The following is a 56344-nucleotide window of genomic DNA, read 5'->3' as shown; positions in this document are numbered from 1 at the left end:
TGGTTGCATCTATTGTTCTATTAAAGGAATTGCGGGAGCCATACCATTCATATTACTCCTCTGCTTTTTCATTTCTTTATTAGGAATTGCGATAGCAAAATTCCTAATCTTTATAGAAGGTTACAATGGGTAAATATTTCTAACAAAGATACTAATTGCTTGGTGTGTGTCTTTCAAATTAAGTCTTGCTCCATTATCTCGGAGCGATAGCTGTACAGAGGCTATCGCTTATTGTGCGAACGGAGTAAGTTTAGGTTACTTTAAAAATGAATTTGATTAAGGAGGGCGTATTTTATGAAGCTGATGAAAATAACTGGTGTTATAGCTGTTGCTTTAATTATTTTTGTCGGTGGTTATTTTACTGGTAATATAAACAATAATGAGGCTTCCAGGGAAATCAGAATTGGTTATCAAGACAGCGATAATCCAAGTCAAATTGATTATCTCAATGTTTTTAAAGATACGGAAAACCAAGCCATTATAGATAATTTACTAATGATTTATTTAGGTAAAGAGAAGATAAAGAATGTAAATATAGATAAAGAAAATCCAGATATTTATTATAAGTTAATAAGTCCGAGACAATCGGTTGGTTTAATTGACTCTAGAGTATGGTTCACAAATGATGGTGCTATTATCGGTGAGCGTAGTGGAGAAGGCTGGGACCAAGTAGAATATTATAAACTTGATAAAAATAATGCTAAATACCTTAAGGAAACTATTGATTATAAAGAAGGATAACTTTCATGAACTAACGAGTGCATTAGTTTGAGATTTGCTTCAATATATTTCGAAACCAATTCTTCCAGTATCAGGGAGCTTATCTGTAGTGATAGGCTCCTTTTATCTGAAATTAAAAGATTGAGTTGTTCGTGTTATTTTGAAATAATTGGCATTAAGAAGGTTGCAGGATTATGTAATTAGGGTTTGGAGGTTCTCATTATCAATTTAATTAGAGAAATCATATCTTCTAAGTTGTTTGATTATCCTTTAATTTTTGGTTTGCTTTTTGGGGCTTATTCTAAATACTGGGTAATTAAGATTTTTTTATCTACTATTCTGGTCGCATTATTAATTTCTATGTTGGCTTACAATTATAAGCACAACAGCTTATATAATTTAGTTACGAAAAAAGAAAAAAATTCTAAGTAAAGTTGTTTTGAATTAGTCTTAGATTGAACCAAGATAGGATGATAGGGGGCAATATGAAAAAAGTAATAAAAATAGTTATCATCATTTTTTCAAGTATACTTTTTCTTCTTTTATTACTTTTAATAGGAGGAGTTAAATACATTCACAGTGAAGTTGAAGAAACTGCGGGAGAGCCTGTAACGTATTTTCAAGCAGTGAAAACTATATTAAATCTGAACTATGATGGTGAATTAGAGAGAAAAGCAAAAACGTCAAAAGATATGCAAAGCTATCAAAATGTTTCTGTCTACATTGATAAATAGGATAATGACTTAGTTCCACTGATTGAGGATACAATTGACTGGGCTAAGACCAAAAACAAAGAAATTTTAGGTAATATAAAGGATAGAGATGTAGATATAATCTTTTTTAGTAAGGAAAAGGATTTTCAAAACATTTCTACTTTGGATAGTGTATCTGGTTATTATGACCCTTTCGGTTTATACATAGGCATCAAAATAGATGACAAGGAGGGGGTACTGCACGGAAAAGAAACGCCACTCTACTTTTTTCAAAAAAGTATCTTGCACGAATTTACCCACTATACTTTTGATCGTAAAGTTGAAGGCACGAAAACTCCAATGAACCAATATCCTGTATGGTTTCAAGAAGGCATTGCTGATTACATAGCAAATGATCGTACCATTGTCGAAGCGAGTGATTTTGAATTCGTAACTTATGACCAACTTAGGAGTTACGAACAATGGAAAACCGCCAGAAAACAAGATGGCACAGATGTCTATGATCAAAGTTATTTCACTATCAAATTTCTGATAGATAAGAATGGTGAAAATGTCATTGAAGATATTATCGATGCTACTAGCAACTCTGGTGATTTTAAAAAAAGCTTCGAAGATGTCACCGGACTCCGCTATGACACGCTGCTTAAGAAGTTGAAAATAACGTTAGAGAACTGATTGTTGTGAAAGTAACATCAAAATAAAGTGGCGCTACCTTCTTCAATTAAATCGGAGCGTTTGTGTAATAAAAAGTAATCGCTTTATGTAGGCTTAGGGGCAGGATAATTGATTCTGATGTTTATTTGAAACCTTCTTTTTCTTACATCTTATAATAGGGGGGGATTTATGAATACGTTTATAAAAATGTTATTTACTTTTATTGTTGCATTAGTTGTGATAACAGGTTGTTCTAGTGAAGAAGATAAGATACCTTCTCAATCGACAATCGAATTCGAAAAAAATGGACAAGGTTTTAAAGTCATTCCATTATATGAAGAATTTCTTGATTATGCTAATGAGGCGACAGAAGATTCTTCGAAGAATAACAAAGGTGATTTTTATAGTAAAGTAACTCAACCATTTCTTAATTCTGCCTCTGAAGAAAATGCAATTCTTAGTGGAGGGTTAGACTATTCTCAATATTTTTATCCCACAGGGAATGCTCAAGCTTTAAAAGAAAATACAAGTGAACTTTTAATGCAACAAAATGAGGTAAACAACATAATAAAAGAGTCTCTTGTAAAGGCAGCAACTAAACTACCTGGTGGTAAAAAAACAATTTTTGTCAGACCCATTGACCCTCAAGTCTCCATCATTAAACAGATGAATGGCGTGGCAGCAATAACATTGAGCAAAGATGCCATAGTAATAATGCTTGATCCTTCCTTCGAAAAAGAGATGTTAAAATATGTTGTTGCACACGAGTACCATCACTCAATATTTTTTGAGGATAGCGAAAATGATTACTCACTACTAAACGGTATTATTTTCGAGGGGAAAGCAGAGTCTTTTGCCTCACGCTTATACCCAGATATTAGCGCGCCCTGGTCAGAACCCCTGTCTTCAGAAGAAGAAAAGGTGGTTCTAGAAGAAGTTAAAAGTAATGTTGATTCCAGAAGTGCTGACATATACAGCCAGTTTCAGGATGGAAACGTTAATAAGGATATTCCTAGGTGGTCCAATTATAAAATTGGATTTAAAATAACTGAAAGCTATATAACTAATCACCCTGAACTATCTATAAAAGACTGGACAATGAAGAGCGGAGAAGAAATTGTTCGTGGGAGTGATTTTAGCGAGATTCTTAAAAATTAGTCCTTCGAAAAGGTTACATTTACTCCATAATCTCGGAGCTAATCTTTAATAAAGATTAGCTCCTTTTTCTTACAAATAAGGATTGCCTTTAGAGTATTATTTTGAAATAATTGGTATTAAACTACCGGAAAAGTATTCTAGGGGGAAATTGTCTTTGAAATTAAAAACTGATCGATTAACTTTGCAACCATTCCAGAAAGAAGATGCTAGCAGGATTAAGGATTTAGCGAACAATAAAGAATTAGCTACTATTATAGGTCTTCCTCATCCGTATGAACTAGAACATGCTGAAGAATGGATCGCTATTCAACCAGAACAAATTCAAGAAGGACTTGAGTACCCTCTTACAATCGTAACTAAGAATGAAAATCAAATAATAGGGACGATCACTTTAAGAATTGATAAAAACAATAATAAAGGTGAGCTTGGATATTGGATTGGTAGAGATTTTTGGGGTAACGGGTTTGCAACAGAAGCAGTAAATAGAATGATTGAATTTGGATTTAATCACCTGGATTTAAACAAAGTCTGGGCATCAGCTATATCCAGAAATAAAGCTTCAATCATAGTTTTAGAAAAGGCTGGTTTACAAAAAGAAGGAAGATTAAAGGAAAATAGATTACTTCACAATAAATACGAAGACGTTGACGTATATGGTCTCTTAAAAAATGAATATAAGAGCTAAGTGTTCAACAATCTCGGAGCGATTACATAAGATTGAAGTTTTTTTAAATGATGCTTTTGCAGGGTTTTATAGAACGAAATCTATATAAACAAAGGAGTTTTCGTTTCAATGCATGATGTAGAGAAAAAGAACTCAGATAAAATTCATGTTTATGTAGTTTTATTCTTCTGCGGTGCATTTGTTTTAGATACTTACTTCCTTAAATCAAGTTGGTTCGATTTTATCTTTTTTACTTTCTCAATGTTAATTACTGCTTTTATAACTTTGCTGCACTTCAAACAAAAAGATAAGGTCTTTACTATTATTTTTGGAATTCTTTTCGTGATATATGGTTTTATAATGATAATGACATAATCTTCAATTAAATCGGAGCATTTACAGAATAAAAAGTCTGCTCTTTATGTAGATTGACTTTCAGAGTTAGGACTGAAGTGATTGAATTGAGGGATCCAAATGAGTTATCTAAAAAGAGGAGATATCAGCAAGGGTTTGAAGTTATTTATTTAGTTATCGCTATAATTTTAGCAACGGTATTATTTGATGATTATAACGTATTCATAGTGGGTGGGGTCACTATTTTGTTATATCTATTGCTTCGTTTTCTCGTAGGAGTATATGTAGATAAGAAAGTGGAGTGAATACATTATTCTACAATCTCGGAGCTTATCTGTAATAGGATAGGCTTTTTTTTAATTAAATGGCTATGTTAAAGTTTAATGTGATACTTTCCAAAAATAGGAACTTCCAGTTTTGTGGAAGTTCCTATGTGGTATATTTTTCTTGTTAACTAAAGCAATAGGTTAATTAAGTTGGATATCATTTTCTCTCAATCACTGAAGATATCCTTCATTTCATTTTTTTCTTTTTTTAATCGTTGAAAATGCCTTTCTATCCGTCTTGCTATAAAAGGCAGAAATATAACTATTAACATAAGCCAAAGCATAAAAGTCCACCTTTATTTAAGAATTCCCCAGTCAAACTCCCCTAATCCTTCCGTTCGAGGAAAAAAGAAATGTTAGATATTGAATTTACTTATTCTAAGTGTATCATAAGTTTTTTGTACGAAATTTACCATCTTTCAGTATCTCGGAGCATATCTCAAAATAGATATGTTCTTTTTTTGTATAAGAGATGGATTTTTCAGAACTATTTTGAAATAATTGGTATTGGTAGAATGAATAAATGGAGGGATATATTTTGAAAGTTGAATTTACAGGTCATGAATTAAACCCAGGACACGACATGAAGAAATTATCGATAATGACGGCACAATGCCTAGTAGAGGAAATGCAAGATGGAGTCGAGGAGCAGAGAAAGATTCAAATCACTACATCAAATTCCTTAATCATTGCAGATAAACTAAATACCGCAGAGCCAAATGAGAGCAAGATGACGTTACTTGATAAGGCGCTATTGAAATCCGAGGATACTATGTTCCCTCTAATCAATGAAGGCAGCGTGACAAACTTTAACGGGATGCTTGTTTTGAGTAATGTAAAGATTGTCCCATTTGCTAACCCTGACAATGTTATTGAGTATGATAGTTATGCTCTTTATACTGATCATATTATGGGGTTCGGTCTAACAGAGTAGTGGAAGAAGAAGTTTTGTTTTACTTCTTCCACAAAATCGGAGCTTATCTGTAATAGGATAGGCTCCTTTAAATATGGAATAAAAGATTGAGTTATGTAGGTGGGTTTGAAATAATTGGTATTAGTGGTGTGCGCAGCATTGGTGAAGACTTTAATTTAGAGATATTTTAGTGAATTTGGTGGGTTAATATGAAGAACGAAAACTCAAATAAGGTTTCAAAGATATTAATATTGGAAAGAGAGGCGCTATGAAATATTTAAAATGGATTCTTTTAATAATGGCTGCATCAGCTACAGAAATGGCTATCTGGATGAATGCAGAATGGCTACGTGCAGAAATGATTTCTTTAAACTATTACTTTTTAGGTTCTTTGGTAATTATATTAATGATTTTTGCATTAAGTGATTCCCCTTCAAGAAAACAATACAAATTAATCTTGGGATTAACTATCACCGCTTTTGCTATTCTAACTACAGGGGCACTGAAAAACTTTGATTTCCTCCGTGAAAAAAATGCATTACTGCCTATGTTGGTAAATTTGGTCGCTTACCTCATATTCGCATTTTTTATAATAGTGAGAATGAAGAAAAAAACTAACTAATTTTAAAAATGGTTTACTTTGTTTTATAAAATTTCTCTTTATATTGAACAGTCGTTAACATATCAGAAAAAATTATTAGGGGGAATTAAATTGCCAGTAGAAATTATGAAAACCGAAAAATGATACTTCATACCCCAACAAGTTAGAGAGAGGGCTGTGGAAGATTATTCTTATAGCTATCAAGGTATTGCTCCCTCAATGGCAAGTGTTACCATCGGTGCATTAACGTCAGTGGCTGGAAAATGACGATATTCCACAATTTAGGAGCATTTCTTTAAGATGTGGAAGAACACTTTTTTATGAAATAAGTGTTCAAAATAAAGATTAATGCAGTAAAATAAGGTATATTATATTGTTGAAGAGATTCTCTTGTAAGAGACGAAAAGTGGTGAACAAAGTGGGAAGATATCAATTGGATCATAAAGGTAAGGTAGCTGTGACAAAGTTCCATGAAAAACAGACGACTGCCAAATTTGATAAGCAGGATCATCTAAAAAAAATACGTGCGGAGTATTTAAAAAAGAAGCAAAAACAGACAGATAAATAATAGGATGGAAACCATAAGAAGATTAAATTCTTCCTATGTTTTTCTTATGGAAAGTTTCATTTCGATATCTTTTGCAATCTCGGAGTTTATCTTTAATTAGATAGGCTTCTTTTTATGAAATTAATTATTGTGTCACTCTCTCTAATTTGAAATAATTGGCAGTAATGAAGCGTATATAGAATGGTTAATTTCATAATGAGATGCTCCTGCAAGCGCGACATTATATAGAAAGATACCGAAAAGAAACACCAAAAATCGGAAATACATAATAGGACATAAATCTCATATAGAGGTGGAATTACATGCCGAAAATTGACAATATGTTAGCAATTCTATGGATGCTTCGTTCAGGTGAAAAAATGACCGCAAAACAAATTTCAGAAAAGTTAGAGATGAATATTAGGACTGTGTATCGTTATATTGATACAATTTCAACAAGTGGTGTACCAATCATTTCAGAACCTGGACATAACGGTGGATATTCTTTATTGAACAATTTTATTGAGGCTCCTCTTTTTTTTGATTTTGAGGAGCAAACGTCACTATATCACGCTGCTGTTTTTGCAGAAGAAGCCGGGTATTATGGAGGTGAAGCACTAAGTAGGGCCATTTCAAAACTAAGTAAATACTCAAACCAAGAGCAGGAAGCAAAGATCAACCAACATTTAACTAGTCTTGAAGTAATAAGTCGATTAAGTTCACTCTCTATGGAACCTCTTTTGAAAGAGTTGGAGCAGGCCGTAGCTGAAGGGTACTCAGTAAAAATTCTTTACTATAAAAGTAGCGAAAAGCAATCAAATGATAGATTAGTCGATCCGTACAGAATTATCTATTGGAATAATAAGTGGTATGTGATTGGATTTTGTCATCTTAGGAATGATATCCGTAGTTTTCGAGTAGATCGAATAGAAAGTCTAATGCTAACCGAAAATAAGTTTAACCGCCCAGAAAATTTTTCAGCACGTGACTTTTTTATAAAAAATCTTCTTCCAACTATAGAAGATAAGGAAGAGATTATTTCATTGGTGATTCAAGGGGATAAAAGTGTATTGGCAGATATTTGCCAACATTGGTTTTTAGGACATTATTTACAAGAACGGACTTCAAATCAAGCCGTTTTTCTTCTTGAAAAAGATGTGATTCATACATATGTACCTTATTTAATTTTACCGTACAATCAAGCTATTAAAGTGATTGAGCCAATCAGTCTAAAGAAACGACTTGTTGATGTGCTGTCGGAATTAATAGAATTTCATCAAGTAAAATAACTTCCCTGACGTTAACTGTCAGGGGAGTTTTATTATACTGGCTATATCAAATGTGATGGGAGTGTTATTGGATGCAAACAAAAAAAGTATTTCTATATGTTTTTAATACAATGTCGGACTGGGAATATGGATATTTAATTGCTGAACTAAACTCAGGAAGATATTTCAAAAAAGGTATCGCACCTTTAAAAGTTATCACAGTAGGAGCTAATAAAGAAATGATTACTACTATGGGAGGACTGAGCATAAAACCAGATATTTCTCTTGATGAATGTACGTTTGAGAGTAAAGATCTTTTAATTTTACCAGGAGGGACTACTTGGAGTGAAGAAATTCATCAACCTATGTTGGAAAGGATTGGCCAAGCTTTAAAGCTTGGCACGATTGTTGCTGCAATTTGTGGTGCAACTGAGGGCCTTGCGAATTTGGGATACTTAGATACTAGAAAGCATACAAGTAATAACTTAGACTATATTAAAATGGTATGTCCTAACTATAAGGGAGAAAAGTATTATGAGTTGGGATCTGCGGTATCTGATGCGAATTTAGTTACTGCATCAGGGATAGCTCCTCTGGAATTTGCGATGGAAGTGCTGAAAAAAATAGATGTATTTACACCAGATGTCTTACATTCATGGTATAACCTAAATAAGACTCATAAACCTGAATACTTCTTCCAGTTAATGAATTCAATAAATAGCTGAGCTAAAAAGTCAGTTTTATATTAGTTCAAATAAAATAATGAATTAACTGAAAAGCTCACTTTCTCTATTTTGTTTTGCAGAGAAGTTGTGCTTTTTAATTCGTGGAAAAGTCTATTTTTAAATATCAACTAGACTTTGTTATGTGAGGGGGGGCTTATTTGAAGAATACAATTTCTATTCTCTGTTTACTGTTGCTGTTATTAGTAGGGTGTAATCAGGATGATATTCAACGTAATAAAGAGTTGGAAAATTCTATTCATACGATTGTGTCAGATAAAAGCCAGAGTGAGATAAGGATTAAATCGCTTACCAATTTCGAATGGGAAGAAGCGTTTCTTTTCACGCCTTACAGTACACAAGGCAGTATAGAAAAACAATTAGGTTTTTATTTCAAAGATCCGAGCAATCTCGAAATGAGAGACGATATTTATCTTATGGTTTTTGTGAACGGTGGTAAAGTAGTCCAATATGTTGAGTTAGATCGTCACACGTCTGACTTTTCAATTGGAGACAAGGATCATCTTACTCCCAAAAAAGACGTGATTAGTATTGAAAGGAATAAATAGCAGATTTTTCTTTAGTGAAAAAATTGTAATTTAGAAAAGGTTATTCAATAATCTCGTAGTCGTTTGTTTAATGAAATGTAAGCGCTTGATGTCGTTTGAGGGCAAGTTAGTCAAAAAGGGAATTTACATAGTAATAACGAATTGTTGATAAATAGAGTATGAAGGATAGTGATGAAAACGAAATTCAGACCTTGTAGAGACATTCAATAGTGACAAATTTTAGTAATAGGATGATAAGTTGATGATCGGAATAAGTATAGCAACGAAGTGGGAATATGAAGCGACATTAGAATATTTTGGCGTAAAAAATAATGAACGTATCGGATATCCTTATGGTGAGTATTTTATAAGAACAATTAATGATACCGCCCTTGTTTTTTATAGTACTGGTGTAAGAAAAGTAAATGGTGTTGGTGGTAATCAGTTTATGATTTCTAAATTCAATTTAACTAAAGTAATCATTGCTGGAACATGTGCAGGAATAGATGACAGGTTCAGTAATTTGGATATTTTTGTACCCAATGAAGCCGTTCAATATGATTGCACAGTAAAAGAAGTGGAGCCTCTGATTAAACAATCCTTCATAGTTAATATAGATCTATTAAAATATGGCGATGATTTCTATACCGGAACGATTGGCACCGCTGATAAAGCAGTCGTTATGTGGAAGGACTATTTAGAGCTGAAAGAAAACGAAATCACAATAGCCGATACAGAAGCGGGTGCAATTGCTTATATCTGTCAGAAGAATGATGTTGAATGTATTATTATTAAAGGAATATCTGATTTTCCAACAGATGAAAGAAACTCTGATAAATTCGGCTCAAACATTGAACAAATAAATGTTTATTTAGAAAACACACCCAAAGTTATGAACAAAATATTTGGCGAATATTTAAATCGATTTATATAAATCGATTTAAAAAGAAGACTATATGAGATATCTGAAGTTCGATGTCCTAACTTTAGACGGGATGTGGTGGCTACGGACGCAATCATGAATAGATCAATGTAAGTTAACTCGGAATGAGTAATGAATCGCTTTTTACTATTTTAGAAGATAAAACATAAGTATTGGGGCTAAGAACATGAGGGAATTGGGAACGCTCTACTTTTTCTGTGGAAAAATGGGCGCAGGAAAATCAACTAAATCAAAACAATTCGCAATCGATCATCACGCGGTACTTTTGTCTGAAGATGAATGGCTTTCCTCTCTTTATCCTAATCAGATTGTGTCGTTTGAGGACTATTTGACATTCTCAGCGCAACTCAAGCCGTTGTTGAAAAAACATGTTCAAAACATATTAAGTGTCGGCACAGATGTAGTGATGGATTTTCCAGGGAACACTCAAAAACAGCGGAAGTGGTTTTTGGATTTGGCATCTGAGATTAATGCAAACCATCAATTAATTTATCTTAATCGATCTAACGAGCAGTGCTTACGTCAGATCGAACAAAGGCGTAAGGAACAGCCTGAAAGAGCAGCTTTTGATACGGAAGCGGTATTTCATCATGTGACGAACTTTTTTGAAGCACCAAAAGCATCCGAGGGTATTCATATTTTGGAGTTTACTGAGAAAGATTAGCAAGGAACTTCTCGCGAAGCTTTTACAAAAAAAGTGAGGAAAGAGAGCTTATCTTCAATAAGATCAGTTCTCTTTTTTGAAGCAGTTTAGTGCCATCTCTTCGTATAATCAGGAGCTCTAAAACTTGTACCTAAAAGAATGTCCGACCACTTACCTTCATAGACTTAGAAAAAGAAGGGAAGTGATCTCAATATTTGGATGGAGTGCAGTTGTCGTAGCCGCCGCGTTTGTGATTCTCGTCGTTTATTTGATTTTGACGTTACGAAAAGTGATGGCAACACTGGCAGAAACAAAAGAGACGTTGTCGGGTGTCCGGAATTCGGTTAATGGCATTACAGATGAAGCAGAAGAACTGATTCATACCGCCAACCAAATTTCCGATGATGTTAAGGGAAAAATGGAAGCCGTGGATCCATTAATCGAGTCTGCTCATGATGTGGGGGATATGATACACGATGTAACGAGCAACATAAAACGAACGGCTTTGCAAAAGAGTAGTCGGAAAACCATTCGTACACAGGAAAGCAAGCCCGTGCAGGTGAAATTGAAGTAATAAGCTATGGTAGAAGGTTTTCTTGGAAGAGCCCCACCTAGCAAGTTGATATAACTCGAAAAGAAGCCTGGATGGGCTTCTTTTTCTTGAGTTATAACTCATATTTTGAAATAATTGGTAGTAAGGTTTTTGAGGTTGTAAGGAATACATGTCGACATTTAGAGGAGGCATCCCGGTGTACGCTTTACTTTGGGTTATTATTGGTTTCTGTACAATCGGATTGATTGTCCTTATGTCTATGAAGAAAACGATGGAAAATAGGCTAGCTACTATAAAAGTAAATGGGGAAAGTAAAGAAAGTGCACGAGCAAGTCGGTCTATTATTTGGTGGATCGTGAGTACAGTAGCATGGGGAATTCTGAGTATTAGTCTTTTTATATGGTGGTTAACTCAATACTTTGAATAAGTTGGGCATGCGACATGACATCCGAGAAACTATTTGGTCTAATTTCATTTAGATATAAAATGGTGATCATATCGGATATTCTTGTATCGTTTACAACGACTGAAGCGCTTTTTTCACAGCTGTTGTTTTTTATTGCCACATTATTCATCGCACTTTCTTTAGCTTCTATAAAAACGAATAGTGTAAAAGGAATGTCACTTGGGTTTCTCATTCTGGCATTTCCATTTAATCTGCTAGTGTTTAGAACTGATTTAGCAAATGATAAGCTGCTCTTTAGATGTCATAAGAATCGAAAAGTTAGTTTAAAATGAAGGAGGAGTCAGATGAAGCAAAAACTAAACAAAGTGATCTTACCTGTTCTGCTATTATCTTTCGCTTTGAATGTCTTCTTCATTTCTTACTATTTTTACGAAAAGAAGAGAGAAGAAGAAAGGTTGGGGCAGGCAATAAATTACATCATGTTCAATATGAATGAATCCGTAAATCTTATAAACGAGATTGATAAAAACCACCCTGAATATAAAGACCGTCTGATCTTAGCTCAGAATAAGGTTGCAGAAAATGAAGGGTTGATAAATGCACATATAAAGGAAATGCCACAAAATCTCGTTTCCTGGAATGGTGGAATAGGAGTCGGATTGGGTAACGGAATATATGGAGTCAGTGAAAAAGGTGCAGCAGAAGCAGTAGAAGACCTTTTAAATTTTAAAAAGGGATATGACAAAGAGATTCAACACGTTAATCCGGAAGACCGGCCTTATGAAGCGATAGAAGTGATTGAAAATGTACTTAGTAGCAAGAAATATATGGGGGAGCGTTTTATATATAAATAAGGGAAGTGTGGCGATATGTTGGATTTCAAAACCATCAACCTCTCGAAACATCGTGACGTAGCCATAAAATTTCGTAAAGATTCCTTTCTCGTCAGTTTTGGCGACCTTAACGAGTTTGGGGATGAAAATGAATATGTCAAAAGACTAGAAGAAAAGATAGATGAATTCCCAAATGGTTTCGTTATGGTAGAAAAAGAAGGCGAATGTATAGGGCAGCTTGAATTGTCCGTAAAAGAATATGAAGGCAGAAAAATTGGGTATGTTAACCTATATTATTTGGTTCCTGAATTTCGTGGGAAAGGAATAGGCAAAGAGTTGCACCAATATGCTTCAAATTTTTTTACTGGGAACGATCTAAACGAATTTCATTTAAGAGTATCACCTTCCAATTCAACTGCATTAAAATTCTATCATAAACTTGGTATGGAAAAGATCGGGACAGAATTAGATGGCAAAGTCATTAGGTTGAGAGGATTTCTCTAATAGTGGCGTTCAATTAAACAATATGGTATATCAAACATGAGATACATAGAAAAAGAGAGACCGATGTGGTCTCCCTTCACTTATTTTATTTATCCATAGCATAGGTAGCTAAAGCAACTGCAATTTCATCTTCAATATCCTTCATATCATCCTCTTCAACATATTGATTCAGCATAATGGAAAAAACAAGGCCATTGTCGACATAACCTGAAAGCGAAGAAACGCCAGTTAAGGAGCCGGTTTTCGCATGAACAATTTGTTCTGCAGCGGTATCTCTCATACGATAACGAAGGGTACCTCCTTCAAGGCGGTCGACATCGCCCGCAACGGGGAGCGAATAGTGAAAGGCTTCAAACCAGCTTTTCGTTTGGATGCGATACAGGTAGTCGGAAAGCTGATTGGGCTTAATCAACGACACATGGGAAATGCCCGATCCGTCTCTTAGTCTCATCTCATCCGTATCCAGTCCAACCTCTTCTAGGAAATCGTTCATGACTTCCAATCCTGCATCCCAGCTGCCTTCCTTTTTCTTCACTTTTCCCATTTCTTTTACGAATATTTCTGCGTGGCCGTTATTACTTAGCTTCATGAAAGGGATTAGGAGCTCCGATAGTGGCATAGATTTCTTTTCAACGAGTAGAGTAGCCTCTTTAGGTGTAGTGCGCAACACCATGTCACCTTTAAATTGAATCCCAGCATCCTTCAGGGATTGCTTCATTAAGCTAAGCGCATATTCCGCTGGATTCCAAACCGCAATCCATTCGCGCTTACGCGTTGCATCCACAGATACTTCCCCTTCGACTAAGATCGTATTTGAACCATGTTCACGTGTGATGCTTAGTTCCGCATCCTCGTCTGCACTGACTGTTTTCGCACGGTTCTGTACTTCGATCACATCAGATGAAGGTGAGAGACGAACATCAACTGGATCGCCAGGGTGTTTGCCAGGGTAAGCTTCTACAATGACAGTACCGGCATCATAATCTTCATTTGGTGAAGCGGTTAGTGCTGAAATCTTGGCGCCATAGTAGTTATCTTCATCTGACCAGGAAAGATCCTGTGACAGAGCTTCATCTTCATACCAGCTGTTATCTCCAATCAAATCACCTTTAATTTTATGTACACCTTTTCCTTTTAGTGAGTGTGCGAGTTCATCGAAATCTTCTTTCAGGAGAGTAGGATCGCCTTTTCCTTTAAGGTAAAGATCCCCTTTCAAAAAATTGTTTTTCACTTCTCCATCCGTTAAAAGTTCGGTCGTAAAACGGTAATCCGGTCCAAGTGTTTCAAGGGCAGCGCCAGCCGTGAATAATTTCATGTTAGAGGCAGGCGTAAGGCGGGTCTCGCTGTAATTCTCATAAATCAGTTCTCCGGAGTTTGCTGATCGTACGCTTATTCCGGCAATGGCGCCATCAAGGCGTTCATCTGAGAGGATCTCATTTAGCTCGGTGGAAAGATTACTATTTGTTTTGTCGGCACTGACATCCTGGTTTGATGATAAAGGAGGGAAGATCAGAACAAATAGCAGCAAGAGGACTAGGCCGGTTTTTAAAGTTTGTTTCAATTCATCAGCTCCTCGTTGTTTAGTATGATCCAATAGCCTATTGCCTAAAAGGCATGAAAAAAGATTATGTAAGCTCACCTCCTGAAGTAGTAACTGAATATTCACTCTAAATGAACTTTCGTTTATCGCATTCAAATTCCCTTTGATTTCAATGTAAGTTGAACCTTTTTACACATAGGAAAAGAAGCGAAATAGTTCATTAAGCCTATGTGAAAAGAACATAAAAAAGCAGCTGCATGATCGCAGCTGCGCTTCTTAATAAACTTTATCTCCATTAAAAATAGAGTTCTTGACGACAACGTAATCGACTGTACGAATGGATTCAAGCTTGTCTCCACCAGAATAAGAGATAGCCGACTGAAGATCCTGTTCCATTTCTGTAAGGGTGTCTTGAAGGTTGCCTTTATGTTCCACGAACATCTTCTTACCTTCTACATTTTTCTTCTCGCCTTTTTGAAATTCAGAAGCTGATCCAAAGTATTCTTTGAATCGCTTGCCGTCGCGTTCAACGGTTTCTCCAGGAGATTCTTCATGTCCTGCAAAAAGGGAGCCAATCATGACCATCGAAGCGCCAAAGCGTACGGATTTTGCGATATCGCCGTGCGTGCGAATGCCGCCGTCAGCAATAATCGGCTTCGTTGCAGCTTTTGCACACCAGCGAAGTGCCGCTAGTTGCCAGCCACCAGTTCCAAAACCGGTTTTAATTTTTGTAATACACACTTTTCCGGGACCAATTCCAACCTTTGTTGCGTCCGCTCCAGCATGCTCGAGCTCACGGACTGCTTCTGGTGTCCCAACATTTCCGGCAATGACAAAGCTATCAGGTAAGTGGTTTTTAATGTGACCAATCATTTCGATAACGGCATTCGAATGACCGTGCGCAATATCAATCGTAATATAGTCCGGAGTAAGTCCCTGTTCTTTAAGCTGTTCGATAAACGCGTATTCCTCGTCTTTTACACCAACGCTAATCGATGTGATCAGCTCACGTGCGTTCATATCTTGAATAAAAGCAATCCGCTTTTCTGGTTCAAAACGATGCATCACGTAGAAGTAGCCTTTTTCAGCTAACGTAACCGCAATCGTATCATCAATAATTGTCTGCATGTTTGCAGGTACAACTGGTAGTTTAAATGTATGCTTGCCAAGTGTAACAGAAGTATCACACTCTGATCGACTGTTTACGACACATTTAGCGGGAATTAGTTGAATATCTTCATAATCAAAAACGTTTTCCATGAGATTCACTCCTAAAAACGAATAATACGTTTTAATTTTATTTAAATGTTCGTCCATTTGATAATTTACAGCAATTTCTTATTGTTGTCAAAGACTTTTTTTATATCTAATTCTTAACTAGTATTAAAGTTGGAAGGGATTTCATACATGTCTATGGAAAAGTAGATTTAAGAAAATGTAATAAAGGAGATGATGTGATGAAGCAGTCCCTGCTTCGCATCGGTTCTACTTATCTACCTGTTATGGATGTTAAACGAGCGACATCGTGGTATGTATCGAATTTAAATGCCGAGCTAAGCTATCTAGATGAGGATAAAGCGATTTTGAATATGGCTCATCAAAGCATTTTTCTAGTCAAAGCCCAAGAAAAGGAATGTGCCAATTTCTATAATCTTGAAGGAAAAGAGCACTTTTCTATAACGTTTGAAGTGGATGGAATTCGGGAGCTTGAAATGCTTCGAGAGGAATTTTTGTCGAAAAATATAAAGGTCGGTGAACTGGAAAACAGGGGACATGCGGGTAGAAACTTTGTCTTCTATGATCTAGATGGAAATATGTTTGATGTGTGGAGTGAAATCAGTCCGGAATTCAAAGAACGTTATCTCGTTCCAGATCCGATTAGTGAGGAGTCCACAGAATGATGGGAGAGCGAGACGTTCATATTGAAACGCTGGATGAGCTTTATCTTGTCGGTATCAGAGTTCGCTGCCCGGCAGAGGAATATCTATCAGAAATCGCCCAAGCAGCAAAGCAATTAGAGGATCGGATGGATGAGATCTCATATGTCATAAACCCTACAGAGCAAATGGGTGCCTTTGTCGTAGAAGCTTCTTCTGAAGATGAGGAAGGGTATTGGGTTTCGTACCAAGTATTAAAAGTAGAGCATGTTCCAGAGGGGGTGGTTGCCATAACAATTCCTTCTCAAACCTATGCGGTTATGAAGCATATGGGGTCGAACAAGGCGATTTTACATACGTATGATGAACTTCATAACTGGATTGAAAAAAGTAGTTGGACTAGGAGATTAAGTGCCTGGCATCTTGAGCGCTTTCATCATTTTAAAACGATCGAAAAGATCGATGTTGATTTATTGGACACGGTTCAGTAATTGAATATAAGGGAGATGAGTGTATGATTCGTATTGGTAGCGTATTTATTCCGGTGACAAATCTAGTAAAAGCAATTGCATGGTATGAAAAGCACCTTGACGTTCAAAAAATTGAGGAGTGGGGAGACGGCGTTGGTAAGGGAGCTGGTTTTTACTTTCCAAACAGTCCCACCCAGCTTGGGTTAGTTCAGGTTGAATCCGCTACGTCTACAGAGTTTCAAGTAAAAGGCGAACATCGAAATAGCTATTTCAATTTCCTTGTAGAGGACATTCAAGATTTTTATCGTAAGCTGAACGATGCAGGTGTAGAAACGACTGAACTTGAAGATTTCGGAGGCATGACGTGTTTTGATTTTTATGATCTTAATGGGAACCCGTTTAGTGTCGTAAATGAAGTGAAAAACTCTCCATTTCATTCAGATGAAATCAAAAAGCTTCAGGCTCAGGCTGACTTTTAGAAGAGGAACCAATACGGCGCTATGGATGAACTTACCCGTTAAAGATGTAGAAAAAATCATTTTTTCATCACATTGGTTTGTCCGTAAAGGCCATTAGAGATGGAGTTTATTCATTTAGATGGTTAACCGGTGGAACGTCCTTTAGATCTACCGTATGCAGGTAACTCATAACGAGTTACCTTTTTGTTGTTTGAAACTTTCTAGCATAGTTTATCGTACTTATTAGTAGAGATAAAAACCAAGAAATGAGGGATAGAATGAGAAGTATACGGCTAACGTTAGCGTTGGTTCTTCTTCTAGCGGCTGGCTGTTCGAGTGGCATAGCGAGCGATCAAACTGCCATTAAAACGATCGATGACGTTCAGTATGAATCGATACTTTCATACAGCGGCACATACGTAGGCAACAATTCTGACGTACTCGCTCTACTCAGTCACTTGCCAGGTGGAGAAACAGTCGGGAAATTAGATCTAACGAATGAAAAGATAAACGTTACATATGAAGTAAATGGTGATCGTTCAGAAGAAACGTTTCATGATTACTGGTTCTCGGACAACAAGAATGCCCTAAAAACATTTCATTACAACGCGATTTATTTAAGCCTTCTCGTTCCAAATGCAAAAGGATATGAGTTTCATGTTCAAGAAAAGAATAGGAGCTTTACGAGAGATGAAATGACGACGATTCTTGGAGATGAATTTCCTGATCTTCCGAATGAAGATGAACTTATGGACGATGAGACTGTTAAGGCATTTGTGACAAAACATGAGGATGAGTTAGAAATGATCGCAAACAACTTGGAGGACTATTTTAATGAAAAATAAAATGGGTTCAAGGTGTATAAAAAAGGTTACGTTATTATTGCTTCTCCCTCTTGGCTTCTTTTTTATGATTGGGGTGGGGTCGTATTTTAATCATCAAGTTATAGACACAGCCGTTGAAGGATGTGAAAAATTAGAAGGAGAAGTGAATTTGGAAAAAGATATCCTTGCGATAAACTGGAGTTTTTCTTGTGAAAGATAAGAGATCGAGGAGGTTTGGTTATGCCAACTTGCCAGAACTGTGGATACATTTGGCGGTGGAAGGAAGCGGTGAGACTAATCTATCGTTCAAAAGCCACCTGTCCAAACTGTAACACAACGCAATTTCTTTCTGCGAAAGCGAGAAAGCGATCAAGCTATACATCGATGCTCGTCGTCATTCCACTTGGCATCACGACGATATTCAATCTATCATTATGGGTGTATTTAGGTTTTTCATTTGCCATTCTCGTTCTGATTCTTCTTCTATCTCCGTTTTACTATACGTTAAGTAATGAAGAAGAACCGCTTTGGTGAAGGAGCTACAAAAAATCACGCACATACATAAAAGAGAGGTCGCCTATCAAAAGATGATGGCGACCTTTTTGTGGATAAATGTTAAATTCGACGTTGAAAGATGATCTTTAAAATCATCGTTCTTGTCTTATACACTATTAGATTGATGGAAATAGGGTAGTTTATAAACAACAGAATCGAATATGCGGAGGGGAGGGGTCCGATTGAAAAAGAGAGTGTATCGAGGGATGATCGGATTGCTCAATTCTAGGAGGTTAGGCTATTTCATAAATAAAATGAGCCGAACTCGATTCAGCAGGCGGCTAATTCCTTTATACGTGAAGCTGTTTAACATCCAAACGAACGAGCTGGATTTAAAGCTGAAGGAGTTTACGTCATTAGAAGCGTTTTTTGTAAGAAAACTTAAATCTGGTTCACGTTCTGTTAAAGGAAGAGATAGCGATATTGTCAGTCCTGTTGATGCTAAGTTGGAGCAGTTTGGTGAGATCGATGACATGTTAATTAAAGTGAAAGGAATTAGGTATTCAATTGAGGACTTATTGCAGGATAAGGAAATGATTGCTCGATATCGGCATGGTGTATTCCTTGTGTTATATCTTAGTCCCAGAGATTATCATCGGATTCACGCTCCTGCTAATGCTGTTATAGGAAAACAGTATGAACTTGGTGGAAAATCTACTCCGGTCAATAAGTTAGGTATGACTTTAGGAAAGTCGCCCCTCTCGACAAACTACCGAATTGTGTCTGAATTAAGACAAGAAGATGGGATGTATATGGCTCTCGTAAAGGTGGGAGCGATGTGGGTAAATACGATTGAATTAACACACCCTACCTTAAACCTAGAAAAAGGAGAGGAAGTGGGCTTTTTTAGTTTTGGTTCCACCGTGGTGCTCCTTTTTGAAAAGGGTAAGGTCTCTCTTTCACCAAATTTAGAGCGGAAAGCTTCAATCAAAGCCGGGGAGCCATTGGCAAGAAAAAGGAATTCAGAAGAGAAGGATTCTTCATTTGAGGAGTAGTCGTAAGAAAAAAATGAAAATATTTTCCCTACCCTTTTTTTACAAATTATAGTAAACTATAACATAGACTGTTTTAAATGAACGACTTCGATAGCGTTGGATAAGAAAGTTGATCGTGATTTTGTGCGGGTGAAGGAAGACCTTTACGTTCACTCACTCCTTAATATCCACTTATAGAACGCTGTTTAAATCTACTTCTGTTTCTACTACATTCATTAAGGAAGGGAAGCGTGGAAATTGCCTATACAATGCTACACGAGATCAAATCTTCTAGCTCTCATTGATCAAAAAAAAGTAGTTTTAACATCAAAGGTGTTAGCTCATGGATTTACACATAAACAAACTGTCATGGCCAGTCAAGAGCTTGATAAGCTTCTTAATCGCTATCAATTTGGACAATATGAAGGAAGTCAATCAAGGTATTTAGCTTAATGGCTATTATGTCATATTATTTGCAATAAGAAAGAGCCAGGAAGCAGATGATGCCTCCTGGCTCTTTGTAGTATATCTAGTTTTAAGCGTGAGCTCCAAGCAATGCATCGTTTGCTGAAACGTAGTCATAGCCAAGGTCTCTTGCGACAGCTTCATACGTGATTGCGCCGTTTGCTACGTTCAATCCTTTTTCGAGTGCCGGGTTGGTTTGGATCGCAGTCGTTACACCTTTATTAGCAATTTGAAGCGCATAAGGAATTGTTACGTTTGTAAGTGCGATTGTTGATGTTCTTGGAACAGCCCCTGGCATATTCGCAACTGCGTAATGCACAACACCATGTTTTTCGTATGTTGGGTTGTCGTGCGTTGTGATGTGATCAACTGTTTCGATGATACCCCCCTGGTCAATGGCAACATCAACAAGAACAGATCCTGGTGTCATGCTTTTCACCATTTCTTCTGTTACAAGCTTCGGTGCTTTTGCTCCTGGAATTAATACTGCCCCAACAACAAGGTCCGCTTCTTTAACTGCTTGAGCGATATTAAGTGGGTTTGACATTAGCGTGTTAATCGCATTTCCGAAAATGTCATCAAGCTGACGTAGGCGCTCAGCGCTTAAGTCGAGAATTGTTACGTCTGCTCCAAGGCCCATTGCGATCTTCGCTGCGTTTGTTCCAACAACGCCACCGCCGATAATCGTCACTTTGCCGCGTTTCACTCCAGGAACGCCGCCAAGAAGAATTCCTTTTCCACCTTTAGGTTTTTCAAGGATTTGTGCGCCGATTTGTGAAGCCATACGTCCAGCTACTTCACTCATTGGGGTAAGTAGTGGGAGTGTTCCACGATCCACAACTGTTTCATAAGCGATTGCCGTTACGCCACTATCTTTAAGCACTTTTGTTAATTCAGGCTCTGCTGCTAAGTGAAGGTACGTGAAAAGAATGAGCCCATCACGGAAATAAGCATATTCAGATGAAAGTGGTTCTTTTACTTTCATCACCATTTCTTGGTTCCAAACGGATGCAGCATCTGTCGCAATCGTTGCGCCAGCTTCGCGGTAGTCAATATCTTCGAAACCGCTTCCAATTCCTGCTTCGGTCTCAACTGTTACGTGATGTCCAGCCTTCGTTAGTGCGATAACGCCTGCTGGTGTAATCGCTACGCGATTTTCATTATTTTTAATTTCCTTTGGAATTCCAATATACATGATTTCATCCCCTTAGACAGTATTTAATGATCAAGTACCTCCGATTATAGACGTCCTTTTTTCATTTCACATTGTGTAAATAAGAGAAAAGATCATAGGGTGTTTGTGTAATTACACAAACACCCTATGATTTCATTTGTTCAATTTTTAAATCGAGAAAAAGCGTTACTTTTTGATTGGCATTTTTTAAGTCAAGGTTCGCCACATCTGCAATGCGTTTGAGGCGATAGTTCAACGTATTGGTATGCACGTGAAGAGCAAGAGCGGCTGCTTTCACATTGCTGTCCTGCTGTAAATAAGTAGCGAGCGTTTCAAGTAGTTGGGTATGATGAATGGCATCATACTGCTTTAATTTCTCGATATAAGGGTTTTGATAATGCTGACGCTCTTGATAGAGTAGGTCAATAAATTGATAAATCCCAAGATCCTGATAGCTATAGATCCCCGTAACTTCCCCTTTAAATCGTTCTTTAATTGACAGCACATGAAGCGCTTCGCGGTAGCTGTCTTTTATCGAAAGTGGGGTTTGATAGAGGGCGCCTGCCCCGCCTTTTAACGTATCAACACCAAGACGATTACTAATTTTCTCAACAAAAACTTGAACAAAACTCGTGAGCTGTTCAGCTGTGTTGAATGGGTCTTGAGGACGAACGAGTAAAATGAGCTGGTTTTGATCCAACGTACTGTAGATCAATTCGATTTGGTGTGAAGCCTGAATGTAATAGTTCATATGACGTTCAAGCGACTGCTGTATTTCTTCACTAAATTCAAAGATGACGATCGCCATCTCGCCCTTTACGTTTAGCTGATAAATGGAAGCTTGCTGTTGGATATGCTCTTCTTTTGTATAATGACCCGTTAATAATTTCCAGAAAAACTCGCGATGTCCTTCTTCTGAATGACGTTTCTTGATGTCCAATTTCAGAATTTGGTTTTTAACCACTTTCGCGGCTTTTTTTAGCAGCGCAAGCTCCTCTTGAGTCACTTCCCAATTTAATTGAGCCCAAATAAAACCGAGTAGCTCTTCATTTTTTCGTACTGAAATCGCGACTCTTTGGCCAAGTCCCACCTCTGGAATAGCAGGTATGATCACGGGGGCATCACTTTCAAAAAGCTGTGGAATGATGCCTTTTTTCCAGAGGCTTTTGATTACCTCTTCTGGTACTTTTCGTTTCATAATGGTGGCAATACGCGCTGGGTCCACATTTTCATCATGCGAACTATACGCGAGAATGCGATGATCTGAATCTTCTATGGTAACTGGGCAACCGAGGTTCTCTCGGATACAGTCAGCTAAATCTTCTAATGTACGGAATGGTCCCTGAAAAGGGTTATGATTTTCTAGATCGTTATGCATTTACAACCACTTCTTTCTTAATCTCAATACTCATACTTTGGCGTCTCATTAAAAGTATACAAGAAAATTACCCCCTTTGTGGGATTTCACAAAGAGAAGTTAAGAAATTGTTAGGTTTCACAATTGAAAGAAGGCGTGGCAACAAAATGGAAAAAGTGACAGACTTAAGAACAAAAGGATCATAATTAAACTATTTAAAATAAATAGTATGACATAATTTAATTAATGTGTTATTCTAATAATCGAATCTAGTAGGGAGGCGTTGGATTAATGGTGGAGCAAAGTGCGATTCGATGGTTTCATGAAATAAGGAAAGAGGATATTGCTCTTGTTGGTGGTAAGGGAGCAAATCTTGGAGAGCTTACGCAGAGCGGTGTACACGTACCACCTGGTTTTTGTGTAACAGCTGAAGCGTACGCAACGTTTATCTCGGAACGGGAACTTGATCAGTCGATTACACAAAAAATGAAAACGCTTGATTATGAAAATAACAATCAGCTTAATGAAGTGAGTGCTGAAATTAGAGAATGGATTCTGCAGACAGATATGCTTGAATCGCTTGAAGTCGAGATTCGCAATGCCTATGAATCCTTTAGCCGGGATCTTAATGTAACCGATCCATTCGTAGCCGTTCGAAGCTCGGCGACAGCGGAAGATCTTCCAGAAGCCTCCTTTGCAGGACAGCAAGATACATATCTTGAGATTTCTGGAATCACAGAGCTTCTTTATCACATCAAGAAGTGCTGGGCATCCTTATGGACAGCACGAGCCATTTACTATCGCGAAAAACAGCAGTTCAACCATTTTGATGTCTCTCTTTGTGCGGTCGTTCAATTGATGGTGAATAGTGAAAAATCAGGTGTGATTTTTACAGCGAATCCGATTACAGGTGAACGCGAGCAGATGATGATTAACGCGAGCTGGGGACTTGGGGAAGCGGTTGTTTCTGGGATGGTTTCACCAGATGAGTACATCGTCGATAAGAGAACGTTTAAATTAATCGAAAAGCACGTAGCCGAAAAGAAAGTGCTTGTCGTAAAGAAAGCAAATGCAATCGGAACGGATACGGTTGCTGTGAAAGAATATTTAAGTGAGGACCATGTGAACCAACAGTGCTTAACACAAGCTGAAATCGCTCAGCTTTCACGTGACGCTGTTCGGATTGAAGAACTTTATCAAACGCCTCAGGATATTGAGTGGGGACTTGATTGCCAAACGAACGAACTTTACATTCTACAAGCTCGTCCAATAACAACGCTTAAAGAGGAGGAAACAAAAGTGGTTGAAAAGGTAGAAACGCCAAAGAAGATGCTTGTTCGAGGATTAGCTGCCTCTCCTGGGGCTGCTAGCGGAAAAGTCCGCAAGATCAAAGATATTAGTGAAGTTTCTCTTGTAGAAGAAGGCGACATTCTAGTGACCATTATGACGAATCCGGATATGATTCCTGCTATGAAAAAAGCGGCAGCACTCGTTACTGATGAAGGTGGCCGTACGTGTCATGCCGCCATTGTTTCACGTGAATTCGGCATTCCGTGTATTGTAGGCTCTTCGATTGCGACAGATGTGTTAATGGATGGCATGGAAGTAACGGTTGATGCGACTCGTGGAGTTGTGTATGAAGGCATTCTAGAAGATGCTGAACCAGTGAAAAAGAAAGAAGCGACGAACGAAGTGATTCAAAATAACGATGGCTTCAATGAAGCGCTTCTTCATCAGCTTGCACCGATTACAGGAACAAAAGTTTATATGAATCTTGGAGAGCCAGATCTGATCAACAAATACAAACATCTGCCGTTTGACGGCATTGGCTTAATGCGAACGGAATTTATTTTTTCAAATATCGGTATTCACCCGATGCATTTGCTAAAAACCGGACAGGAAGAGATGTTTATTGAAAAAATGTCCGAAGGAATCACAAAGGTGGCCCAGGATATCTATCCAAAGCCAATGGTTGTTCGCTTGAGTGACTTCCGCTCAAATGAATTTCGTGGACTCATTGGTGGAGATGAAGTAGAGCCAGTTGAAGCGAATCCGATGATCGGGTGGCGCGGCGTCTCACGCTATATTTCCCCACAGTACGAAGAAGGCTTTCGTCTAGAATGTCGAGCGATTAAAAAAGTTCGCGATGAGTACGGCTTAATTAACGTTTGGACAATGCTTCCATTCGTTCGGACAACGTGGGAAGTTGAGAAAGTGAAGAAAATCATGGCAGAAGAAGGGTTGATTCAAAATCAGGAATTCAAAATTTGGATTATGGCGGAAGTGCCGTCTGTGATTTTTGAAGCGGAGGAATTCGCGCAGCTTGTGGATGGCTTCAGCATCGGAAGCAATGATTTAACACAGCTTATTCTAGGATCTGACCGTGATTCTGGTATTTTAAACAGCATGGGCTATTTTGATGAGCGCAACCCTTCTGTAAAACGAGCGATTAAACAGCTGATTCATGGAGCACATAAGTATGGCAAAACCGTCTCGATTTGTGGACAGGGGCCGTCGACTTACCCTGAATTCACTGAGTTCCTCATTAAAGAAGGAATTGATAGCGTGAGCATTAATCCAGACACGGTGGCAGCGACTAGAAGGTCGGTTGCGTCTGTGGAGCAGCGAATGATTTTAAATAAAATCAGGGGATAAGCATTTACACCAGGTAATCGTACTGGTATTATATAACAAAATAATCAAGTGCGTTGATGAGAAGAGTAGATGATGAGGCCTTACACAGAGAGCTCCGATAGCTGAAAAGGAGTTAAGGTAACATCATTGAACCAAACCTCTGAGCTTTACATCGGAACCGAACGTGGCGATGGTGTAACGGGAGCTCCCGTTAACGAGCTATGGTATAAGCAGCTTCTGCCGTACCTGATAAGAGTCATGTGGCGACACATGACTGAACCGGGGTGGCACCGCGATAAGCAATCTCGCCCCCGGGACAATACGTCCTGGGGGTGAGGTTTTTTTATTGGTTTAAAAACTTATCGCGATTGGAGCTGCTGTAAATGAATAGAGGTAAACGAAACAAGCATTCTCAACTCATTTTCCTTGTGAGTACGGGGATGGCGAATATTGGTGAGTGGGTCTATCACATTGCCATCAACTTAATCATTTTTAATCAAACTGGTTCAGCTCTCGCGGTGACAGGTCTTTACCTCCTTAAACCGCTCGCAACGCTTCTAACAAACGGATGGTCAGGAAGCGTCGTTGATCGAGTGAACAAACGAAAGTTCATGATGTTGCTGCTCTTGTTTCAAGCGATCATCCTTTCGGTAGTGCCTTTCTTTACGTCGCTGTGGTGGATTTACTGTCTCGTTCTAATTGTGAACATGGGGCATGCGCTGTACCATCCGGCATCCATTATTTACATGACAAAGCTTGTTCCGATTCATGAAAGAAAACAGTTTAATTCGTTCCGGAGTTTAATGGACTCAGGCGCTTTTGTCATCGGGCCTGCGATTGCTGGACTTCTTTTTATCATTAGTACGCCAATGACTGCAATCTATGTGAATGCGCTCGCACTGGTTGTAGCTGGATGGTTGATTACCTTCTTACCAAGCCTTGAGATAGCCAATGCGCCAGAAGCCCCAACTTTTACATTAACGGAGCTAAGAAAAGACTGGCGAATGGTTTATGAGTTTAGTAAAAAGTCTCGCTCTGTCGTCATCATTTACTTTTTGTTTAGTGCTGTTATCGTGATGACAGCGGGAGTGGATTCTCTTGAAGCAGCCTTTGCAAAGGATGTGCTAAATTTAACAAATTCAACCTATGGATTTCTCGTAAGTATTGCTGGTGGAGGGATTTTACTAGGTGCGGGTATCAATACGTTCCTTGTCAAAAGGCTGACGACATCAATGTTAATGGGGGGAGGATCCTTCGTATTAGCATTAGGTTATTTCCTATTTGCTACTGCATCTGGCATGACAATGGCATCAGTCGGCTGCTTCATACTCTCGTTTTCTCTCGCATTTGCCAATACGGGATTTCTAACATTTTACCAGGAGCATATCCCAGTTGATGTAATGGGGAGGATTGTGAGTTTGTTCGGAGTGGCAGAAGCGATTGCCATTATGTTCGTAACGGTTACATGTGGGCTACTCGCAGAACTACTTTCGATTCGATTTAGCGTCGTTACTGGAGTCCTTGTGATGATTGGTCTCTCCCTATTGGTATGTATGTATCTGCTTGTTCCACTTAAAAGCTGGAAGGCAAAAAGAGTATAAAAACAATAAGGCGCAACCATGGGAAGCGCCTTTTGTACATCTAAATTTTAAACTGCTCATTTTGTAACGTTAGTACTTTTTCCGTCGTTTGGTGAGCCTGTTTTTTCGTATGCTCGACGAGATCGTAGATGAGCGGACTGCATTTCTTTGCTCCCTTAATGAGTAGCGGAACCCCGAGAGCATCCAGCCCTAGTCCACGAGAAAGACCTCCTCCTATTGACATAACGAACGGTACGGTCGGTGATGTGTTTGAGAGGATAATTTGGTCCTCTACTTGAAAATGTTCAAAAAGCATCATTGTCATGTCATATAGGGCAGGCACAATGAGTTTTGACGATTTTTTTCCGATTGTGTAGACTTTATGACCATCTGAATCACGGCCGTGGAAAAGGAGACGGCCCGCATCCTTTTTCGTTAGTTTGTTAAAAAAAGGAACGGCTAGGACTTCTTCACTCGTTAAAGGAAGAGAAGAGGGCTTCAAAAGCTGTAAATGAAAAGCAGCTGCAAGTGAGGTGGTGTGTGTGCCACCGTAGTCATGGTAGATGTAAATCATAGGCTCATTCCTGTAATTGAATTTACTAACAAGTATGACCTAATTGTAAGGAAATCATCCGTAGGTCCATTCTCCACTAAAAACCGCTCAGTCAAAAGACTGAGCGGGTGAATAAAGGTTTGTTTAGGCATTAACTGACTTAGGTTGGTGCTTGTTGCGAATCGGTGCCTCATTTGTTTTCTTTGATTCTTGTTCAGTCGCATTCTTTTTCACAAAGAACGAAAGTCCAAGAGCAACAATGGATAGAATCAGAATCACGAGGAAGGCCATGTTAACGCCATAAATGTCTGGTCGTGAAACTGACGGCTGTTGTTGAGCGGTTTGCGCTGTTGTAGTCATAACCGTCACGAGTATTGCTGTACCAATCGATGCCGCAATTTGACGCATTGTATTATTCATGGCAGCCCCATGTGCGATAAGGCGCTTTGGTAATTGATTGAGACCAGCCGTTGTGACCGGCATCATGACCATGGATAATCCAAACATACGAATCGCATACATGATGGTTAAGAAGGTAACGGTTGTTGTCGTATCTAGAAATGAAAAACCGAACGTTGCCACACTTACGATGGTTAGACCCACAATCGCAAGCAGGCGCGCGCCAATTTTATCAAAAATTCGTCCTGTAATCGGGGACATAATTGCCGTAATGACAGCCCCAGGTAGTAGCACAAGTCCCGATTCGAATGCAGTAAAGTCTCTCATGTTTTGCATATAGAGTGGAATTAATGTTTCTGAACCGATTAATCCAAGAAACATGAGCATGCCGATGATCGTAGCAATGGTGAAGATTTTATCTTTAAACACGCGAAACTCCAGCATCGGCTGTGAAAGACGTAATTGTCTTAAGATGAACGTGGTTAGCGTGACAACCCCAACAGTTAGAACAAGGATCGTTCTCATATTGCCCCATCCGAGGTTTCCTGCGCTCGTAAACGCATAAAGCAATCCGCCGAAACCGATGGATGAAAGGATAATCGAGATCGGATCAATCTTTGGAAACGTGAGCTCTGTGACATTCTTCATCGTAAAGCGGGCAACTGTAATAATGACAATTGCAAGGGGAAGCATAGCCCAGAATAAAACGCGCCATGAATAGTTCGCTGTAATCCAGCCGGATAGCGCAGGACCAATGGCCGGGGCGAATGACATCACAAGCCCGATGTATCCCATTGCGGTACCGCGTTTATTTACAGGAAAGATCATGAGAAAAACAGTTTGCATGAGGGGCATCATCACCCCAGCGCCAGCAGATTGAATGACTCGTCCAATAAGCAAGACGCCGAAATTCGGTGCAAACCCGCCAATGACCGTTCCTACTGAGAAAATACTCATCGCTGAAATAAAAAGTTGTCTCGTTGTAAATCGTTCAAGTAGAAAAGCACTAATCGGTATCATTATGCCGTTTACAAGCATAAAGACGGTTGTCAGCCATTGGGCTGTATTTGCCGTAATGTTCATTTCCTCCATGATCGGTGGAATCGCCGTAATCATAAGCGTCTGGTTTAAAATTGTAATAAACGCTCCAGAAAGTAGAAGCGCTGCAATTAACACTTTATTGTAAGGTTTGGTGGACACGATAGGACTCCTCTCGTAATCTCTAATAATCATTTGTCACTTAGTCATGGTTACTTAGTTGAGTTGTTTTCCCTCAATCAATTACCAAATTATACGCTCCTCATTGTCTCATGACAAACGTCTTGATTGTAAATTTTTATCGAGGTGGAGGCGGAAATATTCCATATAATGGTATAATTGGTTGGAATGATTCTCGTTAGCTAATAAAAAGTTGATTTTGGCCAATATATCTCGAATGTGGCCAATAAAATCGCATTTTGGCTAATAAATCTTAAATTTAGCCAATAAACCTCCTGCGGGCACGCTCTCACGATTTTGTTTATGACTCGGGCTGCTTTCATCACATCGCGCCGCATCGCCGAATGAGCTATATTGCGCTTGTGAAGCGATCCTTAAAAGAAGAAGGAGAGTTTGCGTTAACGTGTTTTATGGAGAATGGCGAACTGGGAGGTTCTTCTCTTTCTGATCTAGAAGTATATCAAAGGCGGAGTCTTCAGGGAGGCCTGGGTTTTACAGAAGAAAAACTGATTGCCATTTTTTCAACAGGATTTCGAGCCAGTTGAAGTGACCGAAATGAAACAGAGTGATTCTGATAGCGGCACATTTGGCGTAAGTGGTCTCTTGACCGCACGATTTAGACTTCGGAGTAGGTAATAAGGGGTGAGAAAGAATGAGAAAAGTGGAAGTTCAGAACTTTAAAGAAATTTGGCGCGAACTTTTTTTGTTAGAGGCGAGGAAGATTGAGCAAGTATTTGGTGAGAATATGATTGAAATACATCATATTGGAAGTACGGCGGTTGAAGGTTTAAAAGCGAAGCCTGTTATCGATCTGTTGCCTGTTGTGGAAGATCTCAGTCTAGTGGATCAAAAAAATAATCACATGAAAGAACTGGGGTATGAAGCACTTGGGGAAAATGGTTTACCTGGACGCCGCTTCTACCGAAAAGGTGGCGATCAGCGTTCGCACCATGTTCATCTTTATGAAAAAGGCCACCGGGATATTGATCGGCACTTAGCATTTCGTGACTATTTAAGTGCGCATAATGAAGACCGGATGCGCTATGGTGAGAAGAAAGCCGATTTAGCGGAGCAGTATCCATATGAGATGGAAGCTTACATTGAAGGAAAGAATCCACTAGTCGAGGAGATCGAAGCTAAAGCGCTTGATTGGTATAAAAGTAGAGGATACGTATAAAAGAACGCCGGATTCGTCCGGCGTTCTTTCTTTCGTTAAGGCTGATAAACTTTTCCATTGGCATCCATATAAACCGTGTGAAGAATCGTTCGCTCAAACGCTGCGCCTTTCTTCGTTTTACCGTTTACATCAAGCATAATCTGGTAAACGCCTTTTCCAGCGTGTTTAATTGGAAAGGATTTTAGTGAGTTGAATTCTTCTTGTGAGACTTTCTTTTGCTTCGTTTTTCCGTTCTGACTATATTGGATTACGATCGATCCTTCAATGGATTTCTGATCAATCTTTGCGCTATTTACTTGAAGCTTCACTTCTTTCGAGTTACTCATCTCCATCTGTAAGTCCTCGTTCAGTTCACTTTCATAAGCAACCTGCAAGAGATAACTTTCTTTCTTAGGCTGTTTCACCTTTAGTTTCCATGTACCTGCGGTCGGGGTGTTCACTTTCATTTGATGATGAAACGCTCCTTCAAACATGCCGTTATCTTGAGAAGTGTTTGCTACCGTATACGTTTTTTGATCAGGTCCTTGAAGAGTAATCACAGAATCTTTGTTTTGGCTCATCCAATCGATTGCGATGCTTTTCGTGTTTGGTTCGATCTGTACCTTTTCAACTTTTGTCCCATTAAATTCGCCACCCCTAATAAGAACGCTGGCTTCATCTGGTTGGGGAGTTGCAGTTTCTTGTAATGAATTGAGCGGGGCGAAGGCAGGGACTGACTGGGTTAAATAAGGTTCGAACAAGTTAAACGTAGCGCTCCCAGTTCGAATCGAAAAATGATCCCAATTGCCAACGCGTATCTCATTTCCATAGGGAAGTCTGGAGCTAGTAACGGTAACAGCCCCGTCATTGGGACCATATGGTCTTAAGTACAATCCGCCCCAATAGAGCGTGCCGCCAAAGCTACCCCAGCTCGTACCACCAAGTGTATAATACGGCGTGGCGGAAATAGTCGGTTTCGAATCAGTTACGGAGCGGAAATAGCTCATGTAGCCAGTCTGAAGTGAATAGGTGGCGTCATTTCGATTCCCAATAATGGCAGCTAACCACCCGGCCCAGCTGCTGTGGGCAAGATCGGCAAGCTGAGATCCCTGGTGTGGTGTGGAAAGGGTAATCACTTTATCTACATACTGCTGGGCGTTTGCGTGAACGATAGCAGCCTGGGCATCTACTCCGCCTTTACTGTGCGTTACAAGAATGACTTTCTTCCCAAAGTAAGCGTTCATTTCTTTCAGTTTGCTAGCAAGCAGCTGTCCGTTATCCCACATGTTTTTTGTCGGATATAAATCAATGTAAGCCGTTTGGTAGTTCTTGCTGTATGTAATTTCGTCCATGTCGTTTTGATCAATCCAGGTTTTCGAAGAGCTATTTAATCCGTGGACAAATACGAGTAGAAGGGAGCCAGACTTAACGGACTTGGGTTGATCGCCAATGTACCATTCGCCGGGTGTTCCGGTTGCATCACCTTTTCCAATAATACCGGCTTGTGCATCCTGAGCAAAGGGGGGAGCAAGTAGGAACGTCAAAACCAATAGCGACACCATCCATTTCTTCATAAAACCCTCCTGTTTAAAATGAGTTTTATACCTCTTCAACTATAAGAATATTCTGTTTATTAATCAAGGAACCATTTCACTAACTTTCTTAGATGGAGTATAGGTCTATCGAACGGTAACCGCTGTGCATTCGACGGGTTTCTCTGAAGTTCTTAATTGTGCTTGTTCTCTCTCAAAAAAGCTGTGTCAAAGGTACTATAAGTCACACAAAAAAACGATCCAGACCTTTACATGTCTGAACCGCAGTTTTTTACTCGTTTATTTTTTTAAGCCCATTCTTATCAATAATCGCATCAGAAAGTCGAAGTTGCTCTAAGACCTTCTCAATTTGACCTTCACATTTATCAAACGCTACTTTCATTTCACTAGAAACATCATAGCACGTGCCGTTTCCAGCTTCTTCTGTTAAATCAGCTTCATAATAATAATCTTTATAGCGAAAAGACCCATCTCGAAATGCAGTTAAATTAGATTCGTCATCAAGAAGAGAGCTTCCCATCATATAAGGCATATCCATATTTAACATGTCTAGGATCGTTGGAGCGATGTCGATTTGCCCACCGTTTTCTTTTACCACCTGTCCACTACTTTCATTCGGTTGCTTTATAAAAAGAGGTACCTGACGATCAAGTTCAAACGCATCTACAGCATTTTCAACCTTCGCTTCCTTTCTCATTTCACTGCCTTCGTTCGTTAGGCCGCTATCATGGTCACCGTAGAAAACGATAAGGGAGTCTTCCCACATGTCTTTCTGCTTTAATTCGTCAACCATTTGCCCCACGGCCTGATCCACATAATAAATCGTTTGATAATACCTTTTTAACATCGGATCCTCATATCCTGATAAATCCAATTGTCGTTCATCTTTCGGTATTTCATAAGGGGTGTGACTCGTTAATGCCACCATGAAAGTAAAGTAAGGTTCTTTTAACGTTTCCATATGTTCAATCGATGTCGTGAGAAAGTTTTTATCGTTCAAAGCCATGCCGATTTTTTTCTTGTTCGGATAGTCTTTGTTGCTAAAAAAGTGATTGAATCCAATGTTTTCGTACACTTTATCACGGTTCCAAAAGCCCTTGTCATACGCATGCATGGCCGCAGTGTCGTAGCCATTTTCTTTAAGTAACTCCGGTAATGAACCAAACTCATTTTCCGGAAAACGTGTATAAACGGAGCCGGATTTCAATGGGTAGAGCGACGTATTGGTTATAAATTCAGCATCAGACGTTCTTCCTTCATGGGTTTGATGGTAGAACGAAGAGAAGTACAGCGTTTCTTCTTTAAGCTGATTTAAATTGGGAGTAAGCTCTTTCCCATTGATTTTCTGTCCAATGAGTGACCCTTGAAACGATTCCAGTTGAATCAAAAGGATATTTGGTTTCTTAGGAGAACCTTCTGTGTTTTCTGAAGTATTTTTCTCGAGCAGTTTTTGTTGTGTCGCGGTTAAATCATCATCAGCCTCAAAAACGCTGACCATACCTCGCCAAAGATCAACGCCGTGATAGCCCCAGAAGCCAAGCTGGTAATAATCGCGCATATCTGAAACGGATTGGTTTAGCCATTGTTCTTCCTTAACAGCGCTATAGGTTAACGGTGTCGCAAACAGAATGATCCCGGTAAGAAATGTAACGCCTGCCGTTATTCTCCGTTTCTTCTTTGTTACTTTATACGTCTTCTTTCTCGTGAAAAAGAGTATCAAAAGAAAAATCACCACATCAGCGAAAAGGAAAAAGTCTTGAAAACGGATGAGCGCCATAAAACCTCCGCCCACATCGCTCATCTGAAGCATCTGAGAAAGAAGAGAAACAGAGAGCATATCTTCAAAATAGCGGTAGTACCAGAGATCGGATGTTAAAAGTAGACTATGTAAAAACAAAAGCGTGAGCCATATCCAGCGGCGTTTCTTCCATTGAATGAGAAGTGTCCAGCTTGATAAAAGTAACATGCCGGCAAGGTTCATAAGGAGAAACTGCAGTGGAAAAGCCGTATTGGTATAGAAGCTAAATAGCACAAATTTTAGAATGGCTAAAAGTAAATAGAAAGCATAACCAAAAAATATCATAGGATCCTCCTAACGTCTGTCATCATTGTCGACTATTCTTTACCCTCAAACACACAAGAAGGAACGTTAGAATGTGTTAGATCTGTATTTTTTCCAACAAGTGTAAAGTGTCTGCGTTTTTTTGAAAATTTTTCATTATAATAGAAGGTAATAAGACGGGAGGGGATCACATGACACTTTCTTTACCGTTACAAGATATCGCGTGGAAACGGGTTGTATTTTTATTGTTGATTATCATTGTGCCGAATTATCTTGTCATGCAAACACAAGTGGTTGGCCCTATTGATGATCGAGTGGGTATTGGAACGGCACTTGACCTTTGCATTATTTTACCGTTGTTACTCTATTTTTTTGGATTTCGAAAAAGAGTTTCGTGGATTCTGTTATGTGGATTGGTCTTCTTTGGAGTGTTGCTTGCCAATTGGATGATCCCTTCTCATGCGGATGCACACCTTACGTATTTTAATGTTATGGTCATTGTCCTTGAAGTAGGTGTCATCGCTTTTGAGTTCGTTTTGTTTATCGCCATTCTTAAAAGGTTCCCCATATTAATAAAAAACTATCAAATGGAAAAGACGATTCATCATCATTTTCTTCTAAGTTTTTCACGAGCGATTCAACAAACATTTACCTTTCAAAACAAACGACTAAATAAATTTGGTTTTCTATTACGAGTAGTAGCGACGGATCTTGCCGCTATGTACTATTGTTTATTTAGCTGGAGAAAGAAAAGCCAAGCAAACGTTGAACATGTAAATACGTTTACGTTCCATAAAGATGGAGGTTACCTTGGTGTATTTTATATGTTAGTTCATGCCATGGTCATTGAGATCATTGCCGTTCACATAATGGTTGCACAGTACAGTCATGTCGCGGCATGGATCGTGACAATTTTTGATCTTTATGCGCTCCTATTTATCATCTCAGATTACCAGGCGATTCGATTATCTCCTGTTATCCTTAGTGAAAAAGGCATTCATTTTCAAAAGGGCATTCGGCAATATGGATTTATCGAGTGGAATGCTGTAAAAGCCATATCAGAAAACAAGAAATCTCCTGAAGAAGTGAGGCGGGATCGAGCAAGTGTTGAGTTTGCGCTTCATGGACTTGAAAGAGAACAGGCTCCATTTGTGATTGAACTGAATCGAACGGTGGAAATGAATCAGGTTTTTGGCTTTAAAAAAAGCATTGAGCATGTGTATGTGAAAGTGGATAAGCCTTATGCGTTTCGAGATAGGGTTAATTACTATCTAGGAATGTGAAGGAAGAGAGTTAAATGAACTTGCATTGTTTACAGTAAGGAACATATTGGGAATACCCTCCAAAAAGGAGTGGTATTGATGGCTTTTAATTATGACCTCGATTTTGACAACATTAACTTTCGGCAGCAGCCTGAAAAGTACCGCGTTGGTCGTGGGGAGCAGGGTGTTCTAATGGTAGAACCTTATAAAAGTGAAATCCTCCCACACTGGCGCTTTAAAACACCTGAGATCGCAAAAGAATCTTCAGAGAAAATTTATCAACTGTTTCGCGAGTACCAGGAAAACGATGATTTCGTAGGGATGGACATGGCTCGTAAATTTATTCAGATGGGTTATACAAGAGCTCGTCGCTATGCGAATTATAAAGGTGGCAAGAAATACAACAGCGACGGTGACGTGAACGAGCGGGATATTGATGAGGAAAAAGCCGAATCAGCAAGGATTTTTGAAGAGAAGTGGAAAGTCGTGCGTACAGATGAAGCTTATTTAGAGAAGAAGAAGGAGCATCAGAAGAAGTATGGGTGATTGCAGCGTTTATAACGGTTTCGCGGAATTATTTTAATTATCGCGGAAAAAACGCTGTAATTCGCGGAATTAATGGGAAAAGCGCGGAATTAATTTGATTTTCGCGGAAATCTCGACGAATAGGAAGTTCTTTTAGTTAACTCAGCTCATGACGGCTGAGTTTTTACTATGTTTGGGCCACTTTCTTAAGGGATTTTCATTCTTATATTGTCTCAATATGGAAAATAAGGTATTGTATATGGAAATATCTGAAAAAGGGGGCGAGCTATTAAAATGAATGACCTAAACACTACATGGTGCATACATAGAATAGGAGAGGGAGAAAATGAGATTCAGAGACTTTCACAAGAACATTAAAATACGTCTAATTGAAAACTTTATAAGTCGCTTTATCGGAAGTATGATTTTTCCGTTTATGTCAATTTACTTAGCGGTCCATTTTGGAGCAAAGGTCGCAGGACTTCTTTTGTTAGTGAATGTGTTTATCGGGATCGGTATTAACTTTCTTGGCGGTTATTTCGCAGATCAATTTGGTCGAAAGAAAGTGATGCTGTTTGCGGAGACGCTTCGTTTCCTCGCTTTTTTCACAATGATGATCTGCAATTCACCGTGGTTTGAATCAGCATCCATTACATTTGCGATGATGACTGTGAATAGTATTTGTTGGGGACTCGCAGGCCCAGCGAACCAGGCGATGCTGATCGATGTAAGTACCCCGCCGCAGCGGAAGCTGATGTATTCCATTTCGTATTGGGCAAATAACCTTTCCATCGCCGTAGGGGGAATACTTGGCGCGTTCCTATTTAAAGATTACTTATTTGAACTTTTCCTTTCTCTTAGTATAGCAGCGGCAATCACAGCATTCTTAGTTGCCTTCTTCATTGATGAAAGTCATAAACCAGTTGTAGAAGAGCTCAAACCAGCTCAACACGTGATGCAATTATTATCAACATATAAACGAGTGTTTCAGGATCGGTTGTTTGTGCTTTTTACGATCGCGGGCGTCCTTATTCTTTCAATGGAATTTCAGCTTACAAATTACATAGGCATTCGCCTAAGTGAGGAAATGCCAACGCAGCAATTTCTTCTTTGGGAGTTCGATGGTGTTCAAACGATGGGGTTTTTAAGAAGTGAGAACACAATTATGGTTGTTATTCTGATGCTGTTTGTTACTAGAATTCCGCATTCACTAAAAGATAAATCGGTCCTCGTTTGGAGTTGTTTCTTCTTTACTATTGGATATGGGGTACTCGCCTATTCCAATAGTTTAATTCTACTTTTTCTAATGATGGCGGTACTAACAATAGGAGAAGTTTTCCGCGTCCCTGTCGAACAGTCGTATATGGCAGCTATTCCACCGGACGATGCAAGGAGCTCCTACATGGCGTTTGGAGGATTAAAGTTCAACCTGTCGATGCTCGTTGCATCGGTCACTGTTTCGCTTGGAGCGGTGTTTTCTTCGATGCTGATGGCGATCGTCATTACGACTATTGGTTTAATTGGCACGCTCATCTTTTTCATGATTTCTCCTGAATTAGATGCAAGAAAGGAACAGGCGGAATTAAGAGAAGCGGGATAATCGTCATGTAAATTCATTTATAACAGAAAACGCTGACATTCATTTCCTGGAAAATTTATAATGGAATTATTCGAACAAAAGGAGATGATGAGGCTGAAAAGACCTGAAGTGGTAATCAACGTATTTGCTTCAATGGACGGAAGAATGACGACAGCGCCAGGACATAATGTGATGGAATGGACGTCATACGGTGTGGACGGTAAGGCAAATGATGAAGCTCATAAACGATATGATGAATTAAATTGTGATGCGCTCGTATCAGGAAGTGAAAGTTTAATTGTTTGGAGTTCAGATTGGGTAGAGTTTAAGAATCCAATTACGACGCCTCAGAAATCGAAAGCATATATTGTTTTTGATGGAAGGGGGCGAATGGATTGGGCTCAAACAGATGGACTAATCGTTGTTACAAGAGAGAATGTGAGCGAGGACTATATTGAGCAACTAGAGACGAAGGGCATTACATACATTAAAGCAGGTGATGGAGAAAAAATCGACATCGAACTTGCTCTTGAAAAGCTTTATGAACTAGGGTTTAGGCGACTTGGCATTAGTGGAGGAGGAACAATCAATGGCGCTTTCTTAAGAGCAGGTGTTGTGGATGAAATTAGCGTTGTGCTTGCACCGTTAGCGATTGGAGGCAAGACGACGCCAACAATCTTTGACGGTGAAAACTTGGAATCCATTCAACAAGCGGTTCCACTTGAACTGGTGGAGGTAAAGCCTGTCGGAAATAAAGGGGCTGTTTGGGTTTATTATCGTGTTAAAAAGTATAATGGGATATGAGACAAATAAAAAAGCCACATCCTGATTGAAATCGGGACGTGGCTTTTGTTCGTTATCTTCTTAACTTCTGTAGCAAATGAAGAATCTCGATATACAACCATACGAGCGTCACCATGAGTCCAAATGCACCGTACCATTCGAGGTGTTTTGGAGCTCCGCGGTTTGCACCGTTTTCGATAAAGTCGAAATCAAGCACGAGGTTGAGCGCTGCGATCGCAACAATGAAAAGACTAATACCAATTCCAACGAGTCCGTTCGAATGCAAGTAAGGAACGTTGGCATTTAAGAAAAGGTTGAGGCCAAGATCAATGATGTATACGACGAAAATCGCAAGCGTAGCGGAAACGATCATTAATCGGAAGTTCTTTGTTACCTTAATAATTCGAGCAGCATATAAGAAGAGCAGTACGCCCATAACGGAAAAGGTAAGAGCGGCGGCCTGAATCACGATACCAGGATAGCGTGATTCTAAAATAGCGGATATCCCACCAATTGCAAAGCCTTCAAGCGTTGCATAGATCGGACCAGTAATTGGGGCAGCACGATGAAAGAAGGTGGTGATGAGGGCAAAAATCAATCCGCCAATTGCGCCAATAACCATCATCGTATACACATCTTCTCCTTGCGCATAGCGATACCATGTATAAATGGAGGAACCAAGCAGGAAGAGAAAGAGGAAGAATGTTTTCGCAACAGTTCCTCCGATCGTCATTGCTTCTCCTTGATCACGCGTTTTGTTAAATGTGTTGTTCTTTAAAACGGGATTTCCGCTTCGCATCATATAAACTTCATCCTTTTTTAAGTAATATGGTTATCCTAATAAGTATGTTCCCGCTTTTGATTCTAACCTAACTTACGATGAAGCGTTTTGAAAAGTTTCAGGTAGTTTTTTCCTCATCAGAACATGGGGGATGCCGTCCTCCATAAAAACGTCTGAACGAGTTTCGTAGCCAAGCTTATGATAAAAACCTTCTGCTTGAACTTGACCATGCAGTTTCACGTTCGTTATGCCTTTCTTAATTGCGAGCTCTTCAAGCTTATGTACGATTAAATTGCCGATTCCGAGTTTACGATGTGAAGCGAGAATACAAATGCGTTCAAATTTCCCTTCGCCCTCTACAATCCGCCATCTAGCTGTACCAACGGCTTTTTCTTCATCTAAAACGAGAATATGTTCGGCCGTATCGAGCGTATCAAATTCATCGTACTCTTCATCCTCAGGTGTTCCTTGTTCATCGATAAAAACGTCTTTTCGAATACGAAAAGCTTCCTCTAAAGCTTCTTCTGTTTCAATTCTGACAGCAATCATGATTCTAGTGCCTCCTTGATGGATCAGTTCTATAGATTGAGTATAATCATTCAAGGCTCTCTCTGTAAATGGATGAGTATTTGAATGAAATGAGATAGGGGTTAGAGAGGTTTCTTTATGAATAAAACGCATTGTGTATAAATACAGCAAGATTCGTGCATTCCTTATATAAGGAGTGAGCGAAAATGGCTTTTAACTTTGTTGCGGCGTTTCTAATTCCGTGGATTGCTGGTATTTATCTCGTGAAAAAGGATGTTAGGCTTTTTCTTTTAATTGCCCCTTTTGCCGCGTTTGTGGCGGTTATATTTGATGTGCTCGGTTTTCACTTTGGCTTTTGGCGCATAGATCCCGAATATGATACCGAGTCGATCGCAGCAAAGCCAATGTATTTTGGCATTTATCCCATTTTAGCAGGGTATTTGTTCCTAACTGTCCAACGTCTTCGCTTTCATCCGTTGGTCGTTATCCTTTTCTTCTCACTGATCACAACAATCATTGAAGGAACCGGGGTTTGGATTAATCTTGTCCACTACGCAAACGGTTGGACTATTTACTGGACCTTTGTTTCCTACTTAGTTGCCTATGTGGTGTGTTATGGTTACTATCTAATGTTAAAAAAATATGTACCTCTATAGAAAAAAGCAAAGCCCTTCTTCATTTATTGGAAGGGCTTTGCTACTTGGTAAAATGAATTAAAGCTTAACTTTAAGTTCCTGTAGTCCACGTAGTAAAAACATATTGCGCCATTTCGGATCTTCAGCCAGCTGAATGGAAGGAAAGGCTTGAAGTAACTTTTGATAAGCAATTTTCCCTTCCAATCTAGCAAGAGGAGCGCCGAGACAGAAATGTATGCCATATCCAAATGCCATGTGTGGATTTGGTATGCGGGTAATATCGAACTGGTTAGGGTTCTCAAATTTTTTCTCATCGCGGTTGGCAGATGAAATTGACGCGAGAACCATATCCCCTTTTCTAAGCTGTACTCCTTTAAATTCAAAATCCTCTTCAGCCCAGCGAGCGGTTGAGAAATCAACGGGACTATAATAGCGTAGCGCCTCTTCAATTGCTCCCTCTATTAAAGAAAAATCATGTTGCAGTAGCTCTAGCTGATCGGGATGTTCGAAAAGCGCAAGCATGCCATTTCCAATCAAGTTAACCGTCGTTTCATGACCGGCAATAATCAAGAGAAAGACCATTGAATAAAGTTCGTCTGAACTTAATTTCTCCCCATCTTCTTCGTGTTTAATAAGATTGGAAATTAAATCATCTTGTGGGTCAGCTTTTCTCTTTTCAAAAAGAGTGGTGAGGTACTCGGTAAACTCCCTAACATCGTTCATAAATTCACCTTCCATGTTGTCGGAAGCAGAAACGATGGAGTTTGACCACTTTCTAAATTTATCTCGGTCTTCCGTTGGAACACCAAGCAATTCAGAGATAACGATAATGGGTAATGGAAAAGCAAAATCGTCGATTAAATCAGCGCTATTTTTTTGTTTCATCTCATCAATTAATTGATCAGCGACCGCTTCAATCCGAGGAGCGAGTTCCCTGATTGCTTTTGGGTTAAAACCAGGTTGTACAAGTTTACGTAAACGCGTGTGGTCGGGAGGATCGACATCGAGCATCATATGGTGAAAAATCTTCGTTTCAAGCGGCTCTTCTTCGCTACGAGCACTTTTTGAAAAAAGTTTTGATTGATCTTTAATAAAGGAAGGACGTTTTAGTAATGCAAGGACATCGTCATAAGTCGTAACGAGCCAGGTGTTGTTTCCATTTGAGCTTCCAATGGATGTAATAGGCTCATCTTTACGCAAATTTTCATAGAATTCATATGCGCCTTCTTTAAAGTTTGATTGATAAACAGTTTCAACAGATTGCATACGATGTTCCTCCTTTAATAGTCATAACCAAATATAACTGACTGGTCAGTCAACACACTTAGTATAGAGGAAAAGGAAAAGTTTCTCAACAAACAGTATAAATTGTCACACTTTACTTGGAGTTCAAAGTGATGTCGTTTTCATTATGACAAAACCGAAACAAGTAAACAGGAAGTCTTGTTGAGGTAAGGTGGCAGTCTTACAATAATGATAGATAATGTGAAGTATTGAACATGTGAATGGAGATGAGGGAGATGGAAGAAGAAACAATCGAGAAGATTTGTAGGAGTGCCGTTTCGAAGCGAGATTTGTTTAAGGCGAGTATGCCTCATTACTTGCTTCGCGCGATGTTAGCGGGAGCTTATATAGGGTTTGCCTTAGTATTAAGCTTTACGGTTGGGCAGTTTTTCTATGAAGTTCATTCACCAGCTACTTATGTTATGACGGCGCTGTTTTTTGGGATCGCTTTTATCCTCATCGTATATGGGGGAGGGGAACTGTTTACATCGAATACAATGTATTTAACCATTAGCACTCTCAAAAAAGTAACGTCCTGGAAAGAAACGTTTCTCATTTGGATGACGTGCTATGGTGGGAATTTCCTTGGTATTCTACTATTTACGCTATTGCTTTACTATAGCGGTGTTTTTCAAACCAATGGAGCGGATCATTTACTAGTCACAGTGGCCGAAAAGAAAGTAACACTTCCAACTTCTTACTTGTTTTTTAGAGCTATTTTTGCCAATTGGCTCGTGTGCTTAGCGGTGTGGTTACCGCTACGTGTGAAAGGAGATACAGCCAAGATCATTATCATGATGCTTCTTGTTTTTACCTTTTTTACATCAGGGTATGAACACAGCATAGCGAATCTCGCTGTTTTTCTTATTTCATATACTTCTCCCCATTCTGAACTGATTAACGTAGCCGGATTTATGCATAATCTTATTCCGGTTACACTTGGGAATATCGTAGGAGGAGGATTCTTTGTAGGCGTACTGTTTTTCTTCTTGAACGAACCTATAAAAAGGAAGGAAATCCAGTCATATCCAGTTTTAATCGCTTCCACAAAAGTTTTTAATAATAAATTGTAAAAATTCAGTTTTTATTGTTGGAACGTGACGATAAGAGTGGTAGGTTTAAGTATAAGGGAGAGATGCTCCTCTCTACTCTCATCCAGGAGAGGAAGTGGCCGACGCTCGATGAGTCAACAGCTATTAAGCAAATACACAAAAGTCTTGTATCAGGCAATGGTAGCCATTCAATTCATTAAGCAGCATCAGGAAAAGGCATGTGACATACGACAAATTTCCATACTGACAGGCTTTTCAGAAGAAGCCATATTGGAGGCGATGGAATTTGGGGAATATGAACAGCATAATCGGCACGGAAAAGCTCTTTAACAAACGATCAGGATGAGGAAGAGAGTGAGCGTCCTCCTAATGGAAGGAATGTTTTCTGACTAGACGTATAAGCTAATGGAAGGGGGAGTTACTATCAGAAATTGATTGTAACTCTTTTTTGATGCGGAAGAGGTGAAAGGATAAATGAAAGCGCCCATCTTTTCGACAGAACGACTTGTTTTACGAAAAATGGTATCGGAAGACGTGGATTCCCTTCTTGAAATTTTCTCAGATAAAGAAGTGATGAAGTACTATCCGTCCTGTAAGAATCGAAATGATACCGTGAAGTGGATCGAGTGGACATTACATCACTACAAAGTCTATGGTTTTGGAATGTGGATTGTTGAAGACAAAGGAAGTGGTCAGGTTCTAGGACAGTGTGGCCTAGTTCTACAAAAATTAGTTCACGGTGTTGAAGTCGAGCTCGGTTACCTTTTTGCCAAACAACACTGGGGAAAAGGGTATGCGACGGAAGCAGCTTTCGCTTGTAAGAAATATGCCTTCAATGAGTTAGGGCTTTCCAAGCTTATTTCATTAATTGATCCACAAAATAAAGCTTCGCTCAAAGTAGCGAAGAGAATCGGCATGACATATGAATGTACGGTTATAAAGTGGAATAAAGAGCTCGATCTATATGCTTGTCAGTAAAGGAGGAATAGCACTGTTATCCTTAGCCTCTCCCAGCCTGAAAAGCGGGATAAAGTTTCATTCCACCGTCTGCAAATAGGGTAATTCCCGTTACATAACTTGCTTCATCAGAGGCTAAGAAAGCAGCAATTGAAGCGATTTGAGCTGGCTCTCCGATTTCTTTCATTGGGATCATAGAGAGCACGTCTTTCTTCGTCTTAGGATCTGAAAATTTTTCTTTATTAATAGGCGTATTGATAGCACCGGGACCAATGTTATTCACACGGATGCCGTATGGCGCATATTCAAGCGCAAGCGTCTGAGTAAGCATCTTCATACCACCTTTGCTTGAAGCATAATGAACAAAGTGGGGCCATGGAACAACTTCATGAACGCTAGACATGTTGATAATCGATCCTTTAATTTGATGTTTGATCATATAGTTAATCGCTTTTGTAGAGCCGAGAAACGTCCCGGAGAGATTAACCGAGATCACTTGATTCCAATCATCTAGCGTCATTTCATGTGAAGGGATTTCTTTTTGAATGCCAGCATTGTTCATCATCACATTCAGCGTTCCATAACTCTTATGTGCAGCCGTGATTAACTTCTCAACGTCCGCTTCTTTTGAAACATCTGCTTGTACCGCTATTGCTTCTCCAGCAGAACGTTTGATTTCCTCCACAGCTTTTGTAGCCTCTTCTTCTTGTGATAAATAATTTACGACGACTTTCATCCCTTCCTTACCAAAGCGAATCGCAATTGCTTTTCCAAGACCAGAAGCGGCTCCGGTAACAATCGCCACTTTTCCATGTAACTCTTTATACACCACTTGTGCGAACCTCCTTATTTTTTCGTGAAGCCAAGCATAACGCCCCCGATAATTATCAGAATGGATCCGAGAATAACAAATATGAGTTGTTTTTTTGTTTTTCGTTCACCTAGTAGAAAAATTCCGCCAAGAGTCGAAATGATAATACCGGTTTGACTAAGCGAAAAGCTAGTCGCCGTCCCGACGCGAGGAATGGAGAGGAGAAGAGCAAGATTTCCACTCGCCCACATGAGACCAGGTATCCCGTTTCGAAGCGTATATTTGTTAAAGGGTTTATGATGAATACTTTGCAGAAGTGCGCCAACGACCATGCCAATGGCTTGGGGGAGAATAGCGGTCCAACCGTCGATGGAAAACCACCTGATGATTACCACGTAGCCGACATATCCCACAGTTGAAAGCAGTAAGATCGTTAAACCTTTTGCTAAATCACTTTTTCCTTCCGCTTCCCCTTCTTCAGACTTCTCATAAGACGTGAAAATTACCCCGGCTACAATGAGAACGAGTGCCCCGATTCCGATTGTTAGCTTTGTCGTAGATGACCACTCGCCAAATGCAATAACTCCGAATAAAGAAGTACCGACAAGCTGAAGTCCAGTCGAAATGGGGAGTGTTTTTGATACGCCAAGAAAGGCGACGGCTTTGAATTGATTCATTTGGCCGACAGACCAAAACAAGCCTGATATAAAGCCAACGATTAAAGCGGCTGTTGTAAAATTGGGCGTAGTAAAAAAGTACACCACAATCGAAAAGAGAAGGGCACCAATAGTGGTACCAACAACCTGGTTGTAGGGTTCACCGCCAAGCTTTGTGCTAACAAGTAGAATACTTCCCCACATGACTGCGGGTATGAGAGCAATTAGAATTTCGACCATGAAACCACCTGCTTATCTAGAAAAGGATGGAACAGCTTTCTTAACGTCTCACTTTTTTAACATTTTTATCCGTTCTTGATAGGAATGAGTAGCAAAACAAATAATGGCAATAAAATACATGTGGGAAATAAAGAGGACTTCAGGTATAAAAAAAGAATTTTTACTATGACTAACTTACTAATTTCAAAAGTGTGGTGATGCTTTCAATGCTACTAACAGCCAAAAATCTACTTCTAAATCTCTTGCTCGTTTTCGCCCCGCTAAGTATTATTCAAATTCTATACCTACTAAAGCAAACAAATTTCTTGAAAAAATCGTCCGGTTGGCTACTTACATTATTTCCTGGCGTAGCGATTATATTGTGTATGGTTTATCCCGTTGTGGTTGATGATAATTTCATCTTAGATTTTAGAAGGATACCTTTTATTCTCGGTGCACTATACGGAGGTAAGTGGGTCGCGTTTTCGTATCTCTTTATCACACTGACCTATCGATTTACGTTAGGAGGTACTGGTTTTTATTCAACCTTGCTCTCTTTTACGCTTCTTACAATTGTTGCTTCCGTTGTTTCCTCGAATTTTCTTAACTACAGTTTGAAGAAAAAACTTCTCGTCGCAGCAAGTATCGATTTGATGGTAGGTGTATCCTCTACAATCATTTCCTTAACATTCTTTGACACGCAAATTTATACCTCTTCTTGGGTTCTATTTAATCTAACTAGTCTTTTAGGATTGCTACTAGCTACGCTTGTCTACGAAGTTTTTCTAAGTCAGTTTAAATTATTGCAGTCGGTGATGGAAGGTCAGAAGTTAGAAGTCGTCAGTCATCTAGCTGCTAGTATTTCTCACGAAGTTCGAAATCCATTAACCGTTAGTCGAGGGTTTCTTCAGTTAATTGAAAGTGACCTTAAAAGCAAACAAACGAAAGAATATATGGAACTTGCGATAAATGAACTCGATCGAGCGACTGAAATCATTAATGATTATTTAACCTTCGCAAAACCGTTTCCTGAAGATGTAGAGGAAATTGATGTTGCAAGCGAAATTGCCTATAGTGTAAGTGTTATTACTCCTCTCGCTACGTTAAAAGATGTGACCATTACGACGAAAATCGATCTTCCACCAACCATCATTCAATCAGAAAAGCGCAAATTTCAGCAGTGTTTGATGAACATTTTTAAAAATGCGATTGAAGCAATGCCAGACGGGGGGACGCTTACAGTTACGACAAAAATAGAAAAGGAAAAACTGGAAATTAGTATAGCGGACACGGGAATTGGTATGACGGAAGAGCAATTAAGCCGAATGGGGCAGCCTTTTTTTACAACAAAAGAAAAGGGAACAGGACTTGGAATGATGGTTTCTCATAGCATCGTCCAAGCGATGAATGGGGAAATTATTTATGTAAGTACGCCAGGTGTGGGAACGACCGTTCATCTTGTGTTTGAACTATAAAAAATAAGGGGAAGTTGAAACTTTCTAGTAAGTAATTCGTAAATAATAGAAGAAACGAATGGAGGCTATTATTATGAAGAAATTTTATAAGTCCACAACGAACAAGCAGCTTTCAGGTGTTCTTGGAGGCGCAAGTGAAATCTTTAACATTGATGCAAGCATGCTAAGAATTGCTTATTTTGCACTTTCTCTTTTCACTTCGGGGCTCTTCGTGCTCATCTATATTGCGGCAGCGATCATTTTGCCAACGGATAAGGAAGTTCAAAACAATCAGTAAAGATGCGCGTACGGAGTCTAACATGAAGAATGGATTTTACAACGGTGTGGCGATGATTGGCTCTTTTTTTCTATTTTGTGCAGGGCTAACCTCCTTATTTGGCTGGACCATATTATCTTCAACGAAACTTTCGGCGATCATCGCAGTTACTGGCTTTCTTGGTGTTCTGACAAATAGCTGGCAGTTGAAGAAGTATATGAAACAGAGTAGGTCGTATAACTCGTAAATACACTTCATTTATTATTGGCAGGATGAAAAAGAGCGATGTACTTCGATGCATCGCTCTTTTGTTTTGAACTATTGAATAAAAACTAATTTTATATGAATGATACAATTAAAAAATCAGTAATCGTAATTTTGCGAAAGGAAGGATTTCTCATGACCAAACATAAGATCTATACGATGAGTGTTGCGAGTGTCTATCCTCACTATATTACAAAGGCAGAAAAAAAAGGACGTACGAAAACAGAAGTTGATGAAATTTTCCGTTGGTTAACTGGGTATAGCCAGAGAGAGCTAGAAACTCAGCTGGAAAACAAGACAGACTTTGAGACATTCTTTGCGGAAGCACCTCAACTCAATCCTTCACGGGCGTTGATTAAGGGTGTGGTCTGTGGTGTAAGAGTGGAGGATATTGAAGAACCAACTATGCGCGAAATTCGCTATTTGGATAAGCTTGTTGATGAGTTAGCAAAGGGAAAATCGATGGAAAAGATTCTGCGAAAAGCATAAGGTCTAAAAATAAAAGAAGCGCCGTTTCCATTGAAACGGGCGCCTCTTTCCTTTTTGTCTCTAAAAAAATTCGAATCTTACACTTAACTAAGATTCACTTTTACTACGGGCTTTTCCCATAATAAAGCTCACGATTAACACTAAAATAATTGCTCCTATAATAGCGGGGATAATGTTGAATCCACCAATATCTGGTCCCCAGCTACCAAGGATAAGCGTACCTAGCCAAGCACCAACAAATCCAGCAATGATATTTCCTATAATTCCACCCGGAACATCTCGACCCGTAATTGCACCAGCAAGCCAACCAATAATACCGCCAATGATTAAACTCCAAATAAATCCGATTGGAAACACCTCCTACATATAGAATTCTTCTATATTGTTTTATCCTAAAAATGTAATTCTATTCTTACCCATAAATGGCTTATTGAAAATCATCTATACTTTTGTGCTTCAATAAATCGATTTCATATGATTGCTCCGATCCTAAACAGTGGGTTTAGAATAATGTCATAATTAAATAGGAGAACAAAAAAACCGTATCTCATTCCCAGGGGGAACAAGACACGGCTTTCATATACAAACACATAAGGTTTAATCTCTTGTTAACGTTGCTTCCGAAGAAATAGCCTGAGCAAGGTTCGATGTAATGCGTATTTCACCAAAATCAATTCCAAGCTGAACTGCCGTTTGTGCAATTTCTGGTCGAATACCGGATAAGGTTGCCGTTACTCCAATTAATTTGAGTCCTGTGATTAACTGGAATATTTGTTGCGCGACTCTTGTGTCAACAAGGTAGACCCCCGACAAATCAATGAAAAGGTGGTCAACTCGCTTCGTTGTACAGCCTTCTAGCGTATTTTCGAAAATAGCTGTTGCTCGATCCGAATCAATGTCACCAACAAGTGGAAGAAGCGCCTTTCCATCAGGAAGGTCGATGAGCGGGGAGCTAAGTTCATTAATCGTTTGCTGCTGTTCCTCAATGCGAGAATTTAAATGCTTAGATTTCTCCTCTACGACACGCGTCATCACAACATCAATCGCTTCAATGATGGCGTATTTCCAGATATCAAGACTTTTTTGTGACACGAGGTCTTCCGTTATTTTGGAATACTCTTCGATAAAATCCATGTATTGTTCGCGTACGCGCTGGAATTCTTTCATAATAAGATGAGTAGGCGTATTTAAGTGTTCAGGATCCCGTCCAATTTCTTGGACCCAATCATCAAATTCAGCAAAAAAAGCGCTTTTCTCCATGATAAATATTTTGCATAAGTGCTGATGAAACTCGAAATTTTGTGATTTTAATTCACGAATCACTTCAGGATCAGTTGAGGCATAGACGCCCGTTCCACTCTTGTCTAATGACGCATACCAATCTTCAGTTAGCTGTTCTGCTTTTGTTAATAAAAATTGATGAAGTTCTTTGTTACGTTGCATGCAAATATGCTCCTCTCGACACCTAAATTCGTTCTTATTTTAGTAGTGTGTATCATTTCATCCACTCTTATATGCGTCCATGATGATGGCATCTTTTAGGTGGGAACAGTTTAGCAGCGACAGGATAGTCGATACCTTTACATATGTTATAAAACCATTATAACAACCTTTTACAAAATCCACGAACTTAATTACGTTTTTGAAAATAACAATTGTGTAACAGGCCGAAAGTTGAGAAGTAAAAAGGGGAGAAGTCCCATTTTAAAAAGAAGGAAAAATGACACCAGAACTGTTCAACCACGTGCTGAGGAAACGGTAGCAAAAGGTGCTTTTGATAATGTAAGGCAGAGCTTTGTGATGGCAATAGAAAAGTGTTTTTCTTGGCTGAGGATACTCGGAGAAGACCAGATCATGTGGAAAAGATGGGTAATGATTTGCTCATGATCGTTAGGGTCAGTGCCGGAATTTGTGAGTAGGCGTGAAAGGTGAAAAATATACGTATCATACAATTCATTCAATGAGTTTTGATCTTTCTCGACTAGTCGTTGAATGATCTGCTTTTGAGTTTTCATGTCGTTTCTCCTTATTTTGTAAGTGGTAGTTTTTTCAATACCCTACCTAAACTATTTCAAACTAATAATTCTTGAATTGAAGGTATTGTCAGATGTATAAAAAACAAAATAGACGCCTTTAACATAAGTGACTGAATTTTCTTGTTTTTTAGAGAGGCGTATTGGTATAGTTAAATTGGAGATGAGTGGAAAGGGGACTGTGAACATGTGTGGACAAATCCTGTAAACGTTGAACAATTGATTAACCTATTTCAGAGAATGGGATAGGTCTGTCATTGTAACGAAGACAGGAGGTTTACCACGTTCACGATTGATTAAACGAACTTGCCAGATACCTGAAGAAGGTTCTGTCATTTTTTATGATCATCTCCTTTCACGAGTGTGCGGGTTTTCCTTCATTAGGGAGGAAGAAAACATGAATCAAGAGAGACGAATTGCTATTGTCACTGGTGCAAGCCGTCCGAACGGGATAGGCGCTGCGCTTTGTCGTGAACTAGCTCGGGAAGGCTACAATCTATTTTTTACACATTTTTCACCATATGATTATAAAACGGGGTACAACGATGCAGAAGCGAACTGGGCCGAGGTATTTGAAAACGAGTTAAGGGACCATGGTGTGAGTGTGGAATCGATGGAACTGGATTTAAGCAAAAGCGATGCCCCGGCTCAACTATTGGAACGCGTGTTAAAAATGCGAGGACGGCTTTCCATTCTAGTGAACAATGCCACCCATTGTGTCGAAATGAGTCATGAAGAATTAACCTCAGACGTTTTGGATTCACATTATGCGGTAAATGTGAGAGGAACGTGTATGCTGTCGGTTGCATTTGCAAAACAATTAAAAAAGGACGTTCTCGGCGGACGTATTATCAATTTTGTTTCAGGTCAGGACAAAAGTCCTCAGCCTGGGAATCTTCCCTATATTACGACCAAAGGGGCGATTTCTGCTTTTACGACTTCGTTTGCAACCGAGGTCGCTTCCGATGATATCACGGTCAATGCGATTGACCCCGGTCCTACGAATACAGGGGCAATGGATCGAGCGACGCAGGACTTCTTAAAACCTAAGTTCCCTACCGGACGAATTGGACTACCGGAAGATGCAGCACGATTAGTGAGTTTTCTAGCGAGTGATGCAGCGAGATGGATAACGGGGCAGATTATTCACTCAGATGGTGGCTTTCGTGATTAAGAGAAGAACTGAAGAAAGCGTGCTGACATCGTGTCAGCACGCTTTCTTTTTTAGAATAAAACATATGAAACAACGACATAGAGTAGAGCCATGACGAGCGATGGAGCAGCATAGCGCCATGAACTACGCACAGTTGATGGGCGAAGGAGCAAGTACATAATCACGATCGTCATCAAGAGACCGAGGAAAGCGATAAAGATATGAGACATATCCACTGCAGCAAGGATAGGGCCATCTCGGTAAAGCAAATCCGTGAGGGCGAGAAGTTGGATATTGAATAAGTTACTACCAAGTATCGAACCAATTGCCATATTATAGTTTGCTAGTTTAAAAGCTGCGAGTACTGTTACGAGCTCTGGTAAAGATGTCGAGGCAGCGATGAGAAAACTACCTACAAAGCTTGCATTCATACCCGTTGCTTCAGCTAAGCGATCTCCTGCAATGGAAAGAATACTACCTGACACGAAAACAATTAAAGCCGCAACAATAAAACCAATGACAGCCGTACGCAGCGAGATATCTTTCGTAGGAATGTCTTCTTGTTCACCATCATCACCTGAGATGTACTTCATCGATAGAACATATAAGAAAACAATGACAATCATCTCAATGCCAATTCCAAAGATGGAAATAGAGCCTGGTATTAACAGCGAAACAATTAATATGACGAGAAAAAGAAGACCGATGAGAGCGGAAGGTACGTTTGCCTTCGTGTTTACCTTTTGAAATAATCTCCGTCTTCTGTAAATCAAGTCAACAACTGCTAGAATTAAAAGGTTAAAGACGTTACTTCCAAGCATATTTCCAACCGCAATATCAGGGTTATCGATATAAACGGCTGTTAGACTCGTTGTTAATTCAGGTAAAGATGTTGCCCCTGCAATAAGGAATGTCCCGACAACAGCTCCACTTAAAGATGACTTCTTACTAATGACATCACCGAACTGATTCAGGTAAATAGCGGCACCGACAACGACGGCTGCTGCAAGAAGAAAGATTAATATAATCATATGTTACTCCTCTCCGCCAGCGCATACAAAAAAACCCTGGCACAACAAAATTGTACCAAGGTCTTGCGTACTAAAATCTTAGCCCGATGAACCAGGTATAAAAATACCGTATTGATGACTCATCAGCCGTTACCGGTCGCTACTCCCCTTGTTAAGATTACTATAGCTCGGTTTAGTTTGAAAGTCAATGAAAAGGGCATGGGCAAATGAGTATTTAATAGGAGCTGTCGCTTTCAAAACGAAGTGAAGCTATCTCCAAAAACTTTCGAAATTGATTAATAAGGATCAGAAGGATGACTTCTTTCCTCGGCATTCTGAACAGCTTCATCCATCTTCTCTTCGGTAGAAGTAGAGAATGATTTCAGACCTTCCGCGACACGCTTCCCATAATCCTTATCACATTCCGTTAACATCGAAATCATTCGTTCTTGAATTTCTTCTCGACAATCTCCTAATGCAATGACAAGATTTGAGATCAAATCATCTCGTTCCCAATCCTTCATTCTTCGATACGTTTCACCCGCTTGTCCAAAGTTGTTTTCTCTTGATATCTTATTTCGTTGTAGCTTTCCTTCGACGTATGGTTCATATTCTTTTCCCGGATTAACCGCTTCTTTTAGTCCACCAATTAAGGAAGGCTCATAATTGACATGAGGATTTTGATGTTCTGCATAGTCTTGCCGAAAATCCATTTGTCCCGCACTTTCATTCGTTGCAACATGTTTTGCTGGTTTATTAATCGGTAACTGTAGGTAGTTTGAGCCGACGCGATATCTCTGTGTATCGGAATACGAATACGTTCGTCCTTGAAGCAGTTTATCATCAGAGAAATCTAGTCCATCAACAAGAACGCCTGTACCAAATGCCGCCTGTTCCACTTCAGCAAAATAGTTTTCTGGGTTCTTATTTAAAACCATTTTTCCTACTTTGTGCCACGGAACGTCTTCTTTGTACCAGAGCTTTGTAGGGTCTAGTGGGTCAAAGTCTAATTCAGGATGTTCCCCATCTTCCATAATCTGAACGTAAAGTTCCCATTCAGGGAAATCTCCATTTTCAATTGCTTCATACAGATCCTGTGTCGCATGGTTAAAGTTCGTAGATTGAATCTGATCCGCTTCTTCTTGAGTAAGGTTACGGATTCCTTGTATAGGCTCCCAGTGGTACTTCACTAGGACAGCTTTACCTTCTTTGTTGACCCATTTGTAGGCGTGAACACCAGATCCTTGCATATGTCGGAAGTTTGCTGGAATACCCCAGGGTGAGAAAAGGAACGTGACCATTTGCATCGATTCAGGGGTTTGACAAAGGAAATCAAACATCCGCTCCATATCTTGCCTATTTGTGACAGGATCTGGTTTAAAGGAGTGTACCATATCTGGGAACTTAAGCGGATCGCGTATAAAGAATATCTTTAGGTTATTCCCTACTAAATCCCAGTTTCCGTCTTCTGTATAAAACTTTACCGCGAATCCTCTTGGATCACGCAGTGTTTCAGGAGAATGAGTTCCGTGAACGACGGTGGAGAACCGGACGAATACAGGGGTTTGTTTGCCAACCTCAGTGAATACCTTAGCCCGTGTATAGTTTGATATCGGTTCATCACCTACTTTTCCATACGATTCAAAATAACCGTGGGCACCTGCGCCGCGGGCATGCACAACTCGTTCAGGGGTACGTTCTCGATCAAAATGGCTAATTTTTTCAAGGAAATCATAGTTTTCAAGCGTTGTCGGGCCGCGGTTGCCAACTGTTCTCACATTTTGATTATCCGTTACAGGGTGACCTTGACGGTTGGTTAGTGTTTCATCCGCTTCGTGTTTTTCATTTTGTTGGTTTGGATCCTTCTTCATGGCAAATCCTCCTTCTCTATATCGTTCAAATTATCCCCAAAAAAATCGTCCTTATACTGTGTATATAGTTAAATTTTGGTTAGAGGTTTGCACGGAAATGAAACCATAGCGTCTGTTTAATCGTAAAGAAAGAAAGCGGTTAACGATGAAAGGAGAAAATGAATGCTTGAGATCATCTTAACGATGGTGTTTGCAGTCGTTTTTATTATTGGGATTTATGTACAGGTGACCAGAAGAAAACGAGCTGGGTTAACCGGGGTGAAATCGGCTATTGCACCTATTTGTTTCATGATGAGTGCTGCTCTAAATCCATTGGGGTACTGGTTCGGGTTTCTCGGATTGATTAGTTTGTTAGGTTCGATGCTGTTTCTATTTCTGGGGGCCTATTATTTGAAAGAGATGCAAGGGGCAGAAGGATCTAAAAAAAGGTAATGAAATGAAAGGGAAATCTTTATTGGTGATCCTGTTGTTCATATGTTTGACGACGATCACTACGGTCACAATTTATGTGATTCATAATAAAACGACTGAGTCCGATATTTCGGTCATGGTCTCCATGGTAGTTGGAGGCATGTTCGTGACATTAGGAATGGTGAGAAGAAAACATAAGGAAGAAGGAAGAGGATGAAGTACATAAGAGTCATAATACTACTGATTGCTGTTATGGCTGCAAGCAGCATCGTCTGGCTTGGGTTTACAGGCGGCCATGAAGGTTTGTTCCGACTGTGTATAAGCATTGCCGTCTTCGCCTCGCTCTGCTTTGTTTATATGGAAGAGAAAAGGAGAATCAGAAGAAGATAACGCTAATATTTATAGGACTTAGTCTTCTTTCAATTAGTGCTGGGATTGTTCAATTAATGAGCTGGTAGCATCGAACAATAACCCAAAATAGCATACCAATGATTCCTCAACATATAAAAAGGACGATACCTAAATTGGTTTCGTCCTTTTTCACGTTACCGTCCGTTTTGAAACTGTTGATCGATCTCTCGCAAGTGATCATAGGATTCTTTTAAATCGTCAGGAACCAACTTCCGCCCTTGTTCCCAGGCGTTTTCTTCAATTTCTGCGAGAAGTTCCTGCTGCACTTCTTCATCTTCATACATTAAAATGCGAAGGTCGTGCCGGTGTTTCTTAAAATCTAAATAGTACCCAATTTCGTGATACAGAAGGATCAAAGCGATGTTTTCTTCCGTTTCTTTTAGCTTAAAGTTCACTTTTGCTTGATAGCCGTTCATTTGTAAGTAATTAAACTTAATCGTATTGGTCGATACGTTATAGCTCATCGGAGCGGCTAGCTCGTTGTTAAACTCATAGTTAATTGATAGCTGATGCTCGTCTAGCGTGTCTTTAATGATTTTTTCGACGTCCCATATATATAACATGTTTTTTATCACAGTCCTTTTAATGTCTTCAATCGAATCTTGCGCTGATTCTTTGGGAGATTCAACCCTTAATTTTAAAGGATTCATCTTGAAACGGCTACCGTTCTGGCAAGATCGTTACGAGATATACCTGTTAAACTTCATTTCTTTCACCTAACATACATCATTTTCACACATTTATCCCATATTTTTGTGAAATTTATTCGTTATTGTATGAATTGAGGCGATTGAATGGTTAGAAAGGGTGAAAGTAGATGAAAAAGAATGTAACACTATCGTTATTCGTTACTTCATTGCTGGTTCTTGGGGCATGTCAAAATTCAGAACCGGAGGCTGAATCAGATACAGCTGTAAGTGAGGGAAATGAAAGTAGCTATTCTTTGGAGAAAATGAATGATTTCTACGTTGGAGAAACGTTAAATGATCAGTCTCTTATCCATTCCTATATTCCGGAAAATACGGATAAGTCACCGGTTATTATGGTGCCAGGCCTTGGATTAGGCGCTTCGATTTATGAAAGCACGCCAGATGATCGGAATGGCTGGGCGTATGATTTTGTAGCTGCTGGCTATCCAGTCTATACAGTAGATACATCTGATCTTGCAAGTGCGGGACTTTCCGAAGAGGAAGCCGAAGCAACATTATCAAAATGGGATTCGGAATCGATTTGGTCTCGATGGGGATTAGGTTCTGGGCCTGGAGAGGCTTATGAAGATGGCCAATTCCCCGCTGAGCAATTTGATCAATTTTACTCCTCTATTCCAATGCAAATCAAACTAGCGAGTAATGATTCTTCAAGCGAAGTTACTGGAAAAACTGGCAGTAGATCGGGAAATGGGGATGAGAACGGTAAGAGTAGCGGAGGAAACAGTCAGGAAGTTGAAAATATGATTCAACTTCTAGAGAAAACGGGTCCTTCGATTCTTCTTGTTCACTCCATGGGCGGTGAAATTGGTTATGAGGTCGCTCGTCAACGTCCTGATCTTGTAAAGGGTCTTGTTGCGATTGAACCGGTCGGATCCCCAACAGATGAATCTGAAGTAAAGTCTACTTATGAAGACATTCCATATCTCGGTGTCTATGGCGATTATCTTGAATCAAGAAATCAGGTGTCTCGTCTTGAAGCTGTGCAGACAACCTCTAAGATTATTAAAGATAACGAAGGCACGTCAGACGTTATCGAATTAACTGAAGAAGGGATCAATGGTAATTCACACCTTATGATGTTGGATCAAAATAGTGATGTGATCGCAGGGGAAATTACGGATTGGCTTGATTCTGCTATTCAGTAACTAACAAAAGAGGCTGGGACATAACTAGCCTGAAATCGATAAAAAGGTTCCGTTCATCGTTTTTGATGAACGGAACCTTTTTTGTTTGGTTATTCCTAAGATTATTGGATCACTCCGCACTCATG

The 56344-nt window shown here is 39.4% G+C and carries 64 protein-coding genes and 1 other annotated feature; of the genes, 45 read left to right on the top strand and 19 right to left on the bottom strand.

Going from position 1 to position 56344, the window contains the following annotated elements; translation table 11 throughout:
• The first annotated feature begins 294 nt into the window (after positions 1-294).
• The 18 genes from LCL91_RS12680 to LCL91_RS12595 all read left to right on the top strand — a co-directional run bounded on the left by LCL91_RS12680 (position 295) and on the right by LCL91_RS12595 (position 13070).
• On the top strand, positions 295-741 hold the full coding sequence (locus LCL91_RS12680) for a hypothetical protein (protein ID WP_224882880.1): 447 nt from the start codon (positions 295-297) through the stop codon (positions 739-741).
• Between the two features lie 464 nt (positions 742-1205).
• Positions 1206-1454 (top strand): hypothetical protein, encoded by a 249-nt coding sequence (locus tag LCL91_RS12675; protein ID WP_224882877.1) that lies wholly within the window; start codon positions 1206-1208, stop codon positions 1452-1454.
• 141 nt (positions 1455-1595) lie between these two features.
• Positions 1596-2108, top strand: a complete 513-nt coding sequence (locus LCL91_RS12670) for a collagenase (RefSeq protein WP_369522957.1) — start codon at positions 1596-1598, stop codon at positions 2106-2108.
• A 168-nt stretch (positions 2109-2276) separates the two neighbouring features.
• Positions 2277-3245 carry a DUF2268 domain-containing protein gene (locus LCL91_RS12665; RefSeq protein ID WP_224882875.1) on the top strand — a complete coding sequence of 323 codons (969 nt, stop codon included), beginning with the start codon at positions 2277-2279 and terminating at the stop codon, positions 3243-3245.
• 148 nt (positions 3246-3393) lie between these two features.
• A complete protein-coding gene (locus LCL91_RS12660; protein ID WP_369522956.1) occupies positions 3394-3930 on the top strand; it encodes a GNAT family N-acetyltransferase in 537 nt (178 codons plus the stop codon).
• 1197 nt (positions 3931-5127) lie between these two features.
• Entirely contained in the window at positions 5128-5523 is a 396-nt protein-coding gene (locus LCL91_RS12655) for a hypothetical protein (protein ID WP_194219055.1), read from the top strand.
• A 247-nt stretch (positions 5524-5770) separates the two neighbouring features.
• On the top strand, positions 5771-6124 hold the full coding sequence (locus LCL91_RS12650) for a hypothetical protein (protein ID WP_224882870.1): 354 nt from the start codon (positions 5771-5773) through the stop codon (positions 6122-6124).
• Between the two features lie 385 nt (positions 6125-6509).
• On the top strand, positions 6510-6671 hold the full coding sequence (locus LCL91_RS12645; RefSeq protein WP_224883220.1) for a hypothetical protein: 162 nt from the start codon (positions 6510-6512) through the stop codon (positions 6669-6671).
• Between the two features lie 302 nt (positions 6672-6973).
• On the top strand, positions 6974-7939 hold the full coding sequence (locus tag LCL91_RS12640; RefSeq protein ID WP_224882868.1) for a helix-turn-helix transcriptional regulator: 966 nt from the start codon (positions 6974-6976) through the stop codon (positions 7937-7939).
• A gap of 71 nt (positions 7940-8010) precedes the next feature.
• Positions 8011-8643 (top strand): type 1 glutamine amidotransferase family protein, encoded by a 633-nt coding sequence (locus tag LCL91_RS12635; protein ID WP_224882866.1) that lies wholly within the window; start codon positions 8011-8013, stop codon positions 8641-8643.
• A 158-nt stretch (positions 8644-8801) separates the two neighbouring features.
• Positions 8802-9209, top strand: a complete 408-nt coding sequence (locus LCL91_RS12630; RefSeq protein ID WP_224882864.1) for a hypothetical protein — start codon at positions 8802-8804, stop codon at positions 9207-9209.
• Between the two features lie 241 nt (positions 9210-9450).
• Complete coding sequence (locus LCL91_RS12625) at positions 9451-10122, top strand: permease (RefSeq protein WP_224882862.1); 672 nt, start codon at positions 9451-9453, stop codon at positions 10120-10122.
• A 175-nt stretch (positions 10123-10297) separates the two neighbouring features.
• On the top strand, positions 10298-10795 hold the full coding sequence (locus LCL91_RS12620; protein ID WP_224882860.1) for an AAA family ATPase: 498 nt from the start codon (positions 10298-10300) through the stop codon (positions 10793-10795).
• Between the two features lie 124 nt (positions 10796-10919).
• Positions 10920-11348 (top strand): DUF948 domain-containing protein, encoded by a 429-nt coding sequence (locus LCL91_RS12615; protein WP_224882857.1) that lies wholly within the window; start codon positions 10920-10922, stop codon positions 11346-11348.
• Between the two features lie 175 nt (positions 11349-11523).
• On the top strand, positions 11524-11754 hold the full coding sequence (locus LCL91_RS12610) for a hypothetical protein (protein ID WP_224882855.1): 231 nt from the start codon (positions 11524-11526) through the stop codon (positions 11752-11754).
• Positions 11755-11768: 14 nt separating this feature from the next.
• Positions 11769-12065, top strand: a complete 297-nt coding sequence (locus tag LCL91_RS12605; RefSeq protein ID WP_224882853.1) for a hypothetical protein — start codon at positions 11769-11771, stop codon at positions 12063-12065.
• Between the two features lie 12 nt (positions 12066-12077).
• Positions 12078-12587, top strand: coding sequence for a hypothetical protein (locus LCL91_RS12600; protein WP_224882851.1), 510 nt, complete (start codon positions 12078-12080; stop codon positions 12585-12587).
• A 15-nt stretch (positions 12588-12602) separates the two neighbouring features.
• Positions 12603-13070 carry a GNAT family N-acetyltransferase gene (locus LCL91_RS12595; RefSeq protein WP_224882850.1) on the top strand — a complete coding sequence of 156 codons (468 nt, stop codon included), beginning with the start codon at positions 12603-12605 and terminating at the stop codon, positions 13068-13070.
• Positions 13071-13155: 85 nt separating this feature from the next.
• On the opposite strand, the gene dacB is transcribed toward LCL91_RS12595, so the two are convergent.
• Together dacB and guaC are read right to left on the bottom strand one after the other, a co-directional pair.
• Positions 13156-14631, bottom strand: coding sequence for a D-alanyl-D-alanine carboxypeptidase/D-alanyl-D-alanine endopeptidase (gene dacB, locus LCL91_RS12590; RefSeq protein WP_224882849.1), 1476 nt, complete (start codon positions 14629-14631; stop codon positions 13156-13158).
• A gap of 255 nt (positions 14632-14886) precedes the next feature.
• Positions 14887-15870 carry a GMP reductase gene (gene guaC / locus LCL91_RS12585; protein ID WP_224882848.1) on the bottom strand — a complete coding sequence of 328 codons (984 nt, stop codon included), beginning with the start codon at positions 15868-15870 and terminating at the stop codon, positions 14887-14889.
• A gap of 197 nt (positions 15871-16067) precedes the next feature.
• Here guaC and LCL91_RS12580 point away from each other — a divergent pair, with 197 nt between their 5' ends.
• From LCL91_RS12580 to LCL91_RS12545, 8 genes are all read left to right on the top strand, one after another.
• Positions 16068-16511, top strand: a complete 444-nt coding sequence (locus tag LCL91_RS12580) for a VOC family protein (protein WP_224882847.1) — start codon at positions 16068-16070, stop codon at positions 16509-16511.
• Positions 16508-16978 (top strand): GyrI-like domain-containing protein, encoded by a 471-nt coding sequence (locus LCL91_RS12575; protein ID WP_224882846.1) that lies wholly within the window; start codon positions 16508-16510, stop codon positions 16976-16978. The genes LCL91_RS12580 and LCL91_RS12575 overlap by 4 nt, the downstream gene beginning before the upstream one ends.
• 23 nt (positions 16979-17001) lie before the next feature.
• The gene (locus tag LCL91_RS12570; RefSeq protein WP_224882844.1) at positions 17002-17436 is read left to right on the top strand and encodes a VOC family protein; all 435 of its coding nucleotides are present in this window, start codon (positions 17002-17004) and stop codon (positions 17434-17436) included.
• A gap of 257 nt (positions 17437-17693) precedes the next feature.
• Positions 17694-18260 (top strand): DUF4825 domain-containing protein, encoded by a 567-nt coding sequence (locus LCL91_RS12565; RefSeq protein ID WP_224882842.1) that lies wholly within the window; start codon positions 17694-17696, stop codon positions 18258-18260.
• A complete protein-coding gene (locus tag LCL91_RS12560) occupies positions 18250-18459 on the top strand; it encodes a hypothetical protein (protein WP_224882840.1) in 210 nt (69 codons plus the stop codon). Before LCL91_RS12565 ends, LCL91_RS12560 begins: the two co-directional genes overlap by 11 nt.
• A 20-nt stretch (positions 18460-18479) precedes the next feature.
• Positions 18480-18773, top strand: a complete 294-nt coding sequence (locus LCL91_RS12555; protein WP_224882838.1) for a TIGR04104 family putative zinc finger protein — start codon at positions 18480-18482, stop codon at positions 18771-18773.
• Positions 18774-18976: 203 nt separating this feature from the next.
• The gene (locus LCL91_RS12550) at positions 18977-19789 is read left to right on the top strand and encodes a phosphatidylserine decarboxylase (RefSeq protein ID WP_224882835.1); all 813 of its coding nucleotides are present in this window, start codon (positions 18977-18979) and stop codon (positions 19787-19789) included.
• A 237-nt stretch (positions 19790-20026) separates the two neighbouring features.
• Positions 20027-20221: an aspartyl-phosphate phosphatase Spo0E family protein gene (locus LCL91_RS12545; protein WP_224882834.1), complete on the top strand. Its 195-nt coding sequence runs from the start codon at positions 20027-20029 to the stop codon at positions 20219-20221.
• An 82-nt stretch (positions 20222-20303) separates the two neighbouring features.
• On the opposite strand, the gene ald is transcribed toward LCL91_RS12545, so the two are convergent.
• Together ald and LCL91_RS12535 are read right to left on the bottom strand one after the other, a co-directional pair.
• Complete coding sequence (gene ald, locus LCL91_RS12540) at positions 20304-21428, bottom strand: alanine dehydrogenase (RefSeq protein WP_224882833.1); 1125 nt, start codon at positions 21426-21428, stop codon at positions 20304-20306.
• A gap of 124 nt (positions 21429-21552) precedes the next feature.
• Positions 21553-22785: a PucR family transcriptional regulator gene (locus LCL91_RS12535; protein ID WP_224882832.1), complete on the bottom strand. Its 1233-nt coding sequence runs from the start codon at positions 22783-22785 to the stop codon at positions 21553-21555.
• A 270-nt stretch (positions 22786-23055) separates the two neighbouring features.
• Between LCL91_RS12535 and ppsA the strand changes: the two genes are divergently transcribed.
• Both ppsA and LCL91_RS12525 read left to right on the top strand, forming a co-directional pair.
• A complete protein-coding gene (ppsA, locus tag LCL91_RS12530; RefSeq protein ID WP_224882831.1) occupies positions 23056-25419 on the top strand; it encodes a phosphoenolpyruvate synthase in 2364 nt (787 codons plus the stop codon).
• Positions 25420-25463: 44 nt separating this feature from the next.
• Positions 25464-25714: a binding site (T-box leader), on the top strand.
• A gap of 67 nt (positions 25715-25781) precedes the next feature.
• Positions 25782-26999 carry an MFS transporter gene (locus LCL91_RS12525; protein WP_224882830.1) on the top strand — a complete coding sequence of 406 codons (1218 nt, stop codon included), beginning with the start codon at positions 25782-25784 and terminating at the stop codon, positions 26997-26999.
• Between the two features lie 40 nt (positions 27000-27039).
• Here the strand turns inward: LCL91_RS12525 and LCL91_RS12520 are convergent, their stop codons facing one another.
• Together LCL91_RS12520 and LCL91_RS12515 are read right to left on the bottom strand one after the other, a co-directional pair.
• A complete protein-coding gene (locus LCL91_RS12520) occupies positions 27040-27552 on the bottom strand; it encodes a DUF3189 family protein (RefSeq protein WP_224882829.1) in 513 nt (170 codons plus the stop codon).
• A 123-nt stretch (positions 27553-27675) separates the two neighbouring features.
• Positions 27676-29130, bottom strand: coding sequence for an MDR family MFS transporter (locus LCL91_RS12515; protein WP_369522954.1), 1455 nt, complete (start codon positions 29128-29130; stop codon positions 27676-27678).
• Positions 29131-29800: 670 nt separating this feature from the next.
• On the opposite strand from LCL91_RS12515, the gene LCL91_RS12505 reads away from it, so the two are divergent.
• On the top strand, positions 29801-30325 hold the full coding sequence (locus tag LCL91_RS12505) for a GrpB family protein (protein WP_224882826.1): 525 nt from the start codon (positions 29801-29803) through the stop codon (positions 30323-30325).
• Between the two features lie 35 nt (positions 30326-30360).
• Here LCL91_RS12505 and LCL91_RS12500 read toward each other — a convergent pair whose 3' ends face one another.
• Positions 30361-31878, bottom strand: coding sequence for an esterase/lipase family protein (locus tag LCL91_RS12500; RefSeq protein WP_224882823.1), 1518 nt, complete (start codon positions 31876-31878; stop codon positions 30361-30363).
• Positions 31879-32128: 250 nt separating this feature from the next.
• Positions 32129-33940 (bottom strand): LTA synthase family protein, encoded by a 1812-nt coding sequence (locus LCL91_RS12495; RefSeq protein ID WP_224882820.1) that lies wholly within the window; start codon positions 33938-33940, stop codon positions 32129-32131.
• Between the two features lie 170 nt (positions 33941-34110).
• On the opposite strand from LCL91_RS12495, the gene LCL91_RS12490 reads away from it, so the two are divergent.
• The 4 genes from LCL91_RS12490 to LCL91_RS12475 all read left to right on the top strand — a co-directional run bounded on the left by LCL91_RS12490 (position 34111) and on the right by LCL91_RS12475 (position 38089).
• Entirely contained in the window at positions 34111-35202 is a 1092-nt protein-coding gene (locus LCL91_RS12490) for a hypothetical protein (RefSeq protein ID WP_224882818.1), read from the top strand.
• Positions 35203-35280: 78 nt separating this feature from the next.
• On the top strand, positions 35281-35727 hold the full coding sequence (locus LCL91_RS12485; RefSeq protein WP_224882817.1) for a DUF4385 domain-containing protein: 447 nt from the start codon (positions 35281-35283) through the stop codon (positions 35725-35727).
• 325 nt (positions 35728-36052) lie between these two features.
• Positions 36053-37306: an MDR family MFS transporter gene (locus LCL91_RS12480; RefSeq protein WP_224882816.1), complete on the top strand. Its 1254-nt coding sequence runs from the start codon at positions 36053-36055 to the stop codon at positions 37304-37306.
• Between the two features lie 60 nt (positions 37307-37366).
• Entirely contained in the window at positions 37367-38089 is a 723-nt protein-coding gene (locus tag LCL91_RS12475) for a RibD family protein (protein ID WP_224882815.1), read from the top strand.
• A gap of 52 nt (positions 38090-38141) precedes the next feature.
• Here the strand turns inward: LCL91_RS12475 and LCL91_RS12470 are convergent, their stop codons facing one another.
• Positions 38142-38867, bottom strand: a complete 726-nt coding sequence (locus tag LCL91_RS12470) for a Bax inhibitor-1/YccA family protein (protein WP_224883199.1) — start codon at positions 38865-38867, stop codon at positions 38142-38144.
• A 75-nt stretch (positions 38868-38942) separates the two neighbouring features.
• A complete protein-coding gene (locus LCL91_RS12465; RefSeq protein ID WP_098442589.1) occupies positions 38943-39398 on the bottom strand; it encodes a GNAT family N-acetyltransferase in 456 nt (151 codons plus the stop codon).
• A gap of 185 nt (positions 39399-39583) precedes the next feature.
• Between LCL91_RS12465 and LCL91_RS12460 the strand changes: the two genes are divergently transcribed.
• Positions 39584-40033, top strand: coding sequence for a CBO0543 family protein (locus LCL91_RS12460; RefSeq protein WP_224882814.1), 450 nt, complete (start codon positions 39584-39586; stop codon positions 40031-40033).
• Between the two features lie 57 nt (positions 40034-40090).
• Here LCL91_RS12460 and LCL91_RS12455 read toward each other — a convergent pair whose 3' ends face one another.
• Entirely contained in the window at positions 40091-41278 is a 1188-nt protein-coding gene (locus tag LCL91_RS12455; RefSeq protein WP_224882811.1) for a cytochrome P450 family protein, read from the bottom strand.
• A 254-nt stretch (positions 41279-41532) separates the two neighbouring features.
• On the opposite strand from LCL91_RS12455, the gene LCL91_RS12450 reads away from it, so the two are divergent.
• The 3 genes from LCL91_RS12450 to LCL91_RS12440 all read left to right on the top strand — a co-directional run bounded on the left by LCL91_RS12450 (position 41533) and on the right by LCL91_RS12440 (position 43326).
• Positions 41533-42369 carry a formate/nitrite transporter family protein gene (locus tag LCL91_RS12450; protein ID WP_224882809.1) on the top strand — a complete coding sequence of 279 codons (837 nt, stop codon included), beginning with the start codon at positions 41533-41535 and terminating at the stop codon, positions 42367-42369.
• Positions 42370-42477: 108 nt separating this feature from the next.
• Positions 42478-42678, top strand: coding sequence for a hypothetical protein (locus LCL91_RS12445; protein ID WP_166000429.1), 201 nt, complete (start codon positions 42478-42480; stop codon positions 42676-42678).
• A 144-nt stretch (positions 42679-42822) separates the two neighbouring features.
• Complete coding sequence (locus LCL91_RS12440) at positions 42823-43326, top strand: GNAT family N-acetyltransferase (RefSeq protein WP_224882807.1); 504 nt, start codon at positions 42823-42825, stop codon at positions 43324-43326.
• 22 nt (positions 43327-43348) lie between these two features.
• Here LCL91_RS12440 and LCL91_RS12435 read toward each other — a convergent pair whose 3' ends face one another.
• A complete protein-coding gene (locus tag LCL91_RS12435) occupies positions 43349-44134 on the bottom strand; it encodes a glucose-1-dehydrogenase (protein ID WP_224883197.1) in 786 nt (261 codons plus the stop codon).
• Between the two features lie 17 nt (positions 44135-44151).
• Complete coding sequence (locus LCL91_RS12430; protein WP_224882805.1) at positions 44152-45012, bottom strand: GRP family sugar transporter; 861 nt, start codon at positions 45010-45012, stop codon at positions 44152-44154.
• A 206-nt stretch (positions 45013-45218) separates the two neighbouring features.
• Between LCL91_RS12430 and LCL91_RS12425 the strand changes: the two genes are divergently transcribed.
• The 4 genes from LCL91_RS12425 to LCL91_RS12410 all read left to right on the top strand — a co-directional run bounded on the left by LCL91_RS12425 (position 45219) and on the right by LCL91_RS12410 (position 47475).
• A complete protein-coding gene (locus LCL91_RS12425; protein ID WP_224882803.1) occupies positions 45219-46466 on the top strand; it encodes an ATP-binding protein in 1248 nt (415 codons plus the stop codon).
• Positions 46467-46539: 73 nt separating this feature from the next.
• The gene (locus tag LCL91_RS12420) at positions 46540-46743 is read left to right on the top strand and encodes a PspC domain-containing protein (RefSeq protein WP_098442597.1); all 204 of its coding nucleotides are present in this window, start codon (positions 46540-46542) and stop codon (positions 46741-46743) included.
• A gap of 22 nt (positions 46744-46765) precedes the next feature.
• The gene (locus LCL91_RS12415; protein ID WP_224882800.1) at positions 46766-46969 is read left to right on the top strand and encodes a hypothetical protein; all 204 of its coding nucleotides are present in this window, start codon (positions 46766-46768) and stop codon (positions 46967-46969) included.
• Between the two features lie 152 nt (positions 46970-47121).
• Positions 47122-47475, top strand: coding sequence for a DUF2200 domain-containing protein (locus LCL91_RS12410; protein ID WP_224882798.1), 354 nt, complete (start codon positions 47122-47124; stop codon positions 47473-47475).
• An 87-nt stretch (positions 47476-47562) separates the two neighbouring features.
• Here the strand turns inward: LCL91_RS12410 and LCL91_RS12405 are convergent, their stop codons facing one another.
• The 3 genes from LCL91_RS12405 to LCL91_RS12395 form a co-directional block, all read right to left on the bottom strand.
• Positions 47563-47823, bottom strand: a complete 261-nt coding sequence (locus LCL91_RS12405) for a GlsB/YeaQ/YmgE family stress response membrane protein (RefSeq protein ID WP_166001938.1) — start codon at positions 47821-47823, stop codon at positions 47563-47565.
• Positions 47824-48072: 249 nt separating this feature from the next.
• Entirely contained in the window at positions 48073-48918 is an 846-nt protein-coding gene (locus tag LCL91_RS12400) for an STAS domain-containing protein (protein ID WP_224882797.1), read from the bottom strand.
• Positions 48919-49211: 293 nt separating this feature from the next.
• Positions 49212-49490: a hypothetical protein gene (locus LCL91_RS12395; protein ID WP_224882796.1), complete on the bottom strand. Its 279-nt coding sequence runs from the start codon at positions 49488-49490 to the stop codon at positions 49212-49214.
• Between the two features lie 415 nt (positions 49491-49905).
• On the opposite strand from LCL91_RS12395, the gene LCL91_RS12390 reads away from it, so the two are divergent.
• On the top strand, positions 49906-50682 hold the full coding sequence (locus tag LCL91_RS12390) for an SDR family oxidoreductase (RefSeq protein ID WP_224882795.1): 777 nt from the start codon (positions 49906-49908) through the stop codon (positions 50680-50682).
• A 50-nt stretch (positions 50683-50732) separates the two neighbouring features.
• Here the strand turns inward: LCL91_RS12390 and LCL91_RS12385 are convergent, their stop codons facing one another.
• Both LCL91_RS12385 and LCL91_RS12380 read right to left on the bottom strand, forming a co-directional pair.
• The gene (locus LCL91_RS12385; protein ID WP_224882794.1) at positions 50733-51692 is read right to left on the bottom strand and encodes a sodium:calcium antiporter; all 960 of its coding nucleotides are present in this window, start codon (positions 51690-51692) and stop codon (positions 50733-50735) included.
• Positions 51693-51967: 275 nt separating this feature from the next.
• Positions 51968-53542, bottom strand: a complete 1575-nt coding sequence (locus LCL91_RS12380; protein ID WP_224882793.1) for a catalase — start codon at positions 53540-53542, stop codon at positions 51968-51970.
• Between the two features lie 162 nt (positions 53543-53704).
• Here LCL91_RS12380 and LCL91_RS12375 point away from each other — a divergent pair, with 162 nt between their 5' ends.
• Together LCL91_RS12375 and LCL91_RS12370 are read left to right on the top strand one after the other, a co-directional pair.
• Positions 53705-53974: a hypothetical protein gene (locus tag LCL91_RS12375; RefSeq protein WP_224882792.1), complete on the top strand. Its 270-nt coding sequence runs from the start codon at positions 53705-53707 to the stop codon at positions 53972-53974.
• A gap of 192 nt (positions 53975-54166) precedes the next feature.
• The gene (locus tag LCL91_RS12370; RefSeq protein WP_224882791.1) at positions 54167-54343 is read left to right on the top strand and encodes a hypothetical protein; all 177 of its coding nucleotides are present in this window, start codon (positions 54167-54169) and stop codon (positions 54341-54343) included.
• A gap of 155 nt (positions 54344-54498) precedes the next feature.
• On the opposite strand, the gene LCL91_RS12365 is transcribed toward LCL91_RS12370, so the two are convergent.
• The gene (locus tag LCL91_RS12365) at positions 54499-54927 is read right to left on the bottom strand and encodes a hypothetical protein (protein ID WP_224882788.1); all 429 of its coding nucleotides are present in this window, start codon (positions 54925-54927) and stop codon (positions 54499-54501) included.
• Between the two features lie 254 nt (positions 54928-55181).
• On the opposite strand from LCL91_RS12365, the gene LCL91_RS12360 reads away from it, so the two are divergent.
• A complete protein-coding gene (locus LCL91_RS12360; protein WP_224882786.1) occupies positions 55182-56219 on the top strand; it encodes a hypothetical protein in 1038 nt (345 codons plus the stop codon).
• The last annotated feature ends 125 nt before the right edge of the window (positions 56220-56344 follow it).

It is taken from the genome of Guptibacillus hwajinpoensis (genome assembly GCF_020171785.1).
In the GTDB taxonomy this organism is placed as follows: domain Bacteria; phylum Bacillota; class Bacilli; order Bacillales; family Guptibacillaceae; genus Guptibacillus; species Guptibacillus sedimenti.
Note: the sequence above shows the minus strand (reverse complement) of the source record. Positions and strands in the feature narration are given on the sequence as shown.

What these genes read in the sequence shown, in the direction of transcription:
- LCL91_RS12580 (WP_224882847.1), top strand. Translation starts at nt 16,068, where the DNA reads ATGAAGCAGTCCCTGCTTCGCATCGGTTCTACTTATCTACCTGTTATG.
- LCL91_RS12380 (WP_224882793.1), bottom strand. Translation starts at nt 53,542, where the DNA reads ATGAAGAAGGATCCAAACCAACAAAATGAAAAACACGAAGCGGATGAA.
- LCL91_RS12415 (WP_224882800.1), top strand. Translation starts at nt 46,766, where the DNA reads ATGAAGAATGGATTTTACAACGGTGTGGCGATGATTGGCTCTTTTTTT.
- LCL91_RS12390 (WP_224882795.1), top strand. Translation starts at nt 49,906, where the DNA reads ATGAATCAAGAGAGACGAATTGCTATTGTCACTGGTGCAAGCCGTCCG.
- LCL91_RS12665 (WP_224882875.1), top strand. Translation starts at nt 2,277, where the DNA reads ATGAATACGTTTATAAAAATGTTATTTACTTTTATTGTTGCATTAGTT.
- LCL91_RS12675 (WP_224882877.1), top strand. Translation starts at nt 1,206, where the DNA reads ATGAAAAAAGTAATAAAAATAGTTATCATCATTTTTTCAAGTATACTT.
- LCL91_RS12640 (WP_224882868.1), top strand. Translation starts at nt 6,974, where the DNA reads ATGCCGAAAATTGACAATATGTTAGCAATTCTATGGATGCTTCGTTCA.
- LCL91_RS12535 (WP_224882832.1), bottom strand. Translation starts at nt 22,785, where the DNA reads ATGCATAACGATCTAGAAAATCATAACCCTTTTCAGGGACCATTCCGT.
- LCL91_RS12595 (WP_224882850.1), top strand. Translation starts at nt 12,603, where the DNA reads ATGTTGGATTTCAAAACCATCAACCTCTCGAAACATCGTGACGTAGCC.
- LCL91_RS12520 (WP_224882829.1), bottom strand. Translation starts at nt 27,552, where the DNA reads ATGATTTACATCTACCATGACTACGGTGGCACACACACCACCTCACTT.
- LCL91_RS12500 (WP_224882823.1), bottom strand. Translation starts at nt 31,878, where the DNA reads ATGAAGAAATGGATGGTGTCGCTATTGGTTTTGACGTTCCTACTTGCT.
- ald (WP_224882833.1), bottom strand. Translation starts at nt 21,428, where the DNA reads ATGTATATTGGAATTCCAAAGGAAATTAAAAATAATGAAAATCGCGTA.
- LCL91_RS12425 (WP_224882803.1), top strand. Translation starts at nt 45,219, where the DNA reads ATGCTACTAACAGCCAAAAATCTACTTCTAAATCTCTTGCTCGTTTTC.
- LCL91_RS12410 (WP_224882798.1), top strand. Translation starts at nt 47,122, where the DNA reads ATGACCAAACATAAGATCTATACGATGAGTGTTGCGAGTGTCTATCCT.
- LCL91_RS12555 (WP_224882838.1), top strand. Translation starts at nt 18,480, where the DNA reads ATGCCAACTTGCCAGAACTGTGGATACATTTGGCGGTGGAAGGAAGCG.
- LCL91_RS12430 (WP_224882805.1), bottom strand. Translation starts at nt 45,012, where the DNA reads ATGGTCGAAATTCTAATTGCTCTCATACCCGCAGTCATGTGGGGAAGT.
- LCL91_RS12400 (WP_224882797.1), bottom strand. Translation starts at nt 48,918, where the DNA reads ATGCAACGTAACAAAGAACTTCATCAATTTTTATTAACAAAAGCAGAA.
- LCL91_RS12420 (WP_098442597.1), top strand. Translation starts at nt 46,540, where the DNA reads ATGAAGAAATTTTATAAGTCCACAACGAACAAGCAGCTTTCAGGTGTT.
- LCL91_RS12495 (WP_224882820.1), bottom strand. Translation starts at nt 33,940, where the DNA reads ATGATATTTTTTGGTTATGCTTTCTATTTACTTTTAGCCATTCTAAAA.
- LCL91_RS12680 (WP_224882880.1), top strand. Translation starts at nt 295, where the DNA reads ATGAAGCTGATGAAAATAACTGGTGTTATAGCTGTTGCTTTAATTATT.
- LCL91_RS12375 (WP_224882792.1), top strand. Translation starts at nt 53,705, where the DNA reads ATGCTTGAGATCATCTTAACGATGGTGTTTGCAGTCGTTTTTATTATT.
- LCL91_RS12455 (WP_224882811.1), bottom strand. Translation starts at nt 41,278, where the DNA reads ATGCAATCTGTTGAAACTGTTTATCAATCAAACTTTAAAGAAGGCGCA.
- LCL91_RS12560 (WP_224882840.1), top strand. Translation starts at nt 18,250, where the DNA reads ATGAAAAATAAAATGGGTTCAAGGTGTATAAAAAAGGTTACGTTATTA.
- LCL91_RS12505 (WP_224882826.1), top strand. Translation starts at nt 29,801, where the DNA reads ATGAGAAAAGTGGAAGTTCAGAACTTTAAAGAAATTTGGCGCGAACTT.
- LCL91_RS12365 (WP_224882788.1), bottom strand. Translation starts at nt 54,927, where the DNA reads ATGTTATATATATGGGACGTCGAAAAAATCATTAAAGACACGCTAGAC.
- LCL91_RS12445 (WP_166000429.1), top strand. Translation starts at nt 42,478, where the DNA reads ATGAGTCAACAGCTATTAAGCAAATACACAAAAGTCTTGTATCAGGCA.
- LCL91_RS12600 (WP_224882851.1), top strand. Translation starts at nt 12,078, where the DNA reads ATGAAGCAAAAACTAAACAAAGTGATCTTACCTGTTCTGCTATTATCT.
- LCL91_RS12440 (WP_224882807.1), top strand. Translation starts at nt 42,823, where the DNA reads ATGAAAGCGCCCATCTTTTCGACAGAACGACTTGTTTTACGAAAAATG.
- LCL91_RS12575 (WP_224882846.1), top strand. Translation starts at nt 16,508, where the DNA reads ATGATGGGAGAGCGAGACGTTCATATTGAAACGCTGGATGAGCTTTAT.
- LCL91_RS12635 (WP_224882866.1), top strand. Translation starts at nt 8,011, where the DNA reads ATGCAAACAAAAAAAGTATTTCTATATGTTTTTAATACAATGTCGGAC.
- LCL91_RS12625 (WP_224882862.1), top strand. Translation starts at nt 9,451, where the DNA reads ATGATCGGAATAAGTATAGCAACGAAGTGGGAATATGAAGCGACATTA.
- LCL91_RS12465 (WP_098442589.1), bottom strand. Translation starts at nt 39,398, where the DNA reads ATGATTGCTGTCAGAATTGAAACAGAAGAAGCTTTAGAGGAAGCTTTT.
- LCL91_RS12485 (WP_224882817.1), top strand. Translation starts at nt 35,281, where the DNA reads ATGGCTTTTAATTATGACCTCGATTTTGACAACATTAACTTTCGGCAG.
- LCL91_RS12490 (WP_224882818.1), top strand. Translation starts at nt 34,111, where the DNA reads ATGACACTTTCTTTACCGTTACAAGATATCGCGTGGAAACGGGTTGTA.
- LCL91_RS12565 (WP_224882842.1), top strand. Translation starts at nt 17,694, where the DNA reads ATGAGAAGTATACGGCTAACGTTAGCGTTGGTTCTTCTTCTAGCGGCT.
- ppsA (WP_224882831.1), top strand. Translation starts at nt 23,056, where the DNA reads ATGGTGGAGCAAAGTGCGATTCGATGGTTTCATGAAATAAGGAAAGAG.
- LCL91_RS12480 (WP_224882816.1), top strand. Translation starts at nt 36,053, where the DNA reads ATGAGATTCAGAGACTTTCACAAGAACATTAAAATACGTCTAATTGAA.
- LCL91_RS12395 (WP_224882796.1), bottom strand. Translation starts at nt 49,490, where the DNA reads ATGAAAACTCAAAAGCAGATCATTCAACGACTAGTCGAGAAAGATCAA.
- guaC (WP_224882848.1), bottom strand. Translation starts at nt 15,870, where the DNA reads ATGGAAAACGTTTTTGATTATGAAGATATTCAACTAATTCCCGCTAAA.
- LCL91_RS12525 (WP_224882830.1), top strand. Translation starts at nt 25,782, where the DNA reads ATGAATAGAGGTAAACGAAACAAGCATTCTCAACTCATTTTCCTTGTG.
- LCL91_RS12650 (WP_224882870.1), top strand. Translation starts at nt 5,771, where the DNA reads ATGAAATATTTAAAATGGATTCTTTTAATAATGGCTGCATCAGCTACA.
- LCL91_RS12605 (WP_224882853.1), top strand. Translation starts at nt 11,769, where the DNA reads ATGACATCCGAGAAACTATTTGGTCTAATTTCATTTAGATATAAAATG.
- LCL91_RS12570 (WP_224882844.1), top strand. Translation starts at nt 17,002, where the DNA reads ATGATTCGTATTGGTAGCGTATTTATTCCGGTGACAAATCTAGTAAAA.
- LCL91_RS12470 (WP_224883199.1), bottom strand. Translation starts at nt 38,867, where the DNA reads ATGCGAAGCGGAAATCCCGTTTTAAAGAACAACACATTTAACAAAACG.
- LCL91_RS12475 (WP_224882815.1), top strand. Translation starts at nt 37,367, where the DNA reads ATGGAATTATTCGAACAAAAGGAGATGATGAGGCTGAAAAGACCTGAA.
- LCL91_RS12360 (WP_224882786.1), top strand. Translation starts at nt 55,182, where the DNA reads ATGAAAAAGAATGTAACACTATCGTTATTCGTTACTTCATTGCTGGTT.
- LCL91_RS12385 (WP_224882794.1), bottom strand. Translation starts at nt 51,692, where the DNA reads ATGATTATATTAATCTTTCTTCTTGCAGCAGCCGTCGTTGTCGGTGCC.
- LCL91_RS12450 (WP_224882809.1), top strand. Translation starts at nt 41,533, where the DNA reads ATGGAAGAAGAAACAATCGAGAAGATTTGTAGGAGTGCCGTTTCGAAG.
- LCL91_RS12620 (WP_224882860.1), top strand. Translation starts at nt 10,298, where the DNA reads ATGAGGGAATTGGGAACGCTCTACTTTTTCTGTGGAAAAATGGGCGCA.
- LCL91_RS12460 (WP_224882814.1), top strand. Translation starts at nt 39,584, where the DNA reads ATGGCTTTTAACTTTGTTGCGGCGTTTCTAATTCCGTGGATTGCTGGT.
- LCL91_RS12370 (WP_224882791.1), top strand. Translation starts at nt 54,167, where the DNA reads ATGAAGTACATAAGAGTCATAATACTACTGATTGCTGTTATGGCTGCA.